This window comes from Vibrio sp. Hep-1b-8, assembly GCF_006124995.1.
In the GTDB taxonomy this organism is placed as follows: Bacteria; Pseudomonadota; Gammaproteobacteria; order Enterobacterales; family Vibrionaceae; genus Vibrio.
Genome location: NZ_QEWN01000132.1, coordinates 1 through 57,671 on the forward strand (window position 1 = coordinate 1; position 57,671 = coordinate 57,671).

The 57,671-nt window shown below is 44.8% G+C and carries 54 protein-coding genes (1 of these 54 running past the window's edge); 34 read left to right on the forward strand and 20 right to left on the reverse strand.

What is annotated here, in order from left to right:
* Positions 1–118 precede the first annotated feature (118 nt).
* The 5 genes from DA100_RS17855 to DA100_RS17875 form a co-directional block, all read right to left on the reverse strand.
* Entirely contained in the window at positions 119–1,087 is a 969-nt protein-coding gene (locus DA100_RS17855; RefSeq protein ID WP_138973363.1) for an OmpA family protein, read from the reverse strand.
* Between the two features lie 206 nt (positions 1,088–1,293).
* On the reverse strand, positions 1,294–2,268 hold the full coding sequence (locus DA100_RS17860; protein WP_138973364.1) for an OmpA family protein: 975 nt from the start codon (positions 2,266–2,268) through the stop codon (positions 1,294–1,296).
* 442 nt (positions 2,269–2,710) lie between these two features.
* On the reverse strand, positions 2,711–4,138 hold the full coding sequence (gltX, locus tag DA100_RS17865) for a glutamate--tRNA ligase (protein WP_138973365.1): 1,428 nt from the start codon (positions 4,136–4,138) through the stop codon (positions 2,711–2,713).
* Between the two features lie 100 nt (positions 4,139–4,238).
* On the reverse strand, positions 4,239–4,877 hold the full coding sequence (locus DA100_RS17870; RefSeq protein ID WP_138973366.1) for a DUF2057 family protein: 639 nt from the start codon (positions 4,875–4,877) through the stop codon (positions 4,239–4,241).
* Between the two features lie 67 nt (positions 4,878–4,944).
* Complete coding sequence (locus tag DA100_RS17875; protein WP_138973367.1) at positions 4,945–6,060, reverse strand: porin; 1,116 nt, start codon at positions 6,058–6,060, stop codon at positions 4,945–4,947.
* A 468-nt stretch (positions 6,061–6,528) separates the two neighbouring features.
* Between DA100_RS17875 and DA100_RS17880 the strand changes: the two genes are divergently transcribed.
* Positions 6,529–9,213: a copper-translocating P-type ATPase gene (locus DA100_RS17880; RefSeq protein WP_138973368.1), complete on the forward strand. Its 2,685-nt coding sequence runs from the start codon at positions 6,529–6,531 to the stop codon at positions 9,211–9,213.
* 8 nt (positions 9,214–9,221) lie between these two features.
* Positions 9,222–9,677 carry a DUF411 domain-containing protein gene (locus DA100_RS17885; protein WP_138973369.1) on the forward strand — a complete coding sequence of 152 codons (456 nt, stop codon included), beginning with the start codon at positions 9,222–9,224 and terminating at the stop codon, positions 9,675–9,677.
* Between the two features lie 238 nt (positions 9,678–9,915).
* Here DA100_RS17885 and hemH read toward each other — a convergent pair whose 3' ends face one another.
* The 3 genes from hemH to htpG form a co-directional block, all read right to left on the reverse strand.
* Positions 9,916–10,875 (reverse strand): ferrochelatase, encoded by a 960-nt coding sequence (hemH, locus tag DA100_RS17895; RefSeq protein ID WP_138973370.1) that lies wholly within the window; start codon positions 10,873–10,875, stop codon positions 9,916–9,918.
* Between the two features lie 131 nt (positions 10,876–11,006).
* Entirely contained in the window at positions 11,007–11,651 is a 645-nt protein-coding gene (gene adk / locus DA100_RS17900) for an adenylate kinase (protein WP_138973371.1), read from the reverse strand.
* 315 nt (positions 11,652–11,966) lie between these two features.
* On the reverse strand, positions 11,967–13,871 hold the full coding sequence (gene htpG / locus DA100_RS17905) for a molecular chaperone HtpG (protein WP_138973372.1): 1,905 nt from the start codon (positions 13,869–13,871) through the stop codon (positions 11,967–11,969).
* A 264-nt stretch (positions 13,872–14,135) separates the two neighbouring features.
* Between htpG and DA100_RS17910 the strand changes: the two genes are divergently transcribed.
* Genes DA100_RS17910 through DA100_RS17925 form a run of 4 tightly spaced genes read left to right on the forward strand, consistent with a single transcriptional unit; the run spans position 14,136 to position 16,619 of the window.
* The gene (locus tag DA100_RS17910) at positions 14,136–14,999 is read left to right on the forward strand and encodes a transcriptional regulator (protein ID WP_138973373.1); all 864 of its coding nucleotides are present in this window, start codon (positions 14,136–14,138) and stop codon (positions 14,997–14,999) included.
* Between the two features lie 11 nt (positions 15,000–15,010).
* Positions 15,011–15,526 (forward strand): regulatory protein ToxS, encoded by a 516-nt coding sequence (locus DA100_RS17915; protein WP_138973374.1) that lies wholly within the window; start codon positions 15,011–15,013, stop codon positions 15,524–15,526.
* Between the two features lie 47 nt (positions 15,527–15,573).
* The gene (locus tag DA100_RS17920; protein ID WP_138973375.1) at positions 15,574–16,329 is read left to right on the forward strand and encodes a sulfite exporter TauE/SafE family protein; all 756 of its coding nucleotides are present in this window, start codon (positions 15,574–15,576) and stop codon (positions 16,327–16,329) included.
* Positions 16,330–16,340: 11 nt separating this feature from the next.
* Positions 16,341–16,619 carry a SelT/SelW/SelH family protein gene (locus DA100_RS17925; protein ID WP_138973376.1) on the forward strand — a complete coding sequence of 93 codons (279 nt, stop codon included), beginning with the start codon at positions 16,341–16,343 and terminating at the stop codon, positions 16,617–16,619.
* Between the two features lie 28 nt (positions 16,620–16,647).
* Here DA100_RS17925 and yfcE read toward each other — a convergent pair whose 3' ends face one another.
* From yfcE to DA100_RS17950, 5 genes are read right to left on the reverse strand one after another with little or no spacing between them, the layout of a single operon-like run.
* Positions 16,648–17,202, reverse strand: coding sequence for a phosphodiesterase (yfcE, locus tag DA100_RS17930; protein WP_138973377.1), 555 nt, complete (start codon positions 17,200–17,202; stop codon positions 16,648–16,650).
* 50 nt (positions 17,203–17,252) lie between these two features.
* Positions 17,253–17,657: a CBS domain-containing protein gene (locus DA100_RS17935; RefSeq protein WP_138973378.1), complete on the reverse strand. Its 405-nt coding sequence runs from the start codon at positions 17,655–17,657 to the stop codon at positions 17,253–17,255.
* Positions 17,654–18,004, reverse strand: coding sequence for a P-II family nitrogen regulator (locus DA100_RS17940; protein WP_138973379.1), 351 nt, complete (start codon positions 18,002–18,004; stop codon positions 17,654–17,656). The genes DA100_RS17935 and DA100_RS17940 overlap by 4 nt, the downstream gene beginning before the upstream one ends.
* Positions 17,994–18,788 carry a DUF1538 domain-containing protein gene (locus DA100_RS17945; protein WP_138973380.1) on the reverse strand — a complete coding sequence of 265 codons (795 nt, stop codon included), beginning with the start codon at positions 18,786–18,788 and terminating at the stop codon, positions 17,994–17,996. Before DA100_RS17945 ends, DA100_RS17940 begins: the two co-directional genes overlap by 11 nt.
* A complete protein-coding gene (locus DA100_RS17950) occupies positions 18,785–19,519 on the reverse strand; it encodes a DUF1538 domain-containing protein (protein ID WP_138973381.1) in 735 nt (244 codons plus the stop codon). The genes DA100_RS17945 and DA100_RS17950 overlap by 4 nt, the downstream gene beginning before the upstream one ends.
* Positions 19,520–19,745: 226 nt before the next feature.
* Here DA100_RS17950 and DA100_RS17955 point away from each other — a divergent pair, with 226 nt between their 5' ends.
* From DA100_RS17955 to DA100_RS17980, 5 genes are all read left to right on the forward strand, one after another.
* Entirely contained in the window at positions 19,746–20,660 is a 915-nt protein-coding gene (locus DA100_RS17955) for a TIGR01777 family oxidoreductase (RefSeq protein WP_138973382.1), read from the forward strand.
* A 43-nt stretch (positions 20,661–20,703) separates the two neighbouring features.
* On the forward strand, positions 20,704–21,531 hold the full coding sequence (locus DA100_RS17960) for an SDR family oxidoreductase (RefSeq protein WP_138973383.1): 828 nt from the start codon (positions 20,704–20,706) through the stop codon (positions 21,529–21,531).
* Positions 21,532–21,857: 326 nt separating this feature from the next.
* Positions 21,858–22,712, forward strand: coding sequence for a co-chaperone YbbN (locus DA100_RS17970; protein ID WP_138973384.1), 855 nt, complete (start codon positions 21,858–21,860; stop codon positions 22,710–22,712).
* A gap of 140 nt (positions 22,713–22,852) precedes the next feature.
* The gene (locus tag DA100_RS17975; RefSeq protein ID WP_138973385.1) at positions 22,853–23,776 is read left to right on the forward strand and encodes an SPFH domain-containing protein; all 924 of its coding nucleotides are present in this window, start codon (positions 22,853–22,855) and stop codon (positions 23,774–23,776) included.
* 8 nt (positions 23,777–23,784) lie between these two features.
* Positions 23,785–24,261, forward strand: a complete 477-nt coding sequence (locus DA100_RS17980) for an NfeD family protein (RefSeq protein WP_138973386.1) — start codon at positions 23,785–23,787, stop codon at positions 24,259–24,261.
* Positions 24,262–24,293: 32 nt separating this feature from the next.
* On the opposite strand, the gene DA100_RS17985 is transcribed toward DA100_RS17980, so the two are convergent.
* The 4 genes from DA100_RS17985 to zipA form a co-directional block, all read right to left on the reverse strand.
* Positions 24,294–25,103, reverse strand: coding sequence for a DUF2057 domain-containing protein (locus tag DA100_RS17985; protein ID WP_138973387.1), 810 nt, complete (start codon positions 25,101–25,103; stop codon positions 24,294–24,296).
* Positions 25,104–25,221: 118 nt separating this feature from the next.
* Complete coding sequence (locus DA100_RS17990; protein WP_138973388.1) at positions 25,222–26,379, reverse strand: porin; 1,158 nt, start codon at positions 26,377–26,379, stop codon at positions 25,222–25,224.
* 495 nt (positions 26,380–26,874) lie between these two features.
* Entirely contained in the window at positions 26,875–28,884 is a 2,010-nt protein-coding gene (gene ligA, locus DA100_RS17995; RefSeq protein ID WP_138973389.1) for an NAD-dependent DNA ligase LigA, read from the reverse strand.
* A gap of 177 nt (positions 28,885–29,061) precedes the next feature.
* Positions 29,062–29,940: a cell division protein ZipA gene (gene zipA / locus DA100_RS18000; RefSeq protein ID WP_138973390.1), complete on the reverse strand. Its 879-nt coding sequence runs from the start codon at positions 29,938–29,940 to the stop codon at positions 29,062–29,064.
* A 205-nt stretch (positions 29,941–30,145) separates the two neighbouring features.
* Between zipA and cysZ the strand changes: the two genes are divergently transcribed.
* The 5 genes from cysZ (at position 30,146) to crr (ending at position 35,329) form a co-directional block, all read left to right on the forward strand.
* Positions 30,146–30,883 carry a sulfate transporter CysZ gene (cysZ, locus tag DA100_RS18005; protein ID WP_138973391.1) on the forward strand — a complete coding sequence of 246 codons (738 nt, stop codon included), beginning with the start codon at positions 30,146–30,148 and terminating at the stop codon, positions 30,881–30,883.
* A gap of 443 nt (positions 30,884–31,326) precedes the next feature.
* Positions 31,327–32,295 (forward strand): cysteine synthase A, encoded by a 969-nt coding sequence (cysK, locus tag DA100_RS18015; protein WP_138973392.1) that lies wholly within the window; start codon positions 31,327–31,329, stop codon positions 32,293–32,295.
* A gap of 299 nt (positions 32,296–32,594) precedes the next feature.
* On the forward strand, positions 32,595–32,852 hold the full coding sequence (locus tag DA100_RS18025) for an HPr family phosphocarrier protein (RefSeq protein ID WP_004415108.1): 258 nt from the start codon (positions 32,595–32,597) through the stop codon (positions 32,850–32,852).
* A 137-nt stretch (positions 32,853–32,989) separates the two neighbouring features.
* A complete protein-coding gene (gene ptsI / locus DA100_RS18030) occupies positions 32,990–34,714 on the forward strand; it encodes a phosphoenolpyruvate-protein phosphotransferase PtsI (protein WP_138973393.1) in 1,725 nt (574 codons plus the stop codon).
* Between the two features lie 105 nt (positions 34,715–34,819).
* Positions 34,820–35,329, forward strand: coding sequence for a PTS glucose transporter subunit IIA (gene crr, locus DA100_RS18035; RefSeq protein WP_138973394.1), 510 nt, complete (start codon positions 34,820–34,822; stop codon positions 35,327–35,329).
* Between the two features lie 62 nt (positions 35,330–35,391).
* Here the strand turns inward: crr and DA100_RS18040 are convergent, their stop codons facing one another.
* Positions 35,392–36,546: a 2-octaprenyl-3-methyl-6-methoxy-1,4-benzoquinol hydroxylase gene (locus DA100_RS18040; RefSeq protein WP_138973395.1), complete on the reverse strand. Its 1,155-nt coding sequence runs from the start codon at positions 36,544–36,546 to the stop codon at positions 35,392–35,394.
* A gap of 289 nt (positions 36,547–36,835) precedes the next feature.
* Here DA100_RS18040 and miaB point away from each other — a divergent pair, with 289 nt between their 5' ends.
* The 5 genes from miaB to lnt all read left to right on the forward strand — a co-directional run bounded on the left by miaB (position 36,836) and on the right by lnt (position 42,483).
* Positions 36,836–38,260 carry a tRNA (N6-isopentenyl adenosine(37)-C2)-methylthiotransferase MiaB gene (gene miaB / locus DA100_RS18045; protein WP_138973396.1) on the forward strand — a complete coding sequence of 475 codons (1,425 nt, stop codon included), beginning with the start codon at positions 36,836–36,838 and terminating at the stop codon, positions 38,258–38,260.
* A 108-nt stretch (positions 38,261–38,368) separates the two neighbouring features.
* Positions 38,369–39,481, forward strand: a complete 1,113-nt coding sequence (locus DA100_RS18050) for a PhoH family protein (RefSeq protein WP_138973397.1) — start codon at positions 38,369–38,371, stop codon at positions 39,479–39,481.
* A gap of 2 nt (positions 39,482–39,483) precedes the next feature.
* Positions 39,484–39,948 (forward strand): rRNA maturation RNase YbeY, encoded by a 465-nt coding sequence (gene ybeY, locus DA100_RS18055; RefSeq protein ID WP_138973398.1) that lies wholly within the window; start codon positions 39,484–39,486, stop codon positions 39,946–39,948.
* 72 nt (positions 39,949–40,020) lie between these two features.
* Entirely contained in the window at positions 40,021–40,920 is a 900-nt protein-coding gene (gene corC, locus DA100_RS18060) for a CNNM family magnesium/cobalt transport protein CorC (RefSeq protein WP_053441765.1), read from the forward strand.
* A 39-nt stretch (positions 40,921–40,959) separates the two neighbouring features.
* Positions 40,960–42,483 (forward strand): apolipoprotein N-acyltransferase, encoded by a 1,524-nt coding sequence (lnt, locus tag DA100_RS18065; protein WP_138973399.1) that lies wholly within the window; start codon positions 40,960–40,962, stop codon positions 42,481–42,483.
* Positions 42,484–42,782: 299 nt separating this feature from the next.
* On the opposite strand, the gene DA100_RS18070 is transcribed toward lnt, so the two are convergent.
* Positions 42,783–43,253 (reverse strand): zinc ribbon-containing protein, encoded by a 471-nt coding sequence (locus DA100_RS18070; protein ID WP_138973400.1) that lies wholly within the window; start codon positions 43,251–43,253, stop codon positions 42,783–42,785.
* Between the two features lie 189 nt (positions 43,254–43,442).
* Here DA100_RS18070 and leuS point away from each other — a divergent pair, with 189 nt between their 5' ends.
* The 13 genes from leuS (at position 43,443) to DA100_RS18135 (ending at position 56,442) form a co-directional block, all read left to right on the forward strand.
* Positions 43,443–46,016: a leucine--tRNA ligase gene (leuS, locus tag DA100_RS18075; RefSeq protein ID WP_138973401.1), complete on the forward strand. Its 2,574-nt coding sequence runs from the start codon at positions 43,443–43,445 to the stop codon at positions 46,014–46,016.
* Positions 46,017–46,155: 139 nt separating this feature from the next.
* Positions 46,156–46,791 carry an LPS assembly lipoprotein LptE gene (gene lptE / locus DA100_RS18080; RefSeq protein WP_138973516.1) on the forward strand — a complete coding sequence of 212 codons (636 nt, stop codon included), beginning with the start codon at positions 46,156–46,158 and terminating at the stop codon, positions 46,789–46,791.
* Between the two features lie 5 nt (positions 46,792–46,796).
* On the forward strand, positions 46,797–47,810 hold the full coding sequence (gene holA, locus DA100_RS18085) for a DNA polymerase III subunit delta (RefSeq protein ID WP_138973402.1): 1,014 nt from the start codon (positions 46,797–46,799) through the stop codon (positions 47,808–47,810).
* Between the two features lie 72 nt (positions 47,811–47,882).
* A complete protein-coding gene (gene rsfS / locus DA100_RS18090; protein ID WP_138973403.1) occupies positions 47,883–48,200 on the forward strand; it encodes a ribosome silencing factor in 318 nt (105 codons plus the stop codon).
* Positions 48,201–48,203: 3 nt separating this feature from the next.
* The gene (gene rlmH, locus DA100_RS18095) at positions 48,204–48,674 is read left to right on the forward strand and encodes a 23S rRNA (pseudouridine(1915)-N(3))-methyltransferase RlmH (protein ID WP_138973404.1); all 471 of its coding nucleotides are present in this window, start codon (positions 48,204–48,206) and stop codon (positions 48,672–48,674) included.
* 6 nt (positions 48,675–48,680) lie between these two features.
* Complete coding sequence (gene mrdA, locus DA100_RS18100; RefSeq protein WP_138973405.1) at positions 48,681–50,561, forward strand: penicillin-binding protein 2; 1,881 nt, start codon at positions 48,681–48,683, stop codon at positions 50,559–50,561.
* 2 nt (positions 50,562–50,563) lie between these two features.
* On the forward strand, positions 50,564–51,685 hold the full coding sequence (gene rodA / locus DA100_RS18105; protein WP_138973406.1) for a rod shape-determining protein RodA: 1,122 nt from the start codon (positions 50,564–50,566) through the stop codon (positions 51,683–51,685).
* Positions 51,686–52,468 carry a septal ring lytic transglycosylase RlpA family protein gene (locus DA100_RS18110; protein WP_138973407.1) on the forward strand — a complete coding sequence of 261 codons (783 nt, stop codon included), beginning with the start codon at positions 51,686–51,688 and terminating at the stop codon, positions 52,466–52,468.
* Positions 52,469–52,558: 90 nt separating this feature from the next.
* Positions 52,559–53,737: a serine hydrolase gene (locus DA100_RS18115; protein ID WP_138973408.1), complete on the forward strand. Its 1,179-nt coding sequence runs from the start codon at positions 52,559–52,561 to the stop codon at positions 53,735–53,737.
* A 148-nt stretch (positions 53,738–53,885) separates the two neighbouring features.
* Positions 53,886–54,164 (forward strand): DUF493 family protein YbeD, encoded by a 279-nt coding sequence (ybeD, locus tag DA100_RS18120; protein ID WP_138973409.1) that lies wholly within the window; start codon positions 53,886–53,888, stop codon positions 54,162–54,164.
* Positions 54,165–54,343: 179 nt separating this feature from the next.
* Complete coding sequence (lipB, locus tag DA100_RS18125; RefSeq protein WP_138973410.1) at positions 54,344–55,009, forward strand: lipoyl(octanoyl) transferase LipB; 666 nt, start codon at positions 54,344–54,346, stop codon at positions 55,007–55,009.
* A 7-nt stretch (positions 55,010–55,016) separates the two neighbouring features.
* Positions 55,017–55,982 (forward strand): lipoyl synthase, encoded by a 966-nt coding sequence (lipA, locus tag DA100_RS18130; RefSeq protein WP_138973411.1) that lies wholly within the window; start codon positions 55,017–55,019, stop codon positions 55,980–55,982.
* 133 nt (positions 55,983–56,115) lie between these two features.
* On the forward strand, positions 56,116–56,442 hold the full coding sequence (locus tag DA100_RS18135) for a hypothetical protein (protein ID WP_138973412.1): 327 nt from the start codon (positions 56,116–56,118) through the stop codon (positions 56,440–56,442).
* 149 nt (positions 56,443–56,591) lie between these two features.
* Here the strand turns inward: DA100_RS18135 and glyA are convergent, their stop codons facing one another.
* Positions 56,592–57,671 carry the 3' portion of a serine hydroxymethyltransferase gene (gene glyA / locus DA100_RS18140; protein ID WP_138973413.1) on the reverse strand. The gene runs 171 nt beyond the window's last position, so 1,080 of the gene's 1,251 nt are visible here — the last part of the coding sequence; its start codon lies beyond the right edge, outside the window — the gene reads right to left on this strand; the stop codon is at positions 56,592–56,594.

Sequence of the window (57,671 nt, forward strand, 5' to 3'; positions counted from 1 at the left end):
CTCCTGAAGTAGGTGGTTTAGGGCTGAAAATAAAAGGCCTTGTTATACAACAAGGCCTTTCTTTTAGAGCCACCCTTTCAATCAAACGACCTATACAGTCTTAATAACTCGGTACTACTTACTGTTGGTATTCAAAAGCTGGTACAACAATCTCTACGCGACGATTTTGTTCTCGACCTTCACGAGTTTCGTTCGAAGCGATTGGGTTATTTTCCCCTTCACCACGTACTGTGATACGACGACTTTCAATCCCTTCATTGATCAAAACATCCGCGACAGATTGAGCTCGTTTTTCAGACAAAGTTTGGTTGTAAGCGGCTGCGCCAGTCGAATCGGTGTAGCCTGTCACCTCGACATTAGCCTGCGGGTACTGGTTCATAAACGCCACCAGTTCATCAAGAGTTGATTGGCTTTCTGGTTTTAGTTTGGTGCTATTTAGCTCAAAACTGCCTGAATCGACCAGTTTTGTTTCGAAAGTCTTAACTACAGGCGTGACAACAACCTCTTCCGTCACTGTCTCTTCGACGACTTTCTCTTCGATAACAACCGCTTCTTCAGGTTGTGATTCATTGGCACCAAATTTGTAGACAAGACCAAGTGTCGCACTGTTCACTGCGGCTTTAACCAAATCATTGTTCACATCGGTCAGACGCTGGTACTCAATACGTACTGCAAAATTATTATCTGACTGAATTTCTACACCAATGGCTCCTAGGTACGAATTATCATCTTTATTACCGTACTCGACGCGAGCACCACCAAGTTTACCGTACAGAGACACATCCTCAGTCAGTGGTAAATTCAGTTTTGGAGCAAAAGTAAAAGCCTTAACCTTTTCATCAGCTAAGCCATCGGCAGTAAACTCACCAAGGTAGTCATAACCTGCTTCTAGTGACAGAAAGTCGAAAAATTCATAACCCGCTATCACACCGGCTGTCATTGAATCGTCATCACAGTCATTTGTTAGCGCAGTACACGCATCATCCAGCCATGACTTTCCAACTTTACCCCCTAGATAAAACTCTGCACTTGCACTTGCTGACGCTAGTAACAATGCCCCCGACATAACCACTGCAAACTTTTTCATGAGAACTCCCTCATTAATCACATGCTTACTTATTTCTCTAAACCGGAAACCTATTGATAAGCACATTGGTAATACCGCACACCTAATAAGTATCGATATGCAAACAATATAACAATGGAATTATAGGTGCTTTTTCTTTCTCATATATAAGACAAAGCCCCAACCATGGGGTTGAGGCTCAATTACTAACGTTGTTATTTTAATAATTACTGCTGAACTTGGTACTCAAAGCTAGGTACGATCACTTCAACACGGCGGTTTTGCTGACGACCCTCACGAGTGTCATTTGATGCAATTGGGTTATTCTCACCTTCACCACGAACGGTAATACGAGACGCATCAATACCTTTTTGCTCAAGAGTAGACGCTACAGACTCTGCACGCTTCTCTGATACCACTTGGTTGTACTCAGCCGCACCAGATGAATCAGTGTAACCAATCACTTCTACTTTCGCTTGTGGGTAAGTATTAAGGAACTCTACCAGCTCATCCAGTTGAGAGGCGCTCTGTTGGTTTAGCTTTGTACTATTTAGTTCAAAACTACCTGTGCCTAGTAGCTGAGTCTCAAACGTCTTAGTCTCAACAACAGGCTCTGCTGGAGTCTCTTCAACGACTTCTTCAACCATCTCTTCTTCTACGACAACAACTGGTGCAGCTTCTTCATTGCTACCAAACTTGTAAACTACGCCTAGCGTCGCACTATTACCCATCGCACGAACCTGCTCATTGTTTGCATCAGTAATGGTTTGGTATTCAACTCGCACAGTCACGTTCTTATGTGAGTCAAATTCAACACCTGCGGCACCCATGTATGAAGCATCTTCTTTGTTGCCATATTTGACGTATGCACCACCAAATTTACCGTAAAGTGAGATATCGTCAGTAATCGGTAGGTTTAGCTTTGGAGCTAGCGTAAATGCTTCAACTTTATCGTCATTAAGACCATCAGTTGTAAACTTACCTAGGTAGTCGTAACCACCTTCGATTGATAGAAAGTCCCACATTTCGTAACCGATGAATGCACCTGCTGTTGAAGCTTCATCATCACAATTTGCTGTCGCTGTTGTGCATGCATCATCCAACCAAGATTTACCTACTTTACCACCGACATAAAGCTCTGCCAGTGAAGGCGCTGATGCAAGAAGAAGTGATGCTGAAATTACCGCTGCTAATTTTTTCATGGTGTTTTATTCCTCAAATCTGAAAGTTGTTTAGCCTTAGTGCACATTTCCATTTACCCTTAGCAAAGCCCAAATGGAAACAGAACACGAATCATCATTTTATTTTGACTAAACCAATACCCACGGCATAAACATCTAGATCCGTAAGCGAACTCAGCGAACTATATACACATTTCCTAACATTCAAAGCAGGATTTTGTCAGCGAACTGTTAGGAAATAATCCGAAAAAAAACACGAATCCACGTAAAGCTAGTTAGGATAAGGGATTGGCGTATGTATGAATTTCTCCAATAAAATTCAGTCAACTAGGGAACAAAAAACAAATTCTCAATAACGAGAAAATATATTGTAAGTACTCTCTCACATCTCTCGCTCTGGTCTTTACTAGAGACAAAAAAAAACCGCAGCGTAGTGCTGCGGTTTTCGAACTGGCAATAACCATTACGCGTTGGCTTCGCGCTCTGCGATGTATGCCAATGCCATTTTGATACGAGCAACACAACGCTCTTTACCGATAAGAGCCATAACTGCATCTACCGATGGAGACTGACCGCCACCCGTAACCGCTACACGTAGTGGCATACCAATTTTACCCATACCAATTTCAAGCTCTTCACAAACAGCGGCAATAACACCATCTTTAATGCTTTCCGTCGTCCACTCTGTTAACGCTTCTGCTTTTGCTAGTGCTAGCTCTAGTGGCTCTTTCGCTACACCACGTAGATGCTTTTTCGCCGCACCCGCTTCAAATTCAGAGAAGTCTTCATAGAAGTAGCGAATCTGTTCTGCTAGTTCAACAAGCGTATTGCAACGTTCACCAACAAGCTTGATTACTTCAGTAATAGCAGGGCCGTTAGTCGCATCTAATTTCTGCTCATCAAGATGCCATTGTAGGTGCTCTGCAACATACTCAGGTTCTGAAGTCTTAATGTAGTGGTTGTTCAACCATTGTAGTTTATCTGTGTTGAACGCAGACGCTGACTTAGACACTGCGTTTAGGCTGAATAGGTTGATCATCTCTTGTTCAGAGAAGATCTCCTGGTCACCGTGAGACCAGCCAAGACGTACCAGGTAGTTGTTTAGTGCCGCTGGTAAGTAACCCATGTCACGATATTGCATTACTGATACAGCGCCATGACGCTTAGACAGTTTCGCACCGTCATCGCCAAGAATCATTGCACAGTGAGCAAAAGTAGGTACTGGTGCACCTAGTGCTTCATAGATATTGATTTGACGAGGCGTGTTGTTGATATGGTCTTCACCACGAACAACATGAGTAATGCCCATATCCCAGTCATCAACCACAACACAGAAGTTGTATGTTGGTGAGCCGTCAGTACGACGAATAATTAGATCATCCATCTGGCTATTGCGAATTTCGATACGACCACGAATTTGGTCATCGAATACCACGCTGCCTTCCTTAGGGTTACGGAAACGGATAACGCATGGATCGCCATCTTTAGCTGCATCGTTTGCTGCTTTAATCTTAGGGTGTTCAGCATCGTAACGAGGCATTTCTTTGTTCGCTTCTTGTTCTGCACGAATTTCATCTAGCAACTCTTTCGATGCGTAACACTTGTATGCTTTGTCTTCAGCCAGCAGTTTATCAACCATCTCGTTGTAACGATCAAAACGCTGAGTTTGGAAGTAAGGCCCTTCATTCCACTCAAGACCTAGCCATTTCATACCTTCTAGAATCGCGTCTACTGCTTCTTGCGAGTTACGCTCAAGATCCGTATCTTCAATACGCAGTACGAATTCACCACCTTGGTTTTTAGCGTATAGCCAAGAGTAAAGTGCAGTACGCGCACCACCAACGTGTAGGTAGCCTGTTGGGCTAGGAGCAAAACGAGTTTTAACCGTCATGTAAAATACCTTGATTGTCTGAATGACTGCACCACGCCTTCAATATGTGCGATGGTGCTAAAATTGCGCGTTATTTTAGCACCGATATGCAAATCTACAATCAATCGTTAATATGTTTTACCGCCCAAGAGATAAACTCTTGCCGCTCTGATGGCGTCATAGAGAGAAAATCACGCTGGATCACTTTCGATTGCACTTTTTGATCCACGTTGACAGACGCCACTGACGCGGAACTCGCCTTAATGTTTGGCTCAGTAGGTGTAACAGATATCGCCGCAATACCACCAGCCAAGTTGTAGTCGTTCAGCATCGCGTCGTAATCGTGAATCAACGCAAAAGATTGATTCAAAATCTGATCCATCACGATCTGCACTGATTGTCCATTACTGGTAACTTTAACTGTTGGACTCTTTTCAAACTTACTTACCCCACGCTGATCTCGAATCGCGAAAGGCGTTTCAAACAATAGAGTTTCGTTCTGTGCGTCAAATGTGACCACCATTGGATGAGAGTTGAACTTCTTCTTGCCACCATTGCCATCAACCATTGCCGTGACTCGTAGCAATATCTGATTGTGACCATTAGCTATTTTCAGATCCCCCTTAGCCTTTTTTGGTATCTGATTGAGCTGTTGATTTACCGCTAGAATCTCTATTCGGCTATCGGTGTGAATCGTCACTTGAGCATGAGCCATACTACTCATCAAAAGCACAATTGCCGCTGCAATGATTTTTTTCATTCTCTCTTCCTCACGGTTACAAACGGAAAAAGGCGGACAAACTGTCCGCCGGGTCATAATATATTTATTAGAATGTCCACTCAGTACCGATACGAACCATTAGGTCATCATCGTACGTAGAGTCATCTTGTTGAGTTAAACGAACAAAGGTGTATACCGAACTAAATGAGTAACCCAATTCACCACTGATAGAGGTTGAATCCATATCTTTGTTGTCTACGCCATCTTGCTTACCCCTTTGGTCTGCGTAACCAACACGAATGTTTGCGTTACCAAAGAAGTAGTTCGCTTGAATCGAGTAAGCGTCGATTTCACGTTTGGTGTAACCGTAGTCACCGCCACCGTTAGTTGAGTCGTACGAACCCGTTTTGTATGCACCAAGGATATTAAAGTTGTCCATTGGACGAAGTTCGAAGCCTACAAAGTATGAATCCGTATCACCGACAGAAGCCGCTTTCCCTAGTTCTTTAATATCTAGAGGGTTACCTGGTGTTGCATTGTTTGTATCAAACACGTTGTCGGTAGCACTTTCAAATACTGTACCTTTAGCCGTTTCAAACGCTGCATGTAACGTTAGCATATCAACTGGCGCCACTGTGATAGAACCACCGAAGAAGTTAGAATCTTCGTGGTTTTCACTACCATTACCACCCGCTAGGCTGAATTTAACCATCTCACCAAACATTGGTGAATCGTAGCGTGCCATTTGGCTCTTACGGTCAAAGTGGTAACGTTCGCCGCTGCGCCATGCGCGGTCAAAAGTACGACCTAGGTTAGATGCCGAGTATGGCCAGTCAACAAGTTCATATAACGGTGTCAACATACGACCAAAACGAACCTGACCCCAATCATCGCCGCGCAGACCGACGAAAGTATCGCGGTTACCTAAATCGGCACCGTAGTCCAATACCCAACCTGACTCTACTTGAGCAAACGCAGTTACGTTATCTGTCATTGATTTAGCCGCGCGGAAACCGATGCGAGTTTCATTTTCTAGCGCCCAACCATCATCTGGACCTGTCGCTTTCGATGCACCGTAGTCCACAGCAGAGATAGAGACGACGCCGTAGACTTCTACGTTAGCATCATTCGGATCGCCCAGCATATACGCGTTAGCAGTACCAGTGGCCATGGTAGTTGCGGCGATTGCTGCGCCAAGAAGAGTCTTTTTAAAGTTAGACATAAGATTAACCCCTATTTATTTGAATTTTTCCTTGTTCCCCTCACACAAAACTAACTGGTTGTTTTGAAGGGAACTATTTATGGACAGGGTCATGGTGGCAAACTTTTTTCGCGACGAAAAAAGAATGAAAAGATAATCTGACCAGATTCAAATCAGAAAATTATAAAATTAAGCAAATCAATTTAAATCAATAAGTTAAATAGCAACATCAATAAACATAAACGTCAATACTGCTTAAGCGTTGCGTACATGGAGCGCTTGTTCGCCAAATCTGCTGACGAGATCACTGTGATTTTTTATCTATTTACGGAACTTTATATTTCCCAAATAAAAAGTTTGAATTGTCTCGCATGCTTCCTGCCCACTAATTCACGGCAATCGGTGATTTTGACGTTTTATTTAAATACTTGACCTTACCCTTGCGGTAAGGTTTACGCTTAGCCACAGTTGAATAATTAAGGTGATGTTATGACTAAGTTTGATATCCCACTCTCTGGCTTAAACTGTATGGGCTGTGCTAGAAAAGTGGAGCGAGCAATTACGGCAGAACACCAAGTCAGCATTGATCATTTGTCTCCCACTCACATCTCTTTAGAGACAGGCAGTTCTTTTGCCGCACTTGCAGATTCAATTGAGAAGCTAGGCTATCAGGCAGGCCACAAACATCATTTGTTCTTAACTGGACTCAATTGCGGTAAATGTGTCGCTAAGTTGGAACAAGCTCTTGAGCAGTCTCCACTCAATGGATCCTTTCGTGTATCGAAAACAGAGCTAGAGCTTGTATCGCTTCACTCACAACAAGAAGTCATCCAATTGATTGAGTCATTGGGTTATCAAGCAAGTCCATTCTCCCCGCACGTGGAAGCTGTACCCGCTGACGAAGAAATCGCCGCCCCTATAGAGAGAGAGCAACCATTACCCATTAAACACTCGGCGCACCTTCTTATATCGGGTATGACTTGTGCCAGTTGTGTCTCTTCGGTCGAGAAAGCCTTAATCTCAGTAAAAGGCGTAGAAAAAGCTCAAGTCAATCTTGCTGAACAAAGCGCAGTTATTTTTTCCAACCAACCCATTGAGGAGATCGAGACTCAGCTATTACGCTCGGTCTCTCAATCTGGCTATCAAGCCCAACTGATTGACGATCCTCAAAACCAGCAGCAAAAACAACTCGAATTGCAGCAAGCAGTTCAAACCCACCATAAGAAAAGTGCTTGGTTAGGTTTGATGATCGGTGCGCCACTCATGCTGTGGGGAATCGCAGGCGGTAATATGATGATTCGCAATAGCGCAGACCAAATCGCTTGGGGCATCATTGGTGTTATCTGTTTATGGCTACTTGCGACAGCAGGAAAAACATTTTTCACTAACGCATGGCAAGCGCTCACTCACAAACGAGCGACAATGGATACCTTAGTCGCCCTAGGGACAGGTGCAGCTTGGTTATTCTCAATGTTAGTGGTCACTTTCCCCAACTGGTTTCCTGCCGCATCCAGACACGTCTACTTCGAAGCAAGCGCAATGATTATTGGCCTGATATCGCTTGGTCACTATATAGAAGCCAAAGCTAAGGCGAATACCACCCGCTCACTTCAGGCTCTGATTAATCTTCAGCCTCAGGTGGCGACTCTGGTCACGGAACAAGGCGATCGAGACATCACCATCGACGAAATTAGCCTGGGAATGAGACTGCGGGTGAAACCCGGTGAAAAAATACCTGTTGATGGCATCGTTGAGTCTGGTGAATCTTATCTAGACGAGTCAATGTTGACTGGCGAGCCAATACCAGTGAATAAGCAAGTTGGGGATTCTGTATCCGCAGGAACCATTAATCAGGATGGTAGTTTAATCATTCACGCTTCAAGTGTAGGTAGCGACACCATGTTGTCGCGCATCATCACTATGGTCCGCGAGGCTCAAAGTAGCAAACCAGCTATCGCTAAACTCGCAGACCAAATTTCTTCAATTTTCGTTCCAGTTGTAGTAGCAATTGCTCTCCTATCTGCATTGGTCTGGTTTATGGTGGGTCCGGAACCTAAAGCCAGCTACATGCTCATTGTCACTACTACCGTTCTTATTATTGCGTGTCCATGCGCATTAGGGTTGGCGACCCCGCTATCTGTAACGGTTGGTATTGGTAAAGCGGCCGAGATGGGGATCTTGATTAAAGATGCCGACGTTTTGCAGTCAGCAGGCAAAATAGATACGGTGGTCTTTGACAAAACAGGCACCTTGACTCAAGGCAAGCCAAATGTTCAAAGCATCTACGCAGTCAATGGTCATAGTGACCAGTTGCTAACGCTCACAGCTTCAATAGAACAACAGTCAGAACATCCACTTGCTAAAGCGATTGTTCAACAAGCTCATCAGCAGTCTCTGCCAATGTTCGAGGTATCGGAATTTGAAAACCACCGCGGTCAGGGAGTGCTTGCAAAAGTAGAACAACAATCTATTGCCGTTACCTCACTGGCTTATGCGTGTGAGCAAGCATGGCGTTTAGATGAGGTTGATAGTGAACTTCAACAATATCTAGACAACGCTTGGACACCGATTATTGTCGCTGAAAACTCAACTGTGATTGGCGTTATCGCCATCGCAGATCCGATAAAGCCCGATGCGAAACAGGCTGTAGAAGCACTAAAAGCCATCAATATCACGCCAATTATGCTCACTGGTGATAATTCGAGTGTCGCACAAGCCATTGCACAAGAGCTGGGAATTGAGCAAGTAATCTCGCAAGTATTGCCAGATGAGAAAGCGGGCCATATTGCTGATTTACAAAGTCAAGGCCACTGCGTTGCAATGATAGGCGATGGCGTTAACGATGCGCCAGCTCTAGCCCTTGCTAATATTGGCATCGCGATGGGGGGAGGCAGCGATATCGCCATCGAGAGTGCACAGGTGACACTGCTTAACTCGTCACCACTGTCTGTTGTTCGAGCGATTGAACTCTCTAAAGCAACAGTACGTAATATGAAACAAAACTTATTTGGGGCCTTCGTCTATAACTCGCTAGGTATCCCTATTGCCGCAGGTATTCTTTATCCCAGCTTTGGCTTTTTGCTTAGCCCTGTTATTGCAGGTGCAGCGATGGCACTTTCCTCGATTACCGTAGTAAGCAACGCTAATCGTTTAAGACTTTTTAAAAGCTCGTAGAGGTTATTATGAAACGTAAATTTTTTGCCCTAGCAACACTGACTCTGATTTCTGGTCACGCATTAGCGACCGATGTACTCAACCATAAATCACCATACTGTGGCTGTTGTACTGAGTGGACGAAACATATGCAAGATGCAGGCTTTACAGTTGAAGAGAAGTTACACGAAAACATGAATCCTATTAAGCAAACGTTGGGGATTACACCTGAACTTGCTTCTTGTCATACAGCAGAAATTAATGGCTACGTATTCGAAGGTCATATTCCAGCGGAAGACATTCAAGCTTTCCTTGAAAACCCACCACGCAATGCGAAAGGACTTGCTGTTCCGGGAATGCCAATGGGTTCTCCAGGCATGGAATATGGCAATGAAAAAGACGAATATTCAGTCTACGCGTTCAACGAAAAAGGTCAGGTATTTGAGTACCGACACTATAAAGGCAACAGCGGCTCTAACAAGTAGTGTACCTGCCAAGCAAGTTTTGGCTCACTATACGAGTGAAAACAGGCAGGCTGCCTGCTTAGATTTATGGAAAAATGCGCTCTCAAACATTGACTATATCCAAATGCCAGACAGCATTCTTTGGCAGGCAGTGGAACGATTTTGCTCGCCTTTAGATGGCGCATAGATGGCAAAGCCCAGTATAGGATGCACAAAAAAAGCTGCCACTGGCAGCCCTTTTAGAATCAGTTAGCGCGCATTAACCTTGAGTAACTAATTGCGTCATCATCTCAATATGCAAGTCATCGTCATTGAGGCAAGGAATATAGGTAAATGTTTCACCACCATTCTCGGTGAAAATCTCACAACACTGCTCAGCCAGTTCTTCCAGTGTTTCCAAACAATCGACAGAAAATGCAGGCGCAAGAATATCGAGTTTTTTAATCCCTTTACTCGGTAGTGTTTCCAAGGTCTTGTCCGTATAGGGCTGTAGCCACTCTTCACGACCAAAACGAGACTGATAGGTCATACCGATTTGATTGGGTGCCAATCCTAACTCACGTGCAAGTAGCGTCGTGGTGACATCGCAATGCTGTGGGTAGATATCACCATTATCCGCATAGCGCTTAGGAATTCCATGGTAAGAACACAGCAGATAGTCACCTTTGCCGTTCTCTTGCCAAGAACGTTTTACGCTCTCTGCCAACGCTTTGATGTACAAAGGATGATCATGATAATCACGAATGAACCGATAACTTGGTACAACGGGCATCTTTTTAAATGCTTTGGTCAATCCATCCGAGACTGCCGCCGTCGTTGTACCTGAATACTGAGGATATAGAGGCAGAACAATAATGTCTTCCACACCTTGTGCCACCAGCGCTTCTAGTCCGGTTTGTAGGCTCGGGTTGCCATAAGTCATACCCAGTTCAACGGGCATATCAATTAAAGCTTGTAGCTTCTCGACCTGCCTTTTCGAATAGACCATCAATGGCGAACCTTGCTCCATCCATACTGACTGATACAGCTTAGCCACTTTCGGTGCACGGATTGGGAGTATCACACCATGCAAAATCGGACACCACAACCAGCGCGTCATATCGACCACTCGTTTGTCATGGAGGAACTGACCCAAAAACTGCTTTACTGCAGGGGACGTTGCTTCATCAGGGGTACCCAGGTTAACGAGTAGCACACCTTGTCTCTTACTATTTTGCATAGCTTCCTATCAATCCTAAAAGGGATATTTACGTAAATAAGATCTTGATAGATCAACGAATAAACATAAAAAAGCGACCCAACTTGGGTCGCTTTAACTATAACAAATTTTCAAAATTCGCTGTTAGCTATTTATGCTAGCGCTTTCTCGATATCAGCACTGACTTCAGCAACTTGCTTAGTACCATCGAATTTAAGGTATTTAGTGTTACCCGCTTCTGCTTCTTTACCGTAGTACTCGATTAGTGGCGCAGTTTGATCATGGTAGACACCAAGACGAGCACGTACTGTCTCTTCTTTGTCGTCGTCACGAACAACAAGGTCTTCACCCGTTACGTCATCTTTACCTTCAACTTTAGGCGGGTTGTAAACAACGTGGTAAGTACGACCTGAAGCCAGGTGAGCACGACGGCCAGCCATACGCTCTACAATCACGTCATCGGCAACGTCAAATTCGATAACGTAATCGACCGCTACACCCATTTCTTTTAGACCATCAGCCTGAGGAATAGTGCGTGGGAAGCCATCTAGTAGGAAACCTTTTTCGCAGTCATCTTGAGCGATGCGCTCTTTGATTAGACCAAGGATGATTTCATCAGAAACTAGCTGACCAGCGTCAATAACAGCTTTAGCTTGCTTACCAAGCTCTGTACCTGCTTTGATAGCAGCACGTAGCATGTCACCAGTAGAGATTTGCGGAACACCGTATTTTTCCATGATGAAATTTGCTTGTGTGCCTTTACCTGCACCTGGAGCACCTAGAAGAATGATGCGCATGTTGAATCCTCTTAAGATAATGATGATTTATACCGAAGCTCACTATGGTGTCGTAAATCACACAGCCTTAGCTCACGGTAAGTTTCGGTATAACTGTTATTACAAGTTAACAATAAAACAGGCGTGCACATTACACGCCCGCTCGTTTGGTTTCAAGAATGCATTCTATCATACAATTTAAAACCAAAGCGCGAATTACGACTAAAGAATGCTTAAACACTCACATTTGCCGCTTATTTAACGCGCTTCATTCACGATTAAAGCAATTAAGCTAAAAAGCCCGCAAGATGCGAGCTTTTTACCAATTTTCAGCTATTAGCCCTTAGTCAAAAGCGCATTAATTGCACCTAAGAATTGAGATGGATCTTCCATTGAGCCACGCTCAGCTAACATCGCTTGACCAAGTAGAAGTTCAACCCAACGGCCAAAGGCTTCTTCGTCTGCTTCATCAGCCATACGCTTAACCAAGGTATGTTCAGGGTTAATTTCGAAGATGTACTTCACTTCTGGCGCAGCTTGACCTGCGGCTTCCAGCAGTTTGGCCATCTGCGTACCCATTTCAAAGTCGTCAGTCACTACAACGGCTGGCGTTGTTGCTAGCTTAAAGGTGGTACGAACCTCCTTAACACGATCACCTAAGTACTCTTTAGTACGTTCAACGACTGACTTGAACTCTTCTTCGGTTTCTTTGTGTTTCTCTTTCTCAGCTTCATCTTCAAACTTGCTAAGATCTAGCCCCGCCTTTGTGATCGACTGGAACTGTTTACCATCAAATTCGGTGAGGTAGTTCATCAGCCACTCATCAATACGGTCAAACATTAGAATGACTTCGATGCCTTTAGAACGGAACTGTTCTAAGTGTGGGCTATTCTTAGCCGCTGCATAACTATCCGCTGTTAAGTAGTAGATCTTATCTTGGCCTTCTTTCATGCGTTCAACGTATGACGCAAGGCTAACAGTCTGTTCAGAAGAGTCCACCTCCGTCGAAGCAAAACGCAACAAGGCCGCAATTTTTTCCTTATTGCTGAAGTCTTCTGCTGGGCCTTCTTTTAGCACCAAGCCAAACTCTTTCCAGAATGATTGATACTTTTCTTCATCATTCTTAGCCATGCGCTCTAGCATCGTTAGAACACGCTTAGTACAAGCATTGCGCAGAGACTGAGTCACTTTATTGTCTTGTAGGATTTCACGCGATACGTTGAGTGGCAGATCGTTGGAATCTATCAAGCCACGTACGAAACGTAGGTACGATGGCATAAACTGCTCTGCGTCATCCATAATGAATACGCGCTGTACATACAATTTCAGACCAGACTTGTGGTCACGGTTCATCATATCCCAAGGTGCTTTCGCAGGGATATAAAGTAAGCTGGTGTAGTCGTTTTTACCCTCAACACGGTTGTGGCTCCATGTTAGAGGATCGGCAAAATCGTGAGAAACGTGCTTGTAGAACTCTTGATACTCTTCTTCAGAAATATCGGATTTATTGCGAGTCCAAAGTGCTTGAGCCTTATTGATCTGCTCCCATTTTTTCTCACCTGTTTCTTTACCTTCATCATCACGAACTGACGTTTGAATCGCAACAGGAATACCAATGTGATCGGAATACTTGCCGATCACTTCACGCAGACGCCATTCGTTTAGGAACTCTTTACCTTCTTCTCGCATATGAAGAACGACATCTGTACCGCGAGTTTCTTTGGTTATGTTTTCGATGGTGTACTCACCTTCACCCGCTGAGTGCCATTGAACGGCTTGGTCACTCGCCAGGCCAGCTGCGCGAGTGCGAACCGTGACGGCATCAGCAACGATGAATGCAGAGTAAAAGCCGACACCGAATTGACCAATTAACTGAGAGTCTTTCGATTGATCTTCTGATAGCTTAGAGAAAAACTCCGCTGTGCCAGATTTCGCGATGGTGCCCAGATGCTCGATGACATCCTCACGACTCATACCAATACCGTTGTCTGAGATCGTTAAGGTATTCGCTTCTTCATTAAAGGAAAGTTTTACGCCAAGTTCAGCGTCACCTTGGTACAAGTCTGGATTTGACAGTGCTTGAAAGCGCAGTTTGTCAGAAGCGTCAGACGCATTAGAAATCAGCTCGCGAAGGAAAATCTCTTTGTTTGAATAAAGAGAATGAATCATCAAATGAAGTAATTGTTTTACCTCAGACTGAAAACCGCGAGTTTCTTTGTTTTGTGTTACTGTTTCGCTCATGATAACTCCATAAGTTCTATAGTTATCAAGCCACTACCCTAATCAAAAAAAGAGTAATTTGGCCCAAATCTGTCAGTTAACATGAGGGTGACAAATGTAAATTCAAGGTCAAGAATCATAAAAACAGTGTTTTTTTATCTCAATATTTACTATCCTTGCACTCTCTAAAAATCAAAAAATCTAAACTAGAGTAATTTTGGACTAGTCTTAGAAAGCGCCTTACTTGAATAACTGTCTGAAACTTAAATTAAATGGCCATCATTAATGAGTAATATAGGTACTAAGTTTAATCTTGCGAACAGATTTACTTTTGATCCCAATACAAACTCCCTCACAGACAAGGAATGCGAAAACGAACTGATTCGTTTAGGGAGCAACGAAAGCCGGATTCTTCTTTTACTTTGTGAAAAACCGAGTGAAATCGTCTCGCGTAATGATTTACACGATTTCGTATGGCGTAAACAAGGCTTCGAAGTCGATGATTCAAGCCTAACGCAAGCCATTTCTACACTACGTAAGCTTCTCAAAGACTCAACAAAGTCACCAATGTTCGTTAAAACGGTGCCAAAACGCGGTTACCAGCTAATCTGCTCGGTAGAACGTACAACGCCATTGATGAGTGGTGTTAACGAAGTTGAACAACCTGCTGTTGCAATGGAAGACGTAGAAATACCTCTTCAGCATGCTTCTGAACCTGTAATTGATACTGAGCTTATTTCTGCAGAACCTCAATTAGAAGCACCTATTCCAGCGCCTGAAGTAACGAAGTCTTCAAGCTTAATAGCTAAGGTGTTGGTCGCACTCGCTCTGTTACTGCCACTGTGCGTTGTTTTATTTACTAACCCGAGTGAATCAAAATTCCGCCAACTTGCTGTTTATGGCAATACTCCGGTTAAAACGCCACTCAATCATCCTGATTTAAGTCGCTGGTACCCGTCAATTGAGCAGTGTGTGAAAAAGTACAATAAAACACATACTAACGAGCTTGCGCCAGTCGAAGTCATTGCCACTGGTGGTCAGAATAATCAGTTGGTTCTCAACTACATTCATTCTCTGGATAACTCAGGCGAGAACGTGACATTACGTATCTTCGCTGAGCAACAAGATCTCAGTAAAGTTTGCCAATAGGAACCACCAAGATGAATCAGAAAATTGCAGTAGGCCTACTTATTCTGTCAGCGGTATTTAGTGGTTGGCTTTACTGGGGAAGTGACCTCAAAGTAGAGCAAGTGCTAACTTCAAATGAGTGGCAGTCAAAAATGGTTACTGTTATCGCGGCAAAGATTCCCGATGACTCAGTGGGTCCTTTACGTAAAGCGAATGTCGTCTCTAACGTTAAGTATCTGCCAAACAATACTTATATTCGTGTAGCGACAGTACGTCTCTATGGTAACGACACTGAAAATGAAAGCATTATCAACATTTCAGAGACAGGCCATTGGGACATCAGCGATAACTACTTACTCGTCTCTCCGACCGAGTTTAAAGATGTCTCTTCGGCGCAAAGTCAAGACTTTACCGAAGATCAGCTAAGTCTGATTACTCAGCTGTTTAAAATGGACGCACAGCAAAGTCGCCGTATCGATATTGTGAATGATAAAACATTACTTCTGACTAGCTTAAGTCACGGTTCTACGGTACTTTTCACCAACTAAACAATAAAGTAAAAGGGGCATGACGCCCCCTTTTTTCTAAGCATCACATGGATTGGACAAACACTGTTGGCCTATTTGTTGGCTCTCTGATTGCTAACACTCTCGCCTCACTCTCTGGCGGAGGCGCTGGACTACTTCAGTTCCCATTACTGATATTCTTAGGCCTACCTTTCTCGATTGCTCTAGCAACCCATAAGATAGCCAGCGTTGCGCTCGGCATTGGGGCCGCCTATACCCATATCAAGCACAAAAGCTTTAGCTACAAGGTTGCGTTATATCTGGTTATCGTCGGTAGCTTAGGCGTCATTATCGGCGCGAATATTGTCCTTCTCATCCCAGAGCAAATCGCGGAAACCGCTCTCGGTCTGATGATACTCGCTCTAGGAATCTACTCTCGATTTAAGCCACAACTCGGCCAGCAAGAGATCCAACGCAACCGTCATCACTTTGGCTGGGCGCTAGGTGGAATTGGTATGATGGTCATCGGCGTTATCAACGGTTCGCTGACTGCGGGTTCAGGTCTCTTAGTGACCATTTTTCTTGTTCGTTGGTTTGGATACAGCTATAAACAAGCCGTTGCGTTAACCATGTTGTGTGTTGGTTTATTCTGGAATGGGATTGGGGGTGTCGCTATGGTTCACGCTGGAGCTCCCGTTTACTGGCCTTGGTTACCCGCTTTGCTGTTAGGCTCGTTTATTGGTGGTGGGCTGGGTGCCTACCTGACGACCCGTGTGAACAATCGCGCAATCAAGCTATGTTTCGAGCTGCTTACCTTTGCTGTCGGCATTAAATTAATTATCTAGAGGGAAGGACCATGCAAAAAGCCAATATTAATATCTACTACTGTCGTCAGTGTAACTGGATGCTCCGTTCAACTTGGCTCAGTCAGGAGTTACTGCATACCTTTAGTGAAGAGATTGAGTCACTCACTCTTCACCCTGATACAGGCGGGCGATTTGAGATCCACTGCAATGGAAAGATGATTTGGGAACGTAAGCGCGATGGCGGTTTTCCGGAAGCTAAAGTGCTTAAACAACGCGTCAGGGATCTGATCGACCCTGAGCGCGATCTTGGTCATTCTGATTCTAAGTAACGACGTTCAACTAACATCAACTGCGCCATTAACGTGGCGCTATCGTTGTTTGCATCACCACTTGATTGTCAAATGTCATGACTTTCAACTGAGAGTCGTCAAGCATGCCATAGCTTGCTGCGTAACCTTGCCGAGGAAAGGTTGCAGAACCAGGATTAAAGATATACTGATCGCCATCTAACTCAGCAGACGGAATATGACTGTGCCCGTGAACAATCACATCTCCAACCTTTAGTGGTGGTCGATTAGCAGCGTTGTATAGGTGACCATGCGTTACAAATAGGCGTTGACCGCTTTCCAACATAACCCAGGCGTAATCCATCATCATGGGAAACGAAAGCAGCATCTGATCCACTTCACTATCACAATTTCCGCGAACAGCAATGATTTGCTTAGCATACTGATTAAGCCGTTCACTCACTTGCTGTGGGTTATATCCTTCTGGTACAGGGTTGCGGGGACCATGATTTAACGTGTCCCCCAACAAAAATAAGGTTTGCGCACCAGATTGCTCAAACGCATCCAAGACAAGTTCGGTTGCAGGCAAAGAACCATGCAGGTCAGAGGCAAAAAAGAGTTTCACGACATCATCTCCTCAAAAATACGCTGCAGATTCTACTCCCTGAGACCCAATTAGTCATCTCTGACCATGCCGTTTATCACTATGTTATTGTAGCTGACCATACCAACCACTTTGCCTTGTTCAATAACGGGAGCACGGCTGATACCAAAACGTTCAAACAAGCGAGCGCAATACTTCACATTCATATCAGGAGAAACAGACAACGCGGGTTTAGTCATGATTTCATAGATATTGGTGCGTTCTGGAGAACGATTCTGAGCGAGTACCTTCTTGGCTATGTCATTCATCAACACTACGCCGTACTCATCTTCATCGTTACGTTTGTCGACCACCAGCGCTTTCACTTCATGGCTGCGTGCTAGTTGAATACCCTCTTTAACGGTAGTTAAGCCATCCACAATGACATAGTTGCTAGTCATTACATCACGCACTCTGACTTTCACATGATCTCTCATATCTCATCCTCCACTACCTTAGTCAGTTTTTCTACTTGGTGGGCAACGCCTACCGCATCTTCTATATCTATCTGTATCGCAATCCCCTGGCCGGATGCCTGATCAAATTCTCCCACCTCATTAATCGTTTCTAAGATATGTCGTGACAAGTGTTCCTCGACGACAAAAAGTAGCACGTCCTTTTGGACATCCAGAGTCAGACCAAAAAAGGTTCTTTTCTGGTTAAGCCCTTCACCACGAGCATTGTTAATCACGGTGGCTCCGGTAGCTCCGGCGTTTCTCGCTGCGTCTAGAACAACATCTGTTTTACTGTCTTCGACAAATGCTATAAGTAATTTAAAGCGCATTTTCTTTGTCCTCCTGCTCAGTACCTTTGTTGAGCCACTGAGTGATTTGTGCGTATCCCATGACCGAGATCATCGGAAATAAACTAGCAAAAGCAATTAGTCCAAACCCATCTATCATTGGACTCCGTCCCGGTACGGTTGAAGCAAGCCCTAACCCTAACGCTGCCACTAAAGGAACGGTAACCGTGGATGTCGTCACCCCGCCTGAATCATAGGCGAGGGGAATGATTAATTGGGGTGCGTAGAAGGTTTGGATAACGACAATGATGTAACCAGCAATGATGTAATAGTGAATTGGGTCTCCAACAACAATGCGATAGCTTCCCAACGCAATACCAAATGCAACCCCTAGCGCAACAGCAATTCTCAAACCGTTGACGCTAATACTGCCCCCCGAGACCTGATTGGCTTTTATAGCCACCGCGATTAAAGAGGGTTCGGCTATGGTCGTGCTAAAGCCGATAAAGAATGCGAACAAATAGACCCAGTAGTAGTCGAACCACTCAATTTTCTCGCCAACTGAGACACGAAACTCAGCAATAAAATTTGGCTCAGTTAGCTGGGTTGCCATGGTTTCACCCAGTGGGAATAAGGCAAAATCAAGGCCGATAAGAAACAGCGACAATCCAAGAATGACATAGAAGAAGCCCAAAATGACCTTAGGCAAGTTGTTAACTGGTCGTCTCAATACCGCAAACTGAAAACCAAATATAATCGTCGCAATCGGTACAACATCACTTATGGTACCGATGAAAACGTCAATAAAGTGGGACCATTCGATCATGCGATCACCATTCCGTAGACCATCACGAACATCATGGGAAGTAGCGATGCAAACGCAATTAAACCGAATCCATCAATCATCGGATTGCGTCCTTTAATCGCTGATGCAAGCCCAACCCCTAAAGCCGTAACCAAAGGTACTGTAATCGTAGAAGTAGTCACACCGCCAGAGTCGTAGGCAACGCCAATAATGCTTTGAGGCGCAAACATGGTCAGAACCACGACTCCAATGTAACCACCGATGATCATGTATTGAATCGGCCAGCCTTTCAGAATTCGAAGTACACCAAGTAAAATCGCGATACCGACAGAAAGCGCAACGGTGTAACGCAATCCATTCGCGTAATCTTCCATCGCTTGCTCTTGGTGGGCAATCATACCTCCTTCAGCGGCCACTTCTGCGGCTTCATCAGCAACAGCGGTAAGTGCAGGCTCTGCGACGGTAGTACCAAAACCTAAACAAAAAGCGAAAGCCAGCAACCAAAATACACTGCCTTTGCGAGCAAATGCCTGAGCCATCGTCTCCCCTATAGGAAAGAGCCCCATTTCCAAACCAAAGATGAAGAAGGTCAGACCGAACACCACCAGCACTAAGCCAAATAGGATTGAAACTAAGTTCGGTAAGGGTTCCTGTAATACCACCAGTTGAAAGAAAGCAATTACAACCACAATAGGCATTAAATCCCTGAGACTTCCAAGTAGCGCCTTAGCTAACGCTATCATTGCCTGCACATAACCTCCTGTCCGTCGGTGCTATATCCCTACTTATTAGCATGGCAAACAAATACGACTTCGGCTGTGACTGCCCCTACGTAGAGGAATAGAAAGGTAACAAAATGTTAAAATTGTGATATTGATACATGTGATCACTTTTCATGCTAAGTCGCTATAATTAGTAACAATAGTTGTCTATGGTAAAACCTAATTTAGGTTGCCATGAATCATAAAAGGATAAGGAATGAAGGTACTGCTCACAGGTGGGACAGGTTTTATTGGCCGAGAACTCCTCAAACACTTAACCACCCATGAGATTGTGCTGCTTACTCGCGACCCCAAAAGGGCAAAAGAGAGACTCAGCCACACCGATATGGGCAACGTGACCTACGTAACGACCTTAGATCGCTTTCAACATCTCAACGATTTTGATGCGGTAATTAACTTAGCCGGTGAACCTATCGCGGATAAACGTTGGAGTAAAACGCAGAAAGACATTATTTGTGACAGTCGCTGGTCATTAACAGAGCATTTAGTTGAATTGATTCATGCCAGCACAAATCCCCCTGACGTATTGATCAGCGGTTCTGCGGTGGGCTATTACGGCGATCAGCAAGAACACCCTTTCGATGAGTCTTTGCACGTCTCCGATCGTGGATTTCCTCACCATGTGTGTAGCAAGTGGGAACAAATAGCCAATCGCGCGCGTTCCGAAATGACGCGTGTCTGTATTCTTCGCACTGGTGTCGTACTAGCCCCGCAAGGCGGTGCACTGCTTAAGATGCTACCACCCTATCGATTTGGTTTAGGTGGTCCTCTAGGAAGTGGACACCAGTATATCCCTTGGATTCATATGCTAGACATGGTGAGAGGAATCATCTATTTACTCGAAACCCCTCACGCACACGGTGAGTTTAACTTCTGTGCACCACATCCGGTGACAAACAAGCTGTTTAGTCAGACTCTAGCCAAAACCTTAAAGCGCCCTCACCTATTACGAACACCTAAATGGTTGATGTCCTTAGCGATGGGTGAAAGCTCCGTGTTGTTGTTTGACAGTATTCGAGCCAAACCTAAAAAGTTAACTGAGCTGGGTTTTCATTTTAGCTATTCACGGATTGAGCCAGCGCTAAAAAATCTGTTACAACACCAAGAGTAATCCAGTACTCTAAAATTCACTATCGCTCAACTAATTACTTGAAATGCAAAAATCCATTCTCATTACCGGTTGCTCAACAGGCATCGGGTATACGTGCGTCCATGCCTTACACAAGCGTGGTTATCAAGTCATCGCCTCTTGTCGTAAACAAGCTGACGTTGATAGGTTACGCTCCGAAGGACTGACTTGTCTGCAACTTGATCTCAATGACAGCAACAGCATCAAGCTCGCCGTCAAACGAACTCTCGAGCTAACCGATGGGAAGCTCGACGCGTTATTCAATAATGGAGCGTATGGTCAACCGGGAGCGTTGGAAGATCTACCTACTGACGGGTTACGTGAACAATTCGAGAGTAACTTTTTCGGTTGGCATCAGCTAGTGTGTGAAATCTTACCCACAATGCGCCGCCAAGGTTCAGGAAGAATCATTCAGAACAGCTCCGTGCTCGGATTTGCAGCCATGAAGTACCGAGGTGCTTACAACGCCTCTAAATTCGCACTTGAAGGTTGGAGTGATACACTACGTATAGAACTCAAAGGCAGTAACATTCATATCAGTCTTATTGAACCCGGCCCTATCGAAACTCAATTTCGAGCCAATGCCTTAAAGGCATTCCAGCGCTGGATTACCATTGAATCAAGTGTCCATCACGAGCAATATCAGCAACAAATGTCTCGGCTTGATAGCCAAAGTTCAAACAATGCTTTTGTCTTGCCAGCCGACGCATGTGTTGGTCCTCTCATCCATGCCCTTGAATCAAACAAACCAAAGATTCGTTATCGGATTACTACCCCGACTAAAGTTTTTGCCGTCCTCAAACGGATTCTGCCCACTCGGCTGTTGGATAAAATATTGTGGCATGCCGCGTAAAATAACTAACGCGGCTGTCATGATTTCGTAACATTGAGACACTATATTGAAGCTTGGGGAAACCCTTATACAGATTTTGCCAATGCTACATTATTCGGAATAACTCAATGTCTTTAATACAGTTAAACTGGCTAAGTGTAGGAGTTGCACTAACGTTGTTTATCGTTTTATAGACACCCTTCGCTTGCCCATTTGGGAAATACGAACACCGCCTACACTAGGCGGTGTTCTTGTTTTCGTCACGAGATATTTCAACTCGTTAACTTGAACTCAGCCTGTCACGCCCATATCTTGTCTATACAGACCATGTTGCAAGGAAACCTTACATGCAATCACCATTTATTGTTGAGCTCAATGAGCAGAACTTCCGCCAAGTACTTGAAGAATCGATGCAAACACCTGTGCTTATTCACTTCTGGGCGCCAATGAGCCAAGAGAGTTCACAAGTGATACCTGAACTGCAAACACTTGCCCAACAATATAACGGCGCATTTACTCTGGCACTGCTTAACTGTGAGCAAGAACAGATGATTGCAAGTCAGTTTGGCGTTCAAGCCTTGCCTACGATTGCACTGTTTATGAATGGTCAACCCGTTGATGGACTGGGCGGCCCTCAGCCGATTTCAGCAATCCAAGAGATGCTGACTAAACACCTGCCAAGCCAAGACGAACGCAACCTACAACAAGCATTTGAGTGGATCCAAACAGGTAACCATGCACAAGCGCTACCGCTATTAGAATCATTAGATGCAGCGATTCAACAAAAAGGCGACGTTAAGTTGGCTCTTGCAGATTGCTACATTGAAGGAAAAGATTACCAGCAAGCGAGAGCGCTGCTTGACCACATCCCCCTTGAATACCAAGACAACTACTACAAAGGCTTAATTGCCAAACTCGACCTGCAAGCCCAAGCTGCAAATAGCCCTGAGATCCAGTTGCTGGAACAAGCATTAGAAGCAGATCCAAACGATTTAAAGCTCACCAACGAACTCGCGCTCAGCTACCATCAGGTGAACAGAGATGAAGAGGCGCTTGAATTGTTAATGTCAGCACTAAAGGGCAACCTAAATGCCCTTGATGGTGAAATTAAAAAATCATTTATGGATATTCTTGCTGCTTTGGGACAGGGAAATGCAATCGCCAGTAAATACCGCCGACAATTGTATTCAATGCTATATTAGTGCCTTCTAAATCATAAACTTAGAGCCGGTCATTCCGGCTTTTATTTTGTCAAAACTCGCCTTTAGGTCTCACTTATGCCATTGTTTCAGTCGTTCAATTAAGCAACAATTATAAAACGACTCTCATAAGGAACTCTAATATGGCTATTGATTCATTGATTACTATTGGCGTCTTCATCATCGTCGCCATTGCCTTAGTGGTGGCAGGAGTAAAAACTGTCCCTCAAGGCAATAACTGGACGGTTGAGCGCTTTGGACGTTATACACATACCCTAAAGCCAGGTCTTAACTTAATCATTCCGTTAATCGATCTAGTTGGACATAAAATCAACATGATGGAACGAGTGTTGGATATCCCCGCACAAGAGGTCATCTCCAAAGATAACGCCAATGTCACTATTGATGCTGTTTGTTTCGTTCAAGTCATTGATGCCTCGCAGGCTGCCTATGAAGTTAACGACCTGGAACATGCCATTCGTAATTTAACCCTAACAAACATCCGTACAGTGCTAGGCTCAATGGAACTCGATGAAATGCTTAGCCAGCGCGACATGATCAACACCAAGTTACTGGCAATCGTTGATGAAGCAACCAATCCTTGGGGTGTAAAAGTAACCCGTATTGAAATCAAAGACGTACAACCACCCGCCGATCTAACCGCAGCGATGAACGCGCAAATGAAAGCAGAGCGTAACAAACGCGCTGAAGTACTTGAAGCTGAAGGGGTTCGACAAGCAGAAATCTTGCGTGCAGAAGGTCATAAACAATCTGAAATTCTTAAAGCTGAGGGCGACAAACAAGCCGCTATACTTCAAGCAGAAGCTCGTGAACGTGCTGCCGAAGCGGAGGCTCGTGCGACCACAATGGTTTCTGAAGCGATCGCCAAAGGGGACATGCAAGCCGTCAATTACTTCATTGCTCAAGGTTATACCGAGGCTTTAAAATCAATTGGTCAGGCAGAAAATGGCAAGATTATCATGTTGCCTCTCGAAGCCGCTGGCTTGATGGGTTCGATCGCTGGTATCGCTGAAATGTTTAATCACAACAAACCTACAGACAAATAGAGGTTCAATTGCTGGAATTACTTGAAACTGTTAACTACTGGCATTGGCTGGCCTTGGGGCTTGTGCTGCTCGCTTTTGAACTGCTCGGCACCGCTGGCTACTTACTTTGGTTAGGCCTGTCCGCAATGGTGGTTGGGGCTCTGCTGACTTTGATACCCATGAGTTGGCAGTTGCAGTGGGTCTCGTTTGGCGTATTTTCCTTGGTAACCACATGGCTATGGTGGCGCAGGCAATTTAAATCAGATCGCGCATCCGATGACAACCGCGAACTCAATCAAAAAAGTAAGCAGTTAGTGGGTCAAACTTTTGTCCTCGATGAAGATTTCCCTGCGGGTAAAGGTCGAGTAAAAGTCGGTGATACGACTTGGACAGCACGATCTGAGGTCAGTATAAGTGCAGGTCATTGGGTAGAGATAATCAAAATAGATGGTATTGTTTTAACTATTAAGGCTAAACCACTGAACAAAAATGATCTAATCCCCTAAAAAAGGGAGCTATATAGCTCCCTTTTTACCAATTATAGGTCGAGTAGTTTTTTTATTATCGCTTTACGTTCTTCTCGATCAGCTTTTTCGTACCAGTAACCAAACATTTCTGCCTCTTTGCTCTTACCAAAAAGCTCTGTATTTGACTCTGATCGATTCGCAACAGCCCAGTTTACCGCCTTTTGCTGTTCATCCGCTTTCATTTGTTCAAACCAATATTGGGACATTTCCAATGCTTTAGATTGCGGTTCAAAGTCCGTAGCCTGATTTGTTACTATAGCGGGGCTGCTGGCCACCTTTTTGTTGGCTAATGCACCGTTGCTACCACTTTTAACTAATGCCTCAATGTATTTCGCTGGAACAGAAAAGGTAAATATAGAGTTCTTAGATGCTGCAACATCAAATACTAAGTCCTCACCGAGTGACTCCATAAATAGGGACTGGTCGACTGGAAACTTCAGATATTGGGTTGTAGTGCAGATATCACTACATGTCTCTGCCGAAGCTGCGTAAGACTCAAGGTCTACTTTTAAATTGTTTTCACTAAAATTGACATAGCTAAACTGTGAATAATTTTTGAAATACTGTAGCTCCATTGTGATGAATGAAGCTGGAGCGCTTTGGTTTTCATATGGAGCTACATAGTTAAATTCTAAGGTTGATTTGACTAACTGACCACCTTGAATATCAATGGTTTCAGGTGTAAGCGTTTTTCCAGTAACGATCTGGTATGTTTGTTTACTTTCAATACGTTTGACCGCATCTGAAAAATCACTATTCGCGTCCAAAGTGGTACAACCAACTAATACGAAAGGAAAAGAAATCAATAATGCTTTATTCATAGAAATCACCTTGGAATTGCTTTACTACATCAAGAAACGTTGTTCGTATTTACAGCGACAAAGTAAACAACAAACGCCGGCCAATATGACCGGCGTGCGCTATTTACTAAAACTCTAATTAGAAGCCGTATTCTAAACCTACACGTACAACGAATGTCTCTGTGTTTTTACCATCTGACTTAATGTCGCGTTGAGCAACACGAACGTAAGGAACGAAGCCATTATGGACGTACATTAGCTGACCTGAAACGATGCTATCTTCGTCATTCTGCTTAACACCTGCTTTCTCTGACTCCATGTTTGCAGCGTAGCCTAGTTTAAAGCCCCATGGACCACTCCAGTACTGACCAATAACAGAGTAAGAAGCCTGTTCAGATGTTACACCTGAAGTAGTTTTAGATTCACCCGCTTTATACGCAGCTGCTAAACCAAAGCCAGCTGGTAGTGAAGCTTCAAAGCCAACGATATAACCGAAAGTATCTGCACTAACCGCGTCAGCTGCTGATGTTGACTGGTACGCGTTACCTAAAGTAATCGCATTATCATTGACATCTTTACATCCAGCTGCCACTAAACAAACTTCATAAGCTGCATCAACTTTATCAGAAACAGAACGATCCTGCTCACTCTCTAGAGCTGCATGGATGGTAAAACTATCAGCTAATTTGTAATGAAGATTTGCACCATAAAAATAGTTATCTTTAACCGATGAGTCACCACGACCTGTTGCTAAAGCAAAGCTGAAGCCGTTGTGATCCACAGAATCGTAACGCGCCATATCACCTTGACGATCACGGTTAAACGACACATCACCACCCCAGTCGAAAGCAGCACCCAGACCTGGGTTTGAGTATGGCCAGTCAATGATTTCATACATAGGTGTCAACATACGACCGAAACGAACTTTACCCCAGTCACCTTGTAAACCTAGGAATGTATCACGGTTACCAAGAGTGGCACCTGTACCGTTTTCACCAACATAACCTGATTCAATTTGCATGAAAACATTTACGTTATCGAACATATCTTTACTAGCACGGAAACCAATACGTGATTCATTCTCGTAGTCGTAACCTGTACTTTTATCGGTTACAACACCCGTGCTCATGTTTGTTTCATCTTGGTCGTAGTTAACAACAGAGATTGCCGCCACACCGTAAGCTTGAACGTTGAAGTCTGAAATAATACCGACTTGAGATGTCTCTGCTGCCATAGCGCTAGTTGAAGCGAATGCTACTGCAGCACCAAGAAGAGTACGTTTAAACATTTTGTCCATGGAAAAACTCCTAAAAATGGATATAGCTGTCTTATTTTTTCTCACCTTAAGTTGGCCGCCGAAGGGAGAAATCATTTCCTATCTGAGAGCTGCAAGTTAGTCATTAATTGTTAGCCCTCTATTTCCTGCATACACACCGTGTATCCATGGCTACAGACTAACTTCGCGGCAAAAAACATCAATCAGAACTTAATTTTCATATAAAAAAATATGACCAGCCACAAAGTTTTATCAAACGAGTGATCTAGATCGACAATAAGCATACACCGTTAATCAAAAAAACAAATTAAAATATAAAAAACAGATACTTACATATAAAAAAGTCAAAAATCACATTGAAGTGCATCGCATTTCTTTGTCAAAAGAAGATAAATTTCAATTTTATTGACCAGCTTCACAGACGCAAAAACACGCCCAACCTAGACAAAAAAGCCCTATTAATTACAAACAAAAAAAAAGCCACCATAACGGTGGCTTTCATCATTTTTTTCAGTGTTACATTAAGGCAATTAAGTCTGCTTCTGTGCGAATTTCCACACCCAGTTCCTGCGCCTTCGCGAGCTTAGAGCCGGCGTTGTCACCAGCAAAAAGAATATCCGTTTTCTTAGACACACTACCGGTCACTTTTGCGCCAAGCCCTTCTAAGGCGGCTTTTGCATCCGTTCTCGTTAGCTGCGACAACGATCCAGTTAATACAACTATCTTGCCAGCCAAAGGTTGAGGGGCACTTGAGTCTTTCACTTCAATATCTGGCCAATGAACACCTTGAGCACGCAGTTCATCTATCACCAGTTTGTTTTTATCCTGAGCAAAAAATGTCGTGATATGACTCGCAACAATGCCACCAATATCTTGAACTTCGATAAGTTCTTCATGACTCGCCGATTGCACCGCTTCCAATGATTTGAAATGTTGAGCTAGGTTTGCCGCCGTTGCCTCACCTACTTCACGGATCCCCAACGAATATAGGAATCGAGGCAAGGTGGTGGCTTTGGCTTTAGATAACGCATCCTCGACATTTTGCGCCGATTTGGGCCCCATTCGATCGAGCACGGTTATCACACCAGCAGAAAGTTTAAACAGATCCGCAGGAGTTTCGACCATCTCGCGATCCACAAGTTGCTCGATGACCTTTTCACCTAAACCATCGACATCAAGCGCCTTTCTCGATACGAAGTGTTTAAGTGCTTCCTTACGTTGAGCCTGACACACTAAGCCGCCGCTACAGCGAGCAACAGCTTCACCTTCGACACGCTCAACAGCGGAGCCACATACTGGACAAAGGGTTGGAAACACGATCTCTTGAGCGTTTTGCGGACGGCGGTCTAAAACAATTGAGACAATCTGTGGAATAACATCGCCAGCTCGGCGAATAACAACACTATCACCAATTTTTACGCCTAGACGAGCGATTTCATCCGCATTATGCAAAGTGGCATTGCTGACCGTAACACCACCGACAAAGACAGGTTCTAGTTTTGCTACTGGCGTAATGGCGCCAGTGCGTCCGACTTGGAACTCAACATCATTTAAAAGAGTAATTTCTTCTTGCGCAGGAAACTTGTAAGCAATGGCCCAGCGTGGAGCTCTAGCGACGAAGCCTAGTTGCTCTTGGATAGCAATATCATCCACTTTGATTACAACGCCATCAATTTCATACGGCAGTTGATCTCGGCGATTGAGAATATCGCGATAGTAATCCTTAACTTGATCGAGATTTGCTACCCGTCGAGTTTCTGGACACATCGGCAGCCCCCAGCCTTTTAATTGGAGAAATCGCTCGTAATGACTTTCTGATAATGACGTCCCCTCTACCACGCCCACGCTGTAGGCATAAAAGCTCAACGGGCGCTTAGCCGTAATGCGAGAATCAAGCTGACGTAAACTACCCGCTGCGGCATTGCGAGGATTGACAAAGACTTTGTCACCTTTCTTTAGTGCCTGTTCATTGAGCTTGGCAAAACCTTCTTTAGGCATAAACACTTCACCACGCACCTCAAGTCGCTCCGGCCAGCCTTCTCCTTGCAACTTCAAAGGGATCGCTTTAATCGTGCGCACATTTTCCGTGATGTTTTCTCCTGTGGCACCATCACCGCGAGTTGCAGCTTGGACAAATAGACCATTCACGTAGAGAAGACTCACCGCCAAGCCATCGAGCTTAGGCTCACAACAAAATGTGTCAATCTGAGTACCAGTGAGTCGATCAGACATACGCTTGTTAAACGCGTCAAGTTCGCCATCATCGAATGCGTTGTCGAGAGATAGCATTGGGATCTCATGGCTGACAGAATCAAAGCCATCTAATGGAGCACCGCCAACACGCTGGCTTGGAGAGTCAAGTGTTACTAGGTCAGGATGCTGGGCCTCAATGTCCATCAGCTCGCGCATCAAGCGATCATACTCGGCATCTGGAATTTCGGGACTATCCTCTACGTAATACTTTACACCGTGATAATGCAGGCTTTCACGTAACTGGTTTAGTTTTTCTTGAATCTGTTGCGACATAACTAACTCTGATTTTTATTTAGTTTGAATTACAGACCGCATTGATATGCAGTACGGCAATTTAGTTGCCATGAAGTATGACCATGCCAGTACAAGTTATCAATAGCCTCAAGCTGTAATCAAAAATAATAAAGGCTCCATTTAGGAGCCTTAAAATTGCGGTTCGTGGTAACACCACTACGCTGTAGCGGCGGCCTTAAACTTTTGGATTTGAGCTTTGTAAGCATCGATACGATTTGGCGTCATTAAGTTTCTCGCATCGTCGAGTACATTCGCACCAAGATCGTCAGCAATTTGCTGTGCCGTTTTTAGCATCAGTTTGAAGTTTGGATCTGGGTCACCGTAACATGGTAGTGTCATAAAGAACGAGATGCCTTTTGTAGAAAACTCTGCTGGATCATCATGCTGCAACGTCCCTGGCTGCATCATATTGGCAACGCTAAATAACACTTTTCCAGTCCCAGAAAGATCTGCATGTCGGTGGAAAATATCCATCTCACCGTAAATTAGGCCATTCTGCTGCATACTTTCAAACAGTTTAGTGCCAATAAAAGGCTCATCACCCGAGCAGTGCACATTAAGCACAATCACTTCTAATGGTGCTTCTTCAACACGGTCTGCTTCTTTAACTTCCAAAGCTTCAGACTCGGCAGCTATTTCGATGCTCGTGTCGCCAATCGGTTCAATCTCATCCAACACTTGAGTTGAAATGGATGGTACCTCCAGCTCTAGCTCGTCTTCTCTCTTAGCAGGTTGCACAGGCTCTGCTTGCTCAAGATCTTGATAACTATCAATCAACGGATCCGCTATCACTTCTTCCTGCGCAACAAATCCCGGCTCTTTACGCTCTTTTTTGATAATCTCGAAATCGTCTTCTGGAGCAAAGGCTCGTTCAGGTACTACGTCCGACTCTTCATTTTCGACATCTAACTTACCAAGTGGCTTACTTCCAAACTTGGTCTTACCTTCTTTTTTACTTGTCCATAAACCATGGAACAAAAGAGCGGCAATCGCTAATGCTCCAACAATTATGAGTACAAATCGCAGTTCCTGCATGTTTAGCTCTCATTTGTTCAATAAGACAATGCGATAACATTGCTTAGATTGAATCTGTTTAAACCTATATCTAAGTTACTCTACCAAAACTCTGGCCCGTTTTAGAACAACTTAATGTTAGAAGTTCTGATAATGTTGTGATTTTGAACACGCTTTTTTCTTGATAAGATAGAATACGTTCGTTTTTAAACCACTAAAAATCACTATGAATACACATATTCGACAGCGTTCTGGATTTGGCTATTTCTTTCATGGCTTGGAATTGGCGCTCACTCCTGGCATTCGCCAGTTTGTTGTTTTACCTCTGTTGACCAATGTCCTACTGGTCGGTGGTGCCCTATTTTATCTTTTCTCTCACCTAGATATGTGGATTGAGCAGTTGCTAGGGCAATTGCCAGAGTTTCTTTCTTGGTTGAGCTACCTTTTATGGCCTTTGCTTGTGTTAACTATACTGGCTACGTTTTCATACTTTTTTAGTACTCTAGCAAACTTCATCGCCGCTCCCTTTAATGGGCTGCTGGCTGAAAAAGTAGAAGTTTACCTCACTGGACAAAAAGTTAATGACGATGGAATGCTGGCCGTGGTTAAAGATACACCGCGTATCTTAGCCCGTGAATGGCGTAAACTGGTTTACGTGCTTCCTAAAGCCATTGGCCTGTTCTTGTTACTGCTCATTCCCGCGCTGGGTCAGACTGTAGGACCTGTACTTTGGTTTATCTTCACCGCTTGGATCCTGGCTATTCAGTATTGTGACTATCCGTTTGATAACCACAAAGTGCCATTTAATGAGATGCGTTACAATTTGAAACAAAAACAAGGTAAGGCATATAGCTTCGGCGCGCTTGTTTCTGTGTTTACGACAATTCCTGTCTTAAACCTTATTGTTATGCCTATTGCCGTATGCGGTGCCACGTCGATGTGGGTGGCGGAGTTTAAGAAGTAGAGGCGAGAGGCGAGAGGCGAGAGGCGAGAGGCGAGAGGCGAGAGGCGAGAGGCGAGAGGCGAGAGGCGAGAGGCGAGAGGCGAGAGGCGAGAGGCGAGAGGCGAGAGGCGAGAGGCGAGAGGCGAGAGGCGAGAATATTATCTCTGCGCTGGGACAAGTTATGTCAATGCCTTTGCACTAAAGGTTCTATCAACTCACTCCCCGCCCACACCTCTCGCAGGGCGGAGCCCGATCTAAACTCTCTCAGCAAGAAGTCCGGTCTCGTAGCGAAGCGTTCTTTAGGGCGAAGCCCGCTCCTTCCTCTCACCCTTTCATATCATATAACTATTTAATCCTTTTCTCATTTTTCAAGCTGTCCTAATCTCTACCCAATAAATTATCTCCATACATACTTCTGTTTGATAACTATCAAGCAGACCGAAACAAAGATGAAGGATCACACCATGAGCAAAATCTACGAAGACAATTCTCAAACTATTGGTAACACTCCTCTAGTACGCCTAAACAAAGTAAGTAACGGTAAGGTGTTAGCGAAAATCGAAGCACGCAACCCGAGCTTCAGCGTTAAATGTCGTATCGGTGCAAACATGATTTGGGAAGCAGAAAAGGCTGGTACTCTTAAACCAGGCGTAGAGCTTGTTGAACCAACGAGTGGTAACACTGGTGTTGCTCTAGCCTTCGTTGCAGCTGCTCGTGGTTACAAACTGACTCTTACAATGCCTGAGTCAATGAGTCTAGAACGTCGTAAGCTGCTGAAAGCTCTAGGTGCAAACTTAGAACTGACTGAAGCAGCAAAAGGGATGAAAGGGGCAATTGCTAAAGCAGAAGAAATTGTTGCTAGCAATCCTGATAAGTACTTGCTTCTTCAGCAATTCAACAACCCAGCAAACCCGCAGGTTCACGAAAAAACAACCGGACCTGAGATTTGGGATGCCACTGACGGTCAAATTGACGTATTCGTTGCGGGTGTTGGTACTGGCGGTACTATCACAGGTACGAGCCGTTACATTAAGGGCGAAAAAGGCAAGAACATTGTCTCTGTCGCGGTAGAGCCAGCTGAATCTCCAGTTATCGCTCAAGCGCTAGCGGGTGACGAAATCCAGCCTGCACCACACAAAATTCAGGGTATCGGTGCTGGTTTCATTCCAGGAAACCTCGATTTAGAGATAATTGACCGTGTTGAAGCCGTGACTTCTGATGAAGCGATTGCGATGGCTCGTCGCCTAATGGAAGAGGAAGGTATCCTAGCGGGTATCTCTTCTGGCGCGGCAGTGGTTGCAGCCAACCGCCTTGCAGAACTTCCTGAATTTGAAGGAAAAACCATCGTTACCATCCTACCAAGTTCAGGTGAACGTTACCTAAGTACAGCCCTGTTTGCTGGCATCTTTACGGAGAAAGAGAACCAACAGTAATATGTGGTTAAATCAATTTTTCGTCTAAAAAAGCCCCATTCAGGGGCTTTTTTGTTGATCCCTGCCTCACCTTTGGTAATATCAGGACTGTTTTATTTCTAGCATCAAAATAAAGGCTAGATAAGAATTTATCTCAATTGCGAAAGACAGCAAAGATTGAAAGCGCAATTGTTAAATTTACAACCAGTATCACTTCTGACACGAATTGAACGTTCTGCAACTAGCAGAATACTATAATTGGAGTTAAGCTGATTCTGGTTAAGAAACTATCAAAATATAAATCAATTGGGGTATATAACATGTACGAGAAGCAAGTAGAAATCACTGCAGAAAACGGTCTTCACACTCGTCCAGCTGCACAGTTCGTTAAAGAAGCTAAAGCATTCGACGCGGACATCACTGTGACTTCTAACGGCAAAAGCGCTAGCGCGAAGAGCCTTTTCAAGCTACAAACTCTTGGCCTAGTTAAAGGTACAGTAGTTTCTATCTCAGCTGAGGGCCCACAAGCTCAACAAGCTGTTGACCACCTAGTTGCTCTAATGGATCAACTACACTAATCCGGTCTCCTATTTTCAAAGCCATTTTGTCAACGCAAAATGGCTTTGTTGGAAATAGGCCAAAATATAAGCTACAACTATTCGTTAGCGCACTCATTATTCTCCCGTTTTAAAGTTGACCAATTTAAGGTAAGGCTATGATTTCAGGCATCCTAGCATCTCCTGGTATTGCTATCGGTAAAGCACTACTACTTCAAGAAGATGAAATTGTCCTAAACACAAATACTATTTCTGATGATCAAGTAGAAGCAGAAGTTGCGCGTTTCTTTGACGCACGTAACAAGTCATCTGCTCAACTAGAAACTATCAAGCAGAAAGCACTTGAAACCTTCGGTGAAGAGAAAGAAGCGATCTTTGAAGGTCACATCATGCTTCTTGAAGACGAAGAGCTAGAGGAAGAAATCCTAGCACTGATTAAAAATGACAAGATGCACGCTGATAACGCGATCTACACGGTTATCGAAGAGCAAGCATCGGCGCTAGAATCTCTAGACGACGAATATCTAAAAGAGCGAGCAACTGATATCCGTGATATCGGCTCTCGTTTTGTTAAAAATGCTCTAGGCATCAACATTGTTTCGCTAAGCGATATTAACGAACAAGTGATCCTAGTCGCTTACGACCTAACACCATCTGAAACAGCACAGATTAACCTGGACTACGTTCTTGGTTTTGCTTGTGACATCGGTGGTCGTACTTCTCACACTTCTATCATGGCGCGCTCTCTTGAGCTTCCAGCTATCGTTGGTACTAACGACATCACATCGCGCGTTAAGAACGGCGACATGCTGATTCTTGATGCGATGAACAACAAGATCGTTATCAACCCTTCTGATGCTGAGCTAGAAGAAGCAAAAGCTGTTAAAGCCGCTTTCATCGCTGAGAAAGAAGAACTTGCTAAACTGAAAGATCTACACGCTGAGACTCTAGACGGTCACCGCGTAGAAGTTTGCGGTAACATCGGTACTATTAAAGACTGTGACGGCATCATCCGTAACGGTGGTGAAGGTGTTGGTCTGTACCGTACTGAATTCCTATTCATGGACCGTGATGCACTTCCAACTGAGGAAGAGCAATACCAAGCTTACAAAGAAGTTGCTGAAGCTATGAACGGTGAGTCAGTGATCATCCGTACTATGGATATCGGTGGCGATAAAGATCTACCATACATGGATCTTCCTCAAGAGATGAACCCGTTCTTAGGCTGGCGCGCAGTACGTATCAGCTTAGATCGTCGTGAAATCCTACGTGACCAGCTACGCGGTATCCTGCGTGCTTCTGCACACGGTAAGCTACGCATCATGTTCCCAATGATCATCTCGGTTGAAGAGATCCGTGAACTGAAGAAAGCAATCGAAGAGTACAAAGCTGAGCTACGTGCTGAAGGTCATGCATTCGACGAAGACATCGAAATCGGTGTTATGGTTGAAACTCCAGCAGCAGCTGCAATTGCACACCACCTAGCGAAAGAAGTTGCCTTCTTCTCTATCGGTACTAACGACCTGACTCAGTACACACTAGCAGTAGACCGTGGTAACGAGATGATTTCTCACCTTTACAACCCACTATCTCCAGCAGTACTAACAGTGATTAAGCAAGTTATCGACGCTTCTCACGCTGAAGGTAAATGGACTGGTATGTGTGGTGAGCTTGCAGGTGATGAGCGCGCTACGCTACTTCTACTAGGCATGGGCTTAGATGAGTTCTCTATGAGCGGTATCTCTATTCCTAAAGTGAAGAAAGTTATTCGTAACTCTAACTTCGCTGAAGTGAAAGCGATGGCGGAAGAAGCTCTATCTCTACCAACTGCAGCTGAGATCGAAGCAGTTGTTGAGAAATTCATCGCTGAGAAAACTCAATAACCAACTAATTCCAATGAGATAGACGGTAAAAAAAGTCGTCTATCTCTCTATATTGGTATACTATAATTCGACAGAATTAAATGAAAACGTTAGGAGCATGACACAATGGGTCTGTTTGACAAACTTAAGAAGCTAGTATCTGACGACAGCGCTGACGCTGGTGCAATCGAAATCATCGCACCTCTATCTGGTGAAATCGTAAACATCGAAGATGTGCCAGATGTTGTTTTTGCTGAAAAAATCGTTGGTGATGGTATTGCTATCAAACCTGCTGGTAACAAAATGGTAGCTCCTGTAAACGGTACTATCGGTAAGATCTTCGAAACGAACCACGCGTTCTCTATCGAATCTGACGATGGTGTAGAGCTATTTGTTCACTTCGGTATCGACACTGTTGAGCTGAAAGGTGAAGGCTTCAAGCGTATCGCTGAAGAAGGTCAAGCAGTGAAAGCTGGCGACACTATCATTGAGTTCGATCTAGCACTACTTGAAGAGAAAGCAAAGTCTACTCTTACTCCAGTTGTTATCTCTAACATGGACGAAATCAAAGAGCTGAACAAGCTTTCTGGTTCTGTAACTGTTGGTGAAACTCCAGTTCTACGTGTAACTAAGTAATTTTTACTTAACTAGATATTAAAAAACGCAGCCGATGGCTGCGTTTTTTTTTGCTTATCTTGTTACTTCAACCCCAAGGCATATTTCAGCACTTGAGTTTTCAGAGGTCCAGCATTCTCAGCGACCTTAAGTGCCGCATTTCTTAACAGTTTAAGCGGCGCAAAATCATTGCTGAAACCCTTATAGAAAAAATCCATCCCGGATTGCATTAGCAAGTTGTCATAACGCCTATTACGTTCATATTGCACAAGTAAGGATTGAGTTAATACCTCGTGATTTTGAGTGGCCGTCAGCAGCGCTTCGACATCTTTAAATCCAAGATTCACACCCTGTCCAGCTAATGGATTGATAGTATGTGCAGAATCACCGACTAACACACAGCCTAATGCAGAATAGCGTTGAGCATGACGGCGCGTTAACGGAAACGAACCGTATTGAAGCACTTCGATATCGCCCAATTCCGCAGGAAAGTAAGCCAATACTTCTTCTCGAAGTTGTGCTGGCGTCATCGCACATAACTGCCTGATGCGCTTTGGTGAATCATACCAAACCAGTGAACCTTGATTGCCACATAATGGCAAAAAGGAACGAGGGCCTGATGGGGTGAACTGTTGCCACGTAATATCTTGCTGTTCGATCTCAGTTTTGACGTTGATTAGCATACAGTGCTGGCGGTAATCCCACGCGGTAACCCCTATCCCCGCTAAATCACGAACCTTTGAATTCGCTCCATCAGCGCCAACCACCAAGTCAACCACCAGTTCTTCTCCAGAGCTGAGAGTCACTTTCGATACTTCACCAAACTCAATATCAGATAAGGTATCTGGACAGCGTAAACTAATATTCGAGTAGTGGGAGAACTGAGCCCACAATCCAAGCTGAATCAGGCGATTTTCAACAATATAACCCAGACGATCCATACCAAGTTCGTCGCAATGAAAACGGGTTCGGCACTCAGGATGCTCCCACGTCTCTAAACGGCGGTATGGACACACGCGCATTTGTGATGTCGTATGCCAAGCCCCAAGCTCACTCAAAATATCGACCGAATGCTGTGATATCGCAGAAACACGTATATCCATAGGTTGCTCAGGGGAGAACTCTTCAGGTGCTGTGCCTTCGACAACAACTACCTTCCGCCCCTGTTTAGCGAAGCCCACTGCAACTGCAGCTCCAACCATACCACCACCGATAACTGCGACATCAAATCTGCTCATATTTTGCACTTCAATTACTTGATAAATTGACTGTTTTTTATTGTACGTTTTCATTACCAAAATGTAACGAAAAACCTTACCCACTATCAGGGCAAACCCCTTGCGCAATATGGGGTTTAACTGTTTTTGCACCAACACTAGTCAGTAGGTTTTTAAAGCAGTACAATACGCGGCTTACCGCCGAGATGGCGGCTAAAATAAAGTCACCCAAGCATGTAGATGCGAGTGACTCACTGGAAATATTGGGCGATTTGCTCCCTTAATTTAAACTAACGATCGAGCGAACAACATGAGTAAAAAACTGCTAATTAAAACCTGGGGCTGCCAGATGAATGAATACGATTCGTCTAAAATGGCGGATCTACTGAACGCGGCTAACGGCTATGAGCTGACAGAAGAACCAGAAGAAGCAGACGTGTTATTACTTAATACCTGTTCTATCCGGGAAAAAGCGCAAGAGAAGGTATTCCACCAGCTAGGTCGTTGGAAAACTCTAAAAGACAAAAAGCCAGGTGTTGTGATTGGTGTTGGTGGCTGTGTAGCAACACAGGAAGGCGACCACATTCGCGAACGTGCACCATTTGTAGACGTAATTTTTGGTCCTCAAACACTTCACCGCTTACCAGAGATGATTAAACAGTCTCAACTGGATGAAGCACCGGTGATGGACATTTCATTCCCTGAGATTGAAAAGTTTGACCGTCTTCCAGAACCACGTGCAGAAGGCGCAACTGCTTTCGTTTCAATCATGGAAGGCTGTTCTAAATACTGTACTTACTGTGTAGTGCCATACACTCGTGGCGAAGAAGTTAGCCGTCCAATGGATGATGTTCTGTTTGAAATTGCTCAATTGGCTGACCAAGGCGTGCGTGAAGTTAACCTACTGGGTCAAAACGTTAACGCTTACCGTGGTCCGATGCACGATGGTGAAATCTGCTCATTTGCTGAACTGCTTCGTCTTGTCGCATCGATTGATGGTATTGACCGTATCCGCTTTACTACTAGTCACCCACTAGAGTTTACTGATGACATCATTGCGGTATACGAGGACACACCAGAGCTAGTAAGTTTCTTGCACCTACCAGTGCAGAGCGGTAGTGACCGTATTCTTACGATGATGAAACGTCCACACACGGCGATTGAATACAAGTCAATCATCCGTAAGCTACGTAAAGCGCGTCCTGACATTCAAATCAGCTCAGACTTTATTGTTGGTTTCCCAGGCGAAACGGCAAAAGATCATCAAGATACAATGAAGTTAATTAAAGACGTTGATTTTGATATGAGCTTCAGCTTTATCTTCTCACCGCGCCCAGGTACGCCTGCGGCAGACTATCCATGTGATGTTCCAGAGCAAGAGAAGAAAGAGCGTCTATATGAACTACAGCAAACCATTAATGCTCAAGCAATGCGTTACTCTCGCCTAATGCTTGGTACTGAGCAACGTGTTCTTGTTGAAGGTCCTTCTAAGAAGAACCTAATGGAGTTACGTGCTCGTACAGAGAACAACCGAGTGGTTAACTTTGAAGGTAGTGCGGATCTTATCGGTCAATTTGTTGATGTTAAGATCACTGACGTATTCGCTAACTCACTACGTGGTGAGCTGGTTCGTACAGAAAAAGATATGGACCTTCGCACAGTCATCTCTCCGACTCAGATGATGGCAAAAACAAAGCGCGAAGATGAGCTAGGTGTAGCAACCTTTACGCCTTAAGCTTGAAAATCGCTGTATAAGTTACCATCTTAGAGATAGGTAACGATCGCCATTAGAAGCCCGGTCTAAATCGGGCTTTTTTAGAATGGCACACTTTGAGAGGCAACTTTGAGCAATAAAATTGTAACTCTAGAAATCAATCTAGAACCTTCTGACAATCGCCGTTTAGCCAGTCTTTGTGGTCCTTTCGACGACAACATTAAACACCTTGAGCGCCGTCTTGGCGTTGAAATCAGCTACCGTGGTAACTTCTTTACCATCGTTGGCAAACCGCACACATCTGCGGCAGCCTTAGAAATCATTAAAACACTCTACGTTAATACTGCGCCAGTCCGCGGCAACATTCCCGATATCGAACCTGATGAGATCCACTTAGCGATCAAAGAGACTGGTGTTCTAGAGCAAAATGTAGAATCCAGTATCGAACATGGCAAAGAAGTGTTCATTAAGACCAAGAAAGGGGTGATCAAACCTCGTACTCCAAATCAGGGACAGTATCTGGTCAATATGGTCACTCATGATATTTCATTTGGCGTTGGTCCAGCGGGTACGGGTAAAACCTATCTTGCTGTTGCCGCAGCCGTTGATGCGCTAGAGCGACAAGAAATTCGTCGAATCCTGCTGACTCGACCTGCTGTCGAAGCGGGTGAAAAGCTCGGTTTCCTTCCGGGAGATCTCAGCCAGAAAGTCGACCCTTACCTTCGTCCACTTTACGATGCTCTATTCGAAATGCTCGGATTCGAAAAGGTTGAAAAACTGATTGAACGAAACGTTATCGAGGTTGCACCACTGGCTTATATGCGTGGTCGTACACTAAACGACGCATTCATCATCTTGGACGAAAGCCAAAACACCACCGTAGAACAGATGAAGATGTTCTTAACACGTATCGGCTTTAACTCTCGTGCGGTGATTACTGGTGATATCACTCAAATTGATTTACCTCGCGGGGCAAAATCAGGCCTGCGTCATGCAATCGAAGTACTAAGTGATGTCGATGACATCAGCTTCAACTTCTTCTTAGCCGATGATGTTGTTCGTCACCCAGTGGTCGCACGCATCGTTAATGCTTATGAGAAGTGGGAAGCGAAAGATCAGAAAGAACGTAAAGAACGCGACCGTATCCGCCGTGAAGAGCGTGAAGCTCAGCAGGCTGCTAACCAAGCCCTAGTTGACGCAGCGGCAACGGTAAGCAATACGGTTGCAAAAGAGAGTAACTAAGCATGAGTATTGAACTGGATCTTCAATTAGCTGTCGAAGATGAAAACGGCTTACCTACTTTTGATGATATTCATCTCTGGTTAAGCTCAGCTGTGACAAGCTTTCAACCACAAGCCGAAGTAACGGTTCGTTTAGTGGATGAAGAAGAAAGCCACCAGCTTAACCATGACTATCGTGGCAAAGACAAGCCAACCAATGTACTTTCTTTTCCGTTTGAAGCGCCTCCGGGCATTGAGATCGATTTATTGGGTGATTTAATCATCTGCCGCCAAGTCGTTGAACGTGAGGCCATCGAGCAAAATAAACCTCTAATGGCTCACTGGGCGCATATGGTTGTACATGGTAGCTTGCATCTGCTAGGTTATGATCATATCGAAGATGACGAAGCTGAAGAGATGGAGTCACTCGAAACAGAAATCATGCAACGTATGGGCTTTAATGACCCCTACATTGATGAGAAAGAGTAGTGTAAGTAATCTTACTTAGCACTACTGACGTGAGCTATCACACATCTGATAGCGTTACTTAAATGAGAAACAATGAACGAAGACAATTCGCCCTCTTCTCTAGAAGGTAAGAAAGAAAAATCTGAAGGTCCGAGTAGAAAGTCCTTCTTCGGACGCCTAGGGCAAATTTTTCAAGGTGAACCAAAAGATCGCCAAGAGCTTGTGGAAGTGTTCCGCGACTCTGAAGAAAATGACCTGATCGACCACGACACCCGCGACATGCTAGAAGGTGTTATGGAGATCTCTGAAATGCGTGTGCGTGACATCATGTTACCGCGTTCGCAAATGGTTACGGTTGATCGTAGTGACGATTTAGACACTCTAATTAACCTCATCACTGATGCTCAGCACTCTCGCTACCCAGTAATCAGTGAAGATAAAGACCATGTAGAAGGCATTCTGCTTGCGAAGGACTTACTTAAATACTTAGGCTCTGGCAGCGAACCATTTGATATAGAACAAGTTATCCGCCCTGCGGTAGTTGTTCCTGAAAGTAAGCGCGTAGACCGCCTACTGAAAGAGTTCCGAGAAGAACGCTATCACATGTCTATCGTTGTCGATGAGTTTGGCGGGGTTTCTGGCCTTGTAACTATCGAGGATATTCTGGAAGAAATCGTTGGTGAAATCGAAGACGAATTCGACGACGAAGAAGAACTGGATATTCGTAAACTGAGCAAACACACATTTGCAGTAAAAGCTCTGACGACAATCGAAGAGTTCAATGACACCTTCAACACATCATTTAGTGATGAAGAGGTCGATACTGTAGGTGGCATGGTAATGACTGCGTTTGGTCATCTGCCATCACGCGGTGAAGTAGTCGAAATTGAAGGGTATAACTTCAAAGTTACCTCTGCTGACAACCGTCGTGTGTTACAGCTACAAGTGACCATCCCTGACGAAGAGCTCATTACGGACTCTACCGAAGAGTAACGCTACGCTCCCTAGCGGGAACAAAAAGAAATAATACCGATGATCAATTCCTTTTTTCATCGCCTCAAACGGCCGCTCGCGGCCGTTTTTGTTGGCGCATCCACGACACTTGCCTTTGCTCCTTACGAGCTATGGCCTATCGCTTTTATCAGCCCTGCTCTGCTGCTTTTACTTATCCACCAGCAATCCGCTAAGCGCGCGCTTTGGATTGGTTATGCTTGGGGCCTAGGTCAATTTGCAACTGGCGTCAGTTGGGTGCACGTCAGCATTGATAATTTCGGTGGCATGCCAAAGATAGCCAGTGTGTTTTTAATGTCACTGCTTATCGGCTACCTTGCCATTTACTCTGCGCTCTTTTCTTGGAGCCTGAATCGTTTCTTCCCTAACGGTAATCGTACTCGTTATTTATTAGCAGCACCGGCTCTGTGGCTCATTTTTGACTGGCTACGCGGCTGGGTGATGACTGGTTTTCCTTGGTTATGGTTGGGTTACAGTCAAATCGAAAGTCCACTGGCTAACTTTGCCCCAATTGGTGGTGTTGAGCTACTTACTTTACTCGTGGTAGTGAGTGCTGGCGCTATTGCCTACTCAGCGCTAAACCGACAATGGCTGCACCTAGTGATCCCAGCCGTTATCGTCATGACTGGCTACGGATTGCAATCGGCCCAGTGGGTGACACCTAAGCCCGAGAAAACCACTAAGGTCGCTCTTATTCAAGGTAATATTCCTCAAGAGCTAAAGTGGAAGCCTAGCGAACGCTGGCCAACCATTATGAAGTACACCGATCTGACCCGAGAAAACTGGGATGCAGATATCATCATTTGGCCTGAAGCGGCAATACCTGCTTTTGAATTCGAGATCTCCTCATTTCTAAGCAATCTCGATGCCGCAGCTCGTATGAACAACAGCGCGGTCATTACTGGAATTGTCAACCAAGGTGAAGACAAGAAGTTCTACAATAGCATTCTCACTGTAGGTCAAACGCCTTATGGTGATTATCGTTACGATATGAACCAGCGTTACCACAAACATCACCTGCTACCATTTGGGGAGTTCGTACCATTTGAGAGCATCCTGAGACCGCTTGCTCCATTCTTCAACTTACCCATGTCTTCCTTCAGCCGAGGAGATTTTATCCAACCGAATATTGATGCCAATGGTAAGCAGATGGCTCCTGCATTGTGTTACGAGATTATCTTCAACGAGCAAGTCAGGCAAAATGTCGATGACGATACAGATTTTATTTTAACGCTTTCAAATGACGCTTGGTTTGGTCGCTCTATCGGCCCACTCCAGCACATGGAGATTGCCCGTATGCGAGCTCTAGAGTTAGGTAAGCCGGTGATTCGTGCAACAAACAATGGCATCACTGCTGTGACTGATTATCGCGGTCATATCACTGCGCAAGTGCCACAATTTGAAACGGCAGTGCTGCGCGCTGAAGTTCCTGCGACAAAGGGCGAAACACCCTACCGAAACCTTGGCACCTGGCCGCTGTATATCTGGGTTGGATTAAGTCTGGTGATTGGGTGGAGAATGAGGAAGGGAGTCTCTAGTCTCTAGTCTCTAGTCTCTAGTCTCTAGTCTCTAGTCTCTAGTCTCTAGTCTCTAGTCTCTAGTCTCTAGTCTCTAGTCTCTAGTCTCTAGTCTCTAGAAAAAGCTTGAAGGGTTGGTGTGAAAGCATCAACCCTTTTTTGAGAATCGAGAAAATTATGGCTTGGTAAGGAGTCGTTCTGTCAACACCTTATGGACAAAGCTTACTTCTACTTACTACTAACATCCACCTCTCGCGCAGCGCGAAATGCGGTCTCGATTCTCGAAGCGAAGCGTTCTAGTATCTCGCAGGGCGCAGCCCGCTCTTTTTACGGTTTCAATGCCTGTCGACTAAACCCTTTATGGCCACAGTGCGTGCAAGGAATAATAACGGTGGGGTGAGTGTATTGTGTTTTATGACCACACTCATCACAGACAAGCATACCCAAACCAATCACTTCGCCCGCCTGATATAGACCTTGGTGCTCTAGATCCTGAAATAACTCGACCCACTCGACTTTCGTTCTATCCGTAATATCAAGTAGCCCTTGCCAGATGGAGTCGGCAATCATGATATAAAATGGACCACTTTTTGAGTCTTCATAATTGTCAGCAAACTCTTTTAAATCTGACTTAACATATGCAGACACAAGTGCTAACTCATCTTTGGTTAAGTCATTCGCGGCATCGACGACCTTACCAGAGGTTTCTAAAACGTGGTTAACTTCATCAGGACTATGCTTTAGAGCTTCGACAACATCTTCAAACATCTCCTCGTAACCTGCTTTGCGTTTTGCCATCGCTAACCTCCTTTCGATTCAGTGGTGCACATTCATAAAGCCCAGTTAAGGCATTAAACATCACCATCTTTACGTGATTTGAGTGGGTATTGGCTATTGTTGTGCCCCTCTCCTTTAGGTATTCTATGACGATCTATTAATGTCTGTTCTAACCGAACTCACAAATTCCAAGATAACCGGATATCATCGATGCAAGAACAATATAACCCGCAAGATATTGAACAAAAAGTTCAACAGCACTGGGATAACAACAAGACCTTTGTTGTAAGTGAAGACCCAAACAAAGAAAAATTCTACTGTCTCTCTATGTTCCCATACCCAAGTGGCCGACTGCACATGGGTCACGTGCGTAACTACACTATCGGTGATGTGGTATCTCGTTTCCAACGCCTTCAAGGTAAAAACGTAATGCAACCAATCGGTTGGGATGCGTTTGGTTTACCTGCAGAAAATGCAGCCGTTAAAAACAACACGGCACCAGCGCCTTGGACTTACGAAAACATTGAGTACATGAAGAACCAGCTTAAACTTCTAGGCTTTGGTTACGACTGGAATCGTGAGTTTGCAACCTGTACACCAGAGTACTACCGTTGGGAACAGGAATTCTTCACTAAGCTTTACAATAAAGGCTTAATTTACAAAAAAACGTCTTCAGTTAACTGGTGTCCAAACGACCAGACGGTTCTAGCTAACGAGCAGGTTGAAGACGGCTGTTGCTGGCGTTGTGACACACCTGTAGAACAAAAAGAGATCCCTCAGTGGTTCATCAAGATCACTGAATACGCTCAAGAGCTACTAGACGATCTAGACAACCTAGACGGTTGGCCTGAAATGGTTAAAACCATGCAGCGCAACTGGATTGGTCGCTCTGAGGGTGTTGAGCTTAAGTTTGAAGTGAAAGGTCAACAAGACCTAGAAGTTTACACAACACGTCCAGACACACTAATGGGTGTGACTTACGTGGGTATCGCAGCAGGTCACCCTCTTGCAGCAGTAGCAGCAGAGAGCAACCCTGAGCTTGCAGCGTTCATCGACGAGTGTAAGAACAACAAAGTAGCTGAAGCTGAGCTTGCGACAATGGAGAAGAAAGGTATGGCAACTGGCCTTACTGCTATTCACCCATTGAACGGCCGTGAAGTACCAGTATACGTAGCTAACTTCGTACTGATGGATTACGGTACAGGCGCTGTAATGGCAGTACCTGCACACGACCAACGTGATTTCGAGTTCGCAACTAAGTACGGCCTGGATATCATTCCTGTAATCAAGCCAGCTGACGACAGCGAGCTAAACATCTCTGAAGAAGCGTACACTGAGAAAGGTGTGCTGTTCGATTCAGGCGAATTTGACGGTCTTGAATTCCAAGCAGCATTTGATGCCATTGCAGCAAAACTAGAAGCTGAAGGTAAAGGCACTAAAACAGTTAACTTCCGTCTACGTGACTGGGGTGTTTCTCGTCAGCGTTACTGGGGAGCTCCAATCCCAATGGTCACAACGGAAGATGGCCAAGTTCATCCAGTGCCAGCAGACCAACTACCAGTGATTCTTCCTGAAGATGTGGTAATGGACGGTGTCACGAGTCCGATCAAAGCAGATAAAGAGTGGGCGAAGACCACGTTCAACGGTGAACCAGCACTGCGCGAAACCGATACATTTGATACCTTTATGGAATCATCTTGGTACTACGCACGTTACTGTTCTCCGCAAGCTGATGACATCTTAGATCCAGAAAAAGCAAACTACTGGCTACCAGTAGACCAATACATCGGTGGTATCGAGCACGCTTGTATGCACCTACTGTACTCTCGCTTTTTCCATAAGCTGCTACGTGACGCGGGTTACGTAACGTCTGACGAGCCGTTCAAACAGCTTCTATGTCAAGGCATGGTACTGGCAGATGCGTTCTACTTTGAGAACGAAAAAGGCGGTAAAGAGTGGGTTGCACCGACAGACGTAACCGTAGAGCGCGATGGCAAAGGCCGAATCACTTCTGCAAAAGACGACCAAGGCCGTGACGTTGAGCACTCAGGCATGATCAAGATGTCTAAGTCGAAGAACAACGGTATCGACCCACAAGAGATGGTAGACAAGTACGGCGCTGACACAGTACGCCTATTTATGATGTTTGCCTCTCCAGCAGATATGACTCTTGAGTGGCAAGAATCAGGCGTTGAAGGTGCTAACCGCTTCCTGAAACGTGTCTGGAAACTGGTTAAAGAGCACGCATCGAAAGGCGCAGCAGAAGGCGTTGATACTTCAGCTCTGTCTGGCGACCAGAAAGCACTACGTCGTGATGTTCACAAGACTATCGCTAAAGTGACTGACGATATCGCTCGTCGTCAAACATTCAACACAGCAATCGCTGCGATTATGGAACTGATGAACAAGCTAGCGAAAGCACCTCAAGAATCAGCGCAAGACCGTGCGATCCTTGATGAAGCGTTAAAAGCGGTTGTCGCAATGCTTTACCCAATCACTCCGCACATCTCATACGAACTATGGGTTGCGCTAGGTGAATCAGATATCGATAACGCGGTATGGCCAACGTTTGACGAAAAAGCACTCGTTGAAGATGAGAAAACCATCGTTGTTCAAGTTAACGGCAAACTACGTGCGAAGCTAACAGTACCGGCAGATATCTCTAAAGACGAGATTGAACAACTGGGCCTAAACGATGAGAATGTGACTAAGTTCACTGAAGATAAAACGGTACGTAAAGTTATTTACGTACCAGGTAAACTTCTAAACATCGTTGCGAACTAATCTGTTCTAATAACGTCATAAACAGGGTAGCCACCTACCCTGTTTTATTTATCTTAGAGTTTTGACTAACCAGAATTCTCAGAGCTATAAGATAAGTATTCCAATAATCGAGAGCCATCAACCTATGTTTCCTCAAGTCATGCGACTCATTTCAACTCGTTCTGTAAAGCTATCTGCGGTTGTTCTTGCTGCAAGCCTTTTATCTGCTTGTGGTTTCCACCTACGCGGTGACTACTCAATCCCTGAAGAGCTTGATACGATGTCACTGACCAGTTATGACCAGTACAGCAACTTCACGCGTATGATGAAAGGCCAACTGCGTATGAGTGAAATTAAATTGGTTTCTCCTGCGGCAGATGTTCCGAATTTGCACCTAATTAGCGAAGGCGTCGGTGAACGTACGCTCTCGCTATACCAAAACACCCGTGCAGCCGAAAAAGAGCTGACATTCCGTACCTCTTACCGTGTGACTATTCCAGAGCTAGGTTCCAAAACGTTTTCTACTAGCGTAACGCGCAGCTACTTAGATAACCCACTGACAGCTTTAGCGAAATCGGTAGAACGCGACATGATCGAAGATGAAATGCGTAAACTCGCAGCGTCACAGATCATTCGTCAGATGGCTCGCCTGAAAACCAATATTGAATCAGGCACTATGTTGAGTGAAGAAGAGCAACAGGCTCAGCTCAAAGCAGAAGAGGAACAGTACCGAATCAAGACGTTCACTACTGATGAGCCTCAGGAAGGCGTCACGACTACTTCTGAGAACCAGTAACCTGTATGCGAGTTTTCGCCGATCGACTGGTGGAGCAGTTAGCTAAACAGCTCCACCCGACCTACTTAATTTTCGGCAACGAGCCGCTACTCCTGCAAGAATCTCGTCAAGCGATCCAAAAAGCCGCCCACCAGCAAGGTTTCGAAGAAAGACACAGATTTGCAATTGATAGCTCGTTTGACTGGAATCTGGTCTATGACTGCTGTCAGGCTATGAGCCTGTTTTCGGCCAGACAGATTATTGAACTTGAGCTCCCTGAAGCAGGTGTTAACGCCGGCATAGCAAAAGAGCTGCTATCAGTATCAGATTTACTCCATAGCGATGTCATTCTGGTTCTAATTGGAAGCAAGCTGACCAAGGCCCAAGAGAGTGCCAAGTGGTTTAAAGCTCTCTCAGGAACGGGCTGCCTGATAAACTGCCTCACGCCAGATATCCAGCGCCTACCTCAGTTTGTTCAAATCCGTTGCCGCGCTCTTGGTCTTAAGCCGGACCCTGAAGCAGTTCAAATGCTGGCTCAATGGCACGAAGGTAACTTGTTTGCACTAACTCAGAGTTTGGAAAAACTGGCTCTGCTCTATCCAGATGGCGTACTTAATCTTATTCGGTTAGAAGAGTCCCTTAGCCGTCACAACCATTTTACTGCGTTTCATTGGATAGACGCCCTATTGGCGGGCAAGGCTAAGCGTTCTCAGCGCATCCTTCGCCAACTGGAAGCTGAAGGTGTAGAAACCGTCATCCTAGCCCGCACAGTACAAAAGGAACTCACACAGCTACTGACAATGTCTCAGCTTCTACAAACACTGCCTATCGGACAAGTGTTTGAGAAATACAGAATTTGGCAGTCGAAGCGTCCTCTTTACTCTGCGGCTCTAAACCGATTGACACCAGTGAGACTGATGCAACTTCTGCAGTTATTGGCACAGGCTGAGAGGACAATAAAAACTCAGTACGAACAATCTAGCTGGCCACTATTACACCAGTTGAGTACTGAGATTTGCTTACCTCAAGTTAAGCTATAAAAAGCGTGGTATACTTCGCCGCCCCAAAACACACTACCAAGTGTCAATCGATTAAATAACGAGGAAAAAACCTTGCAACTTGAACAGTTAAACGAATTTCTAGTCGACAAAGTTGATGATATGAAAGCTCAAGACATTAAAACTATTGATGTTCAGGGTAAATCAAGCATTACAGATTACATGATCGTTTGTACTGGCACGTCAAAACGCCATGTTGCCTCTATTGCTGAACACGTCGCAAAAGAATCTAAACTAGCTGGTATTATTCCACTAGGTATCGATGGCGAAGCTGAAGGTGAATGGGTTGTACTTGATATGGGAACAACGATTATCCATGTTATGCAGGAAGAGCAACGCGAGCTTTACCAACTTGAAAAGCTTTGGGGCTAAGCGATGAAATTACAGCTAATAGCCGTTGGCACTAAAATGCCGAGATGGGTTGAAGAGGGCTTTCAAGAGTATCGTCGTCGTTTTCCACACGACATGCCGCTTGAACTGGTTGAAATTCCAGCCGGAAAACGTGGCAAAAACGCCGACATTGCAAGAATCTTGCAAAAAGAGGGCGAAGCGATGCTTGCAGCAGTGCCAAAAGGCAACCGAATTGTTACTCTCGATATTCCTGGCAAAAAGTGGGATACACCACAATTAGCTGAACAACTAGAGCATTGGAAACTTGATGCCAGAGACGTGTCTATTCTGATCGGTGGCCCAGAAGGTCTAGCACCGGCATGCAAAGCAGCCGCTGACCAGAGCTGGTCACTATCAGCACTAACACTACCACACCCACTGGTGCGCATTGTAATGGCAGAAAGCCTGTATAGAGCGTGGAGCATTACTGCTAACCACCCATATCATCGAGAATAACCATCAATGTTAAGGAAGCGTACCCTAATAAGGGATTACCATGAAGAAGCGCGACTATTTAAAAGCCGCGCTATCGTCGCTTTCATCGGTATTGTCGCTATGCTGGGCATCTTGGTAACCAACCTGTACAACATCCAGATTAACCAATACCAAGATTACAAAACCCGCTCTAATGACAACCGAATTAAAGTTGTCCCTATCGCGCCTAACCGCGGCTTAATCTACGACCGTAACGGTAAACTGCTAGCGGAAAACCGCCCAGTGTTCAGCCTCGAACTGACGCCGGAAATGATCAAAGATATGGATGATACCATTGCTCGTCTGCAAAAAATCTTAACCATTACTCCAGAGCAAGTAGAGCGTTTTCAAAAAGAACGCCGACAAACTCGACGCTTTAAATCTGTTCCGATCTTAAACCAACTGACACCAGAGCAAGTCGCCAAATTTTCGGTCAACCAACATAACTTTCCTGGCGTATCGGTTAATGCCGCGCTCAAACGTCACTACCCTTATGGTGAAGTGCTGACTCACGTTATTGGTTATGTGTCGCGTATCAATGACCGTGACATGCAACGTCTAGTTCGTGAAGAGAAAGATGCCAACTACCAGGCCACACGTGATATCGGTAAACTCGGCATTGAACGCTATTACGAAGATATGCTGCATGGTACGGCGGGTTATCAGGAAGTCGAGGTTAACAGTCGTGGCCGCGTCATTCGTACACTTAAGTATGTACCTCCGGTTCCGGGCAAAGACATTGTACTTAACCTAGATATTGACCTTCAGCTCTATGTTCATAAGTTGCTTGATGGGCGTCGCGGCAGCGCGGTCGTTCTCGATCCTGAAGACAACGGCGTATTAGCGATGGTGTCCAGTCCAAGTTACGACCCCAATGCTTTCGTTCATGGCATTTCAGGACAGGCATACAGCTCATTACTTAACGACAAAAACCGTCCCTTGGTGAATCGAGCAACACTCGGAATATATCCACCCGCTTCAACCATCAAACCATTTATGGCCGTGGCGGCGTTGCAAGAAGGCGTGGTTACCCCTTATACCACTAGAAATGATCCTGGGTACTGGAAGATTCCGAACTCTAAAACAAAGCCGTTCCGCGATTGGTTACGCTGGGGCCACGGCAAAGTAGATATTGTTCAGTCGATTGAAGAATCTGTTGATACCTTTTTCTATCAAATCGCTTACGATATGGGGATTGATCGCATATCGAGTTGGATGATGATGTTCGGATTCGGTGACTACACTGGCATTGATATTTACGAAGAAAGTAAAGCCAACATGCCAACCCGTGAATGGAAAATGGCACGACATCGAACGCCTTGGTATCAGGGTGACACTATTCCTGTCGGTATTGGACAAGGGTACTGGACATCGACCCCAATGCAACTTGCTAAGGCAACATCGGTACTCGTAAAACGCGGGGAGGTGGTCGCTCCTCACCTACTAAGAGCCACTATCAACAATGGTGAAATGTTTGAAAAACAACAGTTATCCGATATTGAAACTTATCCACCAATCGCTGGTGTCAAACCTCGTTACTGGGACATGGCCATTGAAGGCATGCGACTGGTTAACCATGGTAACAAGGGAACCGCTCGTCGAGCGTTCACTAAGACACCGTATGTCAGTGCGGGTAAATCCGGGACAGCGCAGGTGTTTGGGCTAGGTGAGGATGAAGAGTACAACGCAGATGAAATTGCGGAACACCTTCGCGACCATGCGCTCTTCACTGGGTTTGCTCCGATTGACAATCCAAAGGTGATTGTCACAATCGTATTAGAAAATGCTGGGGGTGGCTCTTCTCAGGGTGGCCCAGTGGTAAGAAAGATATTTGACCACGTACTCGTGGAAAACAAAGAGGCGAACTAATCATGGATTTGAATCCAGCAACGGGTCAAAACCGAGTTCTGTTTGAACGCTTCCACCTCGATCTACCTTTGTTACTAGGAATTCTGGTCCTGATGGGATTCGGCCTTGTCGTCATGTACAGCGCTAGCGGACAAAGTTTAGCCATGATGGATCGTCAAGCAATGAGAATGGCTCTCTCCCTTGGCGTTATGTTACTTCTCGCACAAATTCCACCACGCACTTATGAGGCGATGGCACCGATCATGTTTGCTGGTGGTGTGGTGCTACTACTAGGCGTGCTCTTTTTCGGTGAAGCCTCTAAGGGAGCTCAGCGCTGGTTAAACTTGGGGTTTATTCGCTTCCAGCCATCTGAACTGCTTAAACTCGCAGTGCCTCTGATGGTGGCTCGTTATATTGGTAAACGCCCTCTTCCGCCAACATTCCAGACTCTGGTCATGTCATTGGTCATGGTGTTTGTCCCGACAATTCTGATTGCTAAGCAACCTGATTTGGGTACCTCAATTCTAATTGCCGCATCAGGCATTTTCGTTATCTTTCTCGCCGGTATAAGTTGGAGAATCATTTTTGCAGCCGCCTGTGGCCTAGGTGCCTTTTTGCCTATTTTATGGTTCTTCCTGATGCGAGAGTATCAAAAGGTACGGGTGAGAACGCTATTTAACCCTGAGTCTGACCCACTTGGTGCGGGATATCACATTATTCAAAGTAAAATCGCTATCGGCTCAGGAGGCATATCAGGGAAAGGATGGCTGCAAGGTACCCAATCACAATTGGAGTTTTTGCCTGAACGTCATACTGACTTCATTTTTGCCGTCATTGCCGAAGAGTGGGGACTGATTGGTATTCTTATCCTATTAGGCTTGTACCTGTTTATTATTGGTCGAGGCTTGGTGTTAGCCAGCAAAGCACAAACCGCATTCGGTCGAATGATGGCGGGTAGTATCGTTCTCAGCTTTTTCGTTTACGTCTTCGTAAATATTGGCATGGTGAGTGGAATTTTACCTGTTGTTGGCGTACCGCTTCCTTTAATCAGTTATGGTGGTACATCCATGGTAACTCTAATGGCTGGTTTCGGGATACTGATGTCAATTCACACTCATAGAAAAGCATTTTCGAAGGCAATTTAAATGATAAACAAGCGACTACTGCTTACTCTTGTTGCAACTTGTACTATTTTGGCAGGCTGCTCTTCAGCACCATCAAAACGCTACACCATTGATGATGACATTGCGCCAGATGCACCAATTTCAGTCGATCATATTGAAGATGCTACTCCACAATACGAATCCTATAGCTTAGGAGGTAACAGTAACTACACGCTAAGAGGCAATAGCTACACCATCATTAAAGAGCCTAAAGGCTTCAAACAGGAAGGCATTGCTTCGTGGTATGGTAAAAAATTTCACGGTCACTTAACTTCCAATGGCGAAGTCTATGATATGTATTCCATGTCAGCTGCCCACAAAGAGTTGCCGATCCCTAGTTATGTCAAAGTCACAAACAAAGACAATGGAAAGACAGCGATCGTTCGCGTCAACGACCGTGGTCCATTTCACCCAGGCCGTATCATTGACCTGAGCTATGCAGCTGCAACGAAATTAGATGTGATTAAAACCGGTACTGCCAACGTCGCCATCGAAGTCATTACGGTCGATAAACCAACGCAAACCAATAAACAGGACTCCCTGACTAAGTTTGCCGTTCAGGTAGCCTCTTCACAATATCAAGATCGCGTTGAAACTTTAGCGCGAGATTTAAGTCAAAAGCTATCGGTGAAAAGCTACGTCAACTCGAGTAGTAATGTACACCGCGTCTTTTTGGGCCCTTTCGACGACTATATGTCGAGCCAAAAAGCACTAGAAAGAGTGAAAGAACTGGGTTATACCAGTGCTTTCATTAAATCCCACTAGTCCTCAATCCAGTGTACCCCTATTCCTATACTGGTTTGAGAGATTGATTCTGTTAAGATATGGACAGTTAACAATAAACCTGTAGTCAATATGAAAAAAACAACGCTAATTAAATCAGTTTTTGCGTCTTCTATTGCGCTTTCTGCAACCATCGCATCTTCTGCCTTCGCATCACCAATTGTGATGCCAGACGCGCCTCAAATCGCCGCTAAAGGCTACGTTTTGATGGATTATCATTCAGGTAAAGTTTTAGCTGAAAAAGAGATGAATACAAAACTCTCTCCAGCAAGCTTAACGAAAATGATGACCAGCTATGTTATTGGTCAAGAGTTGGAACGCGGTAACATCTCACTGCAAGACGATGTCACCATCAGCAAAAACGCTTGGGCAAAAAACTTCCCTGATTCATCGAAAATGTTCATCGAAGTTGGCACTACCGTAAAAGTAGAAGACCTCAACCGAGGAATCATTATCCAGTCTGGCAATGATGCTTGTGTTGCTATGGCTGAACATATTGCCGGATCTGAAGATGCATTTGTTGACCTAATGAACGCATGGGCTGACACAATTGGCATGAAGGACACACACTTCGCCAACGTTCATGGCCTAGACAACGCGAATCTTTACTCGACACCTTACGATATGGCACTACTTGGTACTGCGCTTATTCGCGACGTACCGGAAGAATACCGTATCTACTCTGAGAAAAAATTCACCTACAACGGCATTACTCAGTACAACCGTAACGGCCTGCTTTGGGATAAAAGCATGAACGTTGATGGTATTAAAACGGGCCACACAAGCAATGCTGGTTACAGCTTAGTAAGCTCTGCAACAGAGGGGAAAATGCGCCTTGTTGCCGTCGTGATGGGGACTAAAGATGCTAACGCTCGTAAATCAGAAAGTAAGAAGTTACTCAGCTACGGCTTCCGCTTCTTCGAAACCGTCGCGCCTCACAAAGCAGGTGAAACGTTCGTAGAAGAAAAAATCTGGATGGGTAATAAAGACACTGTGGCACTTGGGTTGGATCAAGACACCTATGTGACTTTACCTCGTGGACAAGCGAAAAATCTCAAAGCTAGCTTTATCCTTGAAAAAGAGCTTGAAGCCCCAATAATGAAGGGTGACGTAGTTGGTAAGCTATACTATCAACTAGAAGGTGAAGATATTGCCGAGTACCCACTACTTGCTCTTGAAGACGTAGAACAAGGTAGCCTATTCAGCCGCCTATGGGATTACATTGTCATGCTGTTCAAAAGCTTCTTGTAATCTATGTACTTAGCAAAAAAAAGCCGCCGTTAGCGGCTTTTTTTATTTATCTCAGTAGTGACTAGCGTGAGCCACGTCTTGAGTTCATCTCAGATAGACAGTACTATTCCGCGCTGCGAATAACGACTTTCCAACTTGGAGTTTCAACATGCTGAACATTAACTCAGATGCAAAATTGAGAGACCTGCTTGAGTTTCCTTGTTCTTTCACATACAAGGTAATGGGCTACGCTAAGCCAGAGCTACCAGAAAAGGTTCTTGAAGTCATCCAACGCCATGCTCCAGGTGATTACAGCCCAACAGTAAAACCAAGTGCTAAGGGGAATTACCACTCGGTATCAATCAACATCACTGCAACCTCGATTGAACAGGTTGAAACGCTGTATAAAGAGCTTGGTGAGATTGACATCGTGCGCATGGTGCTATAAAAAATTTGAATACACTCAAATTTTATTGAAAGCAGCGAAAGCTGCTTTCTTTTTAGATATCAATTAGATAAATATCCTACAAAAACTCTAGGGTTAAAAATGTGTTACTGGCATATAGTTCAATAACCAGAAGCAGTTTATAATCTTTCCACTTTACTAACCGACGATGGAAGAGCGGAATGCAAAACCAGCTTGTTGTGAAACATCTTGGTAGACAGGACTATAAGCCTATCTGGCAAGCGATGCACGATTTCACTGATAATCGAACAGAAGAAACGCCTGATGAAGTATGGCTTGTCGAACACAACCCTGTCTTCACACAAGGACAAGCCGGCAAAGCTGAACACCTGTTGAACACAGGGGATATTCCGGTCGTTCAAAGCGATCGTGGTGGGCAAGTCACCTACCATGGCCCCGGACAACTGGTCGCTTATTTTCTTATCAACCTTCGTCGTAAAAAGCTAGGTGTTAGAGAACTCGTTACACATATCGAGAACCTCGTAATCAACACTCTAAAAGCATACAATATCGAATCCGCTGCTCGACCTGATGCTCCTGGTGTCTACGTCGATGGCAAAAAGATTTGTTCCTTAGGGCTTAGAATTCGTAAAGGTTGTTCATTCCACGGCTTGGCACTAAACGTCAACATGGACTTGTCACCTTTCCTACGCATCAACCCATGTGGTTATGCAGGTATGGAGATGGTACAAGTCAGCCAATTAGATGGACCTGACGATATCGCTCAAGTTGAGACAAAGCTAGTCGAAGAACTGGTGACTTTACTTGGTTATGACCACGTAGAACTAGATACAGCCGCAAAATCGGCAAGCAACAACGAGAAGTAAGAGAAGCATGAGTAAACCAATCCAAATGGAAAAAGGCGTTAAGTACCGCGACGCTGACAAAATGGCTCTGATCCCGGTAAAGAACATGCCTACCGAGCAGAAAGAAGTTCTTCGTAAGCCAGAATGGATGAAGATCAAACTGCCTTCTGACAGCCAACGTATCCAAGATATCAAATCTGCAATGCGTAAAAACAACCTGCACTCCGTTTGTGAAGAAGCTTCGTGTCCAAACCTAGCAGAATGTTTTAACCACGGAACAGCAACTTTCATGATCCTTGGTGCAATCTGTACTCGTCGTTGCCCATTTTGTGACGTTGCCCATGGACGTCCACTCGCCCCAGAAAATGATGAACCACAAAAACTGGCGAAGACTATTCAAGACATGAAGCTGAAGTATGTAGTGATCACATCGGTAGACCGCGATGATCTTCGTGATGGCGGCGCTCAGCATTTTGCAGACTGTAACCGTGAAATTCGTGCTCTCAACCCTAACATCAAGATTGAAACCTTGGTTCCTGATTTCCGTGGTCGCATGGATATCGCCCTTGAACTGCTTAAAGATAACCCGCCAGATGTCTTCAACCACAACCTTGAAACAGCACCTCGCCTTTATCGTAAAGCGCGTCCAGGAGCGAACTACAAGTGGTCACTGGAGTTATTGAAAAAATTCAAAGAACAGCATCCTAGCATTCCAACTAAGTCTGGTTTGATGATGGGTCTTGGTGAGACGAAAGAAGAGATCATTGAGGTTCTTAAAGACCTTCGTGCACACGGTGTCACTATGCTGACATTGGGTCAATACCTTGCACCAAGCCGCCACCATTTACCTGTTGAACGCTATGTGCCACCATCAGAGTTTGATGAGTTAAAAGAAATTGCTCTAGAGCTTGGTTTCACACATGCAGCATGTGGACCATTTGTGCGCTCTTCGTACCATGCGGATCTTCAAGCTCAAGGTGTAGAAGTTAGCTAAATCAAACCATCTTTTGTTGCAAGGGTCGACATAATAAGTCGACCCTTTTTGTTATCGGTTGTTGAATGAATCACCACACTTCGGTAGGCTTAACCTACAACCATTACTACTAAGCGTATTCCAAGGAACTAGTATGAAAAAGTTTGGACTAGCGGCAATGACTCTGGCGGCCCTGTCTGCTGGCTGTGCTTCAAATACCGAGCAAGACAATTTTCGAGAAGCTTCATTTGAGCTTTGCAATACCGAAGTGGATATCTACTCAGTGAGTGATGACGGTCGCGTACGCATTGTTTGCTCTGACGGTTCTAAATTCGCACTGACGAATGAAAGCACGCTGGAAACGATGCGTGACATTAATATCGACTACTGTGACGGTGAAGGCTTAGGTAAATTCAACGAAAGCAGTAAGTATTACTCGTTCAAATGTAAGTCTGGCACTCTTCTTAGCCTACCTAAGTAACGGGAAATGAACAGTAAAAAGGGCCGATGTGACAACATCGGCCCTTTTTGTTTTCTCACTGTATTGGTTCTAGCTCGAGGAAAAGGTGGGAGTTTACGCTAGTAAATGAGCACCTTTGACAACAAAATAGACCAAGCCAGGCAGAACCATTATGCGTAAACTGGTAGACGCTTACAGATATCGAGCACCTTCGCTTTCGTTGCTGCGATAACTTCCTCATTACCGATGTTATCTAAAACATCACACATCCAGTTTGCTAGCTCTTTTGCGTCTTCTTCAGTGAAACCACGACGAGTGATTGCAGGAGAACCAACACGGATACCAGACGTGACAAACGGGCTACGAGGGTCATTTGGTACAGAGTTCTTGTTAACTGTAATGTTTGCTGCACCTAGTGCTGCATCTGCATCTTTACCTGTAATATCTTTGTCAATTAGGTCAACAAGGAATAGGTGGTTTTCAGTACCGTTAGAAACGATCTTGTAGCCGCGCTCTTGGAACTGAGCAACCATTGCTTTCGCGTTTTTAACTACGCGAGCTTGGTACTCTTTAAACTCTGGCTCCATCGCTTCTTTGAATGCAACCGCTTTACCAGCGATAACATGCATTAACGGGCCACCTTGACCACCAGGGAAGACAGCTGAGTTGAGTTTTTTGTACATCTCTTCACCCGCGTTAGACAAGATAAGACCACCACGTGGACCTGCTAGCGTTTTGTGAGTTGTTGTAGTGACAACGTGAGCGTGTGGTACAGGCGTTGGGTATACGCCCGCTGCGATTAGACCCGCAACGTGAGCCATATCGACAAATAGGTACGCGCCTGCTTTATCTGCGATTTGACGCATGCGAGCCCAATCTACGATCTGTGAGTAAGCAGAGAAACCACCGATGATCATCTTCGGTTTGTGTTCTAGAGCAAGTGCTTCCATTTCGTCGTAGTTGATTTGACCAGCTTCGTCGATACCGTAAGGAATAACGTTGTAGTGTTTACCAGAGAAGTTGACTGGAGAACCGTGTGTAAGGTGACCACCGTGCGCTAAGCTCATACCAAGAACAGTATCACCAGGGTTAAGTAGAGCCATGTAAACAGCACTGTTTGCCTGTGAGCCTGAGTGAGGCTGTACGTTTGCGTATTCACAGCCAAATAGCTGACATGCACGATCAATTGCCAGAGATTCAGCTTTATCAACGTACTCACAGCCACCGTAGTAGCGCTTGCCTGGGTAACC

Bases quoted from the DNA above. Each gene is read 5' to 3' on its own strand.
- DA100_RS17870 (WP_138973366.1), bottom strand. From the start codon at position 4,877: ATGAAAAAAATCATTGCAGCGGCAATTGTGCTTTTGATGAGTAGTATG.
- corC (WP_053441765.1), top strand. From the start codon at position 40,021: ATGAACGAAGACAATTCGCCCTCTTCTCTAGAAGGTAAGAAAGAAAAA.
- DA100_RS17925 (WP_138973376.1), top strand. From the start codon at position 16,341: ATGCAAAAAGCCAATATTAATATCTACTACTGTCGTCAGTGTAACTGG.
- DA100_RS17990 (WP_138973388.1), bottom strand. From the start codon at position 26,379: ATGGACAAAATGTTTAAACGTACTCTTCTTGGTGCTGCAGTAGCATTC.
- holA (WP_138973402.1), top strand. From the start codon at position 46,797: ATGCGAGTTTTCGCCGATCGACTGGTGGAGCAGTTAGCTAAACAGCTC.
- DA100_RS17945 (WP_138973380.1), bottom strand. From the start codon at position 18,788: ATGATCGAATGGTCCCACTTTATTGACGTTTTCATCGGTACCATAAGT.
- rodA (WP_138973406.1), top strand. From the start codon at position 50,564: ATGGATTTGAATCCAGCAACGGGTCAAAACCGAGTTCTGTTTGAACGC.
- rlmH (WP_138973404.1), top strand. From the start codon at position 48,204: ATGAAATTACAGCTAATAGCCGTTGGCACTAAAATGCCGAGATGGGTT.
- mrdA (WP_138973405.1), top strand. From the start codon at position 48,681: ATGTTAAGGAAGCGTACCCTAATAAGGGATTACCATGAAGAAGCGCGA.
- DA100_RS17855 (WP_138973363.1), bottom strand. From the start codon at position 1,087: ATGAAAAAGTTTGCAGTGGTTATGTCGGGGGCATTGTTACTAGCGTCA.
- DA100_RS17975 (WP_138973385.1), top strand. From the start codon at position 22,853: ATGGCTATTGATTCATTGATTACTATTGGCGTCTTCATCATCGTCGCC.
- DA100_RS17935 (WP_138973378.1), bottom strand. From the start codon at position 17,657: ATGAGAGATCATGTGAAAGTCAGAGTGCGTGATGTAATGACTAGCAAC.
- DA100_RS18110 (WP_138973407.1), top strand. From the start codon at position 51,686: ATGATAAACAAGCGACTACTGCTTACTCTTGTTGCAACTTGTACTATT.
- DA100_RS18070 (WP_138973400.1), bottom strand. From the start codon at position 43,253: ATGGCAAAACGCAAAGCAGGTTACGAGGAGATGTTTGAAGATGTTGTC.
- ybeD (WP_138973409.1), top strand. From the start codon at position 53,886: ATGCTGAACATTAACTCAGATGCAAAATTGAGAGACCTGCTTGAGTTT.
- ptsI (WP_138973393.1), top strand. From the start codon at position 32,990: ATGATTTCAGGCATCCTAGCATCTCCTGGTATTGCTATCGGTAAAGCA.
- cysK (WP_138973392.1), top strand. From the start codon at position 31,327: ATGAGCAAAATCTACGAAGACAATTCTCAAACTATTGGTAACACTCCT.
- ybeY (WP_138973398.1), top strand. From the start codon at position 39,484: ATGAGTATTGAACTGGATCTTCAATTAGCTGTCGAAGATGAAAACGGC.
- leuS (WP_138973401.1), top strand. From the start codon at position 43,443: ATGCAAGAACAATATAACCCGCAAGATATTGAACAAAAAGTTCAACAG.
- adk (WP_138973371.1), bottom strand. From the start codon at position 11,651: ATGCGCATCATTCTTCTAGGTGCTCCAGGTGCAGGTAAAGGCACACAA.
- DA100_RS17910 (WP_138973373.1), top strand. From the start codon at position 14,136: ATGAGTAATATAGGTACTAAGTTTAATCTTGCGAACAGATTTACTTTT.
- DA100_RS18115 (WP_138973408.1), top strand. From the start codon at position 52,559: ATGAAAAAAACAACGCTAATTAAATCAGTTTTTGCGTCTTCTATTGCG.
- DA100_RS17970 (WP_138973384.1), top strand. From the start codon at position 21,858: ATGCAATCACCATTTATTGTTGAGCTCAATGAGCAGAACTTCCGCCAA.
- hemH (WP_138973370.1), bottom strand. From the start codon at position 10,875: ATGCAAAATAGTAAGAGACAAGGTGTGCTACTCGTTAACCTGGGTACC.
- DA100_RS18040 (WP_138973395.1), bottom strand. From the start codon at position 36,546: ATGAGCAGATTTGATGTCGCAGTTATCGGTGGTGGTATGGTTGGAGCT.
- DA100_RS17940 (WP_138973379.1), bottom strand. From the start codon at position 18,004: ATGCGCTTTAAATTACTTATAGCATTTGTCGAAGACAGTAAAACAGAT.
- DA100_RS17880 (WP_138973368.1), top strand. From the start codon at position 6,529: ATGACTAAGTTTGATATCCCACTCTCTGGCTTAAACTGTATGGGCTGT.
- miaB (WP_138973396.1), top strand. From the start codon at position 36,836: ATGAGTAAAAAACTGCTAATTAAAACCTGGGGCTGCCAGATGAATGAA.
- crr (WP_138973394.1), top strand. From the start codon at position 34,820: ATGGGTCTGTTTGACAAACTTAAGAAGCTAGTATCTGACGACAGCGCT.
- lipB (WP_138973410.1), top strand. From the start codon at position 54,344: ATGCAAAACCAGCTTGTTGTGAAACATCTTGGTAGACAGGACTATAAG.
- DA100_RS17960 (WP_138973383.1), top strand. From the start codon at position 20,704: ATGCAAAAATCCATTCTCATTACCGGTTGCTCAACAGGCATCGGGTAT.
- DA100_RS17920 (WP_138973375.1), top strand. From the start codon at position 15,574: ATGGATTGGACAAACACTGTTGGCCTATTTGTTGGCTCTCTGATTGCT.
- ligA (WP_138973389.1), bottom strand. From the start codon at position 28,884: ATGTCGCAACAGATTCAAGAAAAACTAAACCAGTTACGTGAAAGCCTG.
- DA100_RS18025 (WP_004415108.1), top strand. From the start codon at position 32,595: ATGTACGAGAAGCAAGTAGAAATCACTGCAGAAAACGGTCTTCACACT.
- DA100_RS17885 (WP_138973369.1), top strand. From the start codon at position 9,222: ATGAAACGTAAATTTTTTGCCCTAGCAACACTGACTCTGATTTCTGGT.
- zipA (WP_138973390.1), bottom strand. From the start codon at position 29,940: ATGCAGGAACTGCGATTTGTACTCATAATTGTTGGAGCATTAGCGATT.
- lptE (WP_138973516.1), top strand. From the start codon at position 46,156: ATGCGACTCATTTCAACTCGTTCTGTAAAGCTATCTGCGGTTGTTCTT.
- htpG (WP_138973372.1), bottom strand. From the start codon at position 13,871: ATGAGCGAAACAGTAACACAAAACAAAGAAACTCGCGGTTTTCAGTCT.
- DA100_RS18135 (WP_138973412.1), top strand. From the start codon at position 56,116: ATGAAAAAGTTTGGACTAGCGGCAATGACTCTGGCGGCCCTGTCTGCT.
- lnt (WP_138973399.1), top strand. From the start codon at position 40,960: ATGATCAATTCCTTTTTTCATCGCCTCAAACGGCCGCTCGCGGCCGTT.
- lipA (WP_138973411.1), top strand. From the start codon at position 55,017: ATGAGTAAACCAATCCAAATGGAAAAAGGCGTTAAGTACCGCGACGCT.
- gltX (WP_138973365.1), bottom strand. From the start codon at position 4,138: ATGACGGTTAAAACTCGTTTTGCTCCTAGCCCAACAGGCTACCTACAC.
- DA100_RS17875 (WP_138973367.1), bottom strand. From the start codon at position 6,060: ATGTCTAACTTTAAAAAGACTCTTCTTGGCGCAGCAATCGCCGCAACT.
- DA100_RS17985 (WP_138973387.1), bottom strand. From the start codon at position 25,103: ATGAATAAAGCATTATTGATTTCTTTTCCTTTCGTATTAGTTGGTTGT.
- DA100_RS17955 (WP_138973382.1), top strand. From the start codon at position 19,746: ATGAAGGTACTGCTCACAGGTGGGACAGGTTTTATTGGCCGAGAACTC.
- DA100_RS17860 (WP_138973364.1), bottom strand. From the start codon at position 2,268: ATGAAAAAATTAGCAGCGGTAATTTCAGCATCACTTCTTCTTGCATCA.
- DA100_RS17915 (WP_138973374.1), top strand. From the start codon at position 15,011: ATGAATCAGAAAATTGCAGTAGGCCTACTTATTCTGTCAGCGGTATTT.
- cysZ (WP_138973391.1), top strand. From the start codon at position 30,146: ATGAATACACATATTCGACAGCGTTCTGGATTTGGCTATTTCTTTCAT.